Genomic DNA, 56,478 nt, shown 5'->3' with positions numbered 1-56,478 from the left:
ACCCCGGATTCGCCGAAATCGCCGAGCACCATGCCGACGGCCAGCTTCCGCTTGAACTCAGCGAACTGGTGCCGCTGCTGCAGGCCGGCGGTGATCGCCCCCTGCAGCGCCTGCGCGTGGACGCCACCGGGCAGCGGCCCTCGGTGGCACGCTTCGCTGGTGGCAAGGAACACTGGGTCTACTTCGACCCGTACAGCGGCGAGCGCTTCAGTGCCTTGCGTGGGCAGGCGTTCTTCGATTTCGTCGAGGACCTGCATCGCCACCTCGCCGCCGGCGAGCGCGGCAAATGGATCACCGGCAGCTGCGCCATCGCCCTGCTGTTCTTCACCCTGTCCGGTCTTTACCTGCGCTGGCCTCGACGCTGGTGGCACTGGCGCAGCTGGCTGGCGGTGGAATGGAAACGCAGCGGCCGTGGCTTCCTGTGGAGCCTGCACTCGGTGGTCGGCACCTGGGTGCTGCTGATCTACCTGATGAGTGCGCTGACCGGCCTGTGGTGGTCCTTCGACTGGTATCGCAGTACCGCCAATACGCTGCTGGGCGTCGCACCGGCCGCCAAGCACAAGGTCGCCACCGGCGCCACCCTGAACCTGGAGCGCATCGAAGCCACGCTGTATGCCCTGCCCGGCGTGCACACCGGCTACATCGACCTGCGCCTGCCGGAAAAGCCTGGCCAGGCGCTCAACGTGCGGGTGATGGCTGGCGATCCGTCACAGCGCGGTGGCCACCATGACCGTGCACATGATCTGCTGCAGCTGGATCCGGCCAGCGGGGCAATCCTCGATTCGCGCCCCTACGCGCGCCAGGGCGCCGGCGCGCAGCTGGCCACCAGCGTGTTCGCATTGCACTCGGGCAGCTACTTCGGCATGCCCGGGCGTGTCGCGGTGATGCTCAGCAGTCTGGCCATGAGCCTGTTCTTCATCACCGGCTGGATGCTGTACCTGGACCGCCGCCGCAGCCAGCGTGCCGCGCGCGGGCTGCGCCGGTCGCTGCCGGTTGCCACCGATGATGGCTACGCACCTTGGCTGGTCGTGCATGCCAGCCAGAGCGGGCTGGGCGAGCAGCTGGCCTGGCGTGCCGCCGCGCAGCTGCAGGCCGCTGGCCATGGCGTGCAGGTACTGCCATTGGCCCGGGTCGATGCCACGCAGCTCGCGCGCACTGCGCAGGCATTGTTCGTGCTGAGCACCTTCGGCGATGGCGAGCCGCCGGATGCGGCACGGGGCGCTGCGCGGCGGCTGCTGGCACAAGCGCCCGATCTGTCGGGCCTGCAGTTCGGCCTGCTCGCCCTGGGTGACCGCCAGTACCCGCATTACTGCGGCTTTGGCCGCCAATTCGATGGCTGGCTGCTGGGCAACGGCGCACGTGCGCTGTTCGAGCGCATCGATGTCGATGCCGCCGCGATACCGGCGCTGCGCCAGTGGCAGCAACATCTCGGCGCGCTGACCGGCATCGCCACCGATGACAGCGTGTTGCCGGCCGCGACGCAGATGCACGAGTGGCGCCTGCTCGGCCGTGACCGCCTCAATCCAGGCAGCATGGGCGGCGCCATCTGGCGCATCCGTCTTGCGCCACCGGCCGATGTGCAGTGGCAGGCGGGCGACATCCTGCACATCGCGCCCCGCCACAACGCGCGGCACGCCGCTGCAGTGCTGAAGGCACATGGGCTGGATCCCCAGCAGCCGTTGCTGACTGACGGCCAGCCACGCACGCTGTTGGCGCTGGCCAGCGAGCGCGAGCTGCCCGATGCCGATGCTGCGCTGGCGGTGCAGGATGCCTGCCTGTGGCTGGCAGGGCTGCCACTGCTGCCGGGGCGCGAGTATTCCATCGCATCCTGTACGGATGAAGGTGCGGTCGAGCTGGTGGTGCGGCTGGTCCATGACGAAACCGGACGCACCGGCCTGGGTTCGGGCTGGCTGTCGCTGCATGCGCCGGTCGGTGCCAGCATCGTGGCCCGCGTGCACCGCAACCCCGGTTTCCATCGCGTTGGCGGTGCGCCGATGGTGCTGATCGGCAATGGCACCGGCATCGCGGGCCTGCGCAGCCTGCTGCGCGAAGCCGCGCATGCAGGTGAGCACGGGCACTGGCTGCTGTTCGGCGAACGCCAGCGCGCGCACGACTTCCTGTTCGCCGCTGAGATCGAAGCGTGGCAGGCCGATGGCCATCTCGCGCGGGTGGACCTGGCGTTCTCGCGCGATGGTGAGGGCGGCTATGTGCAGGATCGCCTGCGTGCAGCAGCCGATGCCCTGCGCGACTGGATGCAGCGTGGTGCGGTCATCCACGTCTGCGGTTCGCTGCTGGGCATGGCCGAAGGCGTGGACCAGGTGCTGCGCGAAGCACTGGGTGATGAAGAAGTGGAAACGCTGCTGGAGACCGGGCGCTACCGTCGCGACGTATATTGAGCCACAAGGGCAGTACCGGCCGCCGGCCGGCATGATCAGGGGCGTGCCGGCCAGCGGCCGGCACTACCGGAGCACGATCAGGCCGCAGCGCGCGCCTGTGGCATCGACTGCAACTGGAACGCGCCCACCGCTTCGGTCAGCGCGTGTACCTGCGCCTGCATCTGCTCGGTGGAGGCACCAGCCTCTTCCACCAGGCTGGCGTTGCGCTGGGTGCTGGCTTCCATCTGCACGATGGTCTGCTTCACCTGCGCGATGCCGGCATGCTGGTCCTGCGATGCACTGCGGATACCGGCCAGCAGCTCGGCCAGCTGCTGCACGCTGCCAACGATCTCGCCCATCGTGATGCCCGCCTGCTCGGCCTGCTGGTTGCCCTGGCCAACACGCGCCACCGAATCCTCGATCAGTCCTTTGATCTGCTTGGCCGCTTCGGCACTGCGCTGGGCCAGCAGGCGCACTTCCGCAGCCACCACGGCGAAGCTGCGGCCCTGCTCACCTGCACGCGCAGCTTCCACCGCGGCATTCAGCGCGAGGATGTTGGTCTGGAAAGCGATGCCATCGATCAGCTGGGTGATGTCGCCGATCCGCCGCGAGGCCTCGCTGATGCCATGCATGGTCGCGACCACCTGGCCGACGGCCTCGCCACCGCGCTGGGCCACCGCGGCCGCCCCCTGCACCAGGGCATCTGCGCGGCCCGCGGCATCGGCATTGCGGCCAACGGTGTCGGTCAACTCGTGCATCGACGCTGCCGTCTCTTCCAGGTTGGCCGCCTGCTGTTCGGTACGCTGCGACAGATCATGGTGCCCGGCAACGATCTCACCAACGCCGGTGTCGAGGCTGGACGTCGCCTGCTGGATGCGGGTGACGATGCGGCCCAGTTGCGCGACCGTGGCGTTGGCATCGTCGCGCATGCGTGCGAACACGCCCTGCAGCTCACCTTCCATGCGCACGCTGAGGTCACCACGGGCCAGCGCCGCCAGAAGCGCCTGCAGATCGCCGAGGTTGGTCTCGAAGGTCGCCAGCAGGCGGTTGATGCTGGTCGACAACGTGCGCACGAAGCCCTGTTTTCCCTCCAGCGCGATGCGGCCGTGCAGGTCGCCATGTGCGGCGGCGTCGACCAGTGCTGCCACTTCGGTTTCCAGCAGCGTTTCCAGCGCGCGGCTGCGCCACTCCACTGCCACGCCGAGGAAATGCCCTTCGTCGGTGATGGCATTGGCGATCAACTGGTAGCGGACGCCGGCATGACCGATCTCGCGCTCCTCGCGCTGGCGCACGCCAGCCAGGCTGGCCAGTGCCGGATGCAGGCGTACCGCATCGCTCCCCACCAGATCTTCAAGCCGGAGTGCAAGCTGCTGCAGCAGCGCCGGATTGGCGTACGCCACCAGGCCTTCGGCATCAATCACCATCAAGCCGGCCTGTGCGCTGTCCAATGCCTGGCGCACGCGGGTGTTGCCGCGGGCCACCGCACGCTCGGTCTCGATGCGCGCGCGCAGGCGCTGCTGCATGTCGACCAGGCGCTGGGCCAGCTGGCCGATTTCATCGTTGGCGTTGTAGACGCGCAGGGTGGTGTCGAGGCGGTCGTCGGCGATGTCGCTGGCGAAACGCAGGGTGTCCTGGATCGGCTGGCGCACCGCACGCAGCACCAGCACCAGGCTGGTGATCAGCACGCCGGCCACCAGCAGCAGGGTCAGTGCGAACACCACGCTCATGGTGCGCGCGCCAGCCTGCTGGCGTGCCTGCGCCCTGGCCAGCGCCGCCACCTGTGCCTGCTGGAATGCGGCCAGCGCCGGCGCTACGCCCGTGGCGGTATCCAGCAGCGACTGCGCTTCCACATCCAGGCCGACGCGGGCAGCGGTATACCCCAGCAGTGCGGCCTGATACGCCTCCATCCCGGTGCGCAGGGTGTCCTGCACATCCGCAGGCAGGCCCGCCAGCGCGAGGTCGAACGGCAGCTTCTCCTCGCTGGCGCGGTCGGCGTGGGTGGAATCACCGTCGAGCAGCAGCAGTGCCTCCTGCCTTCGCATCTTCTGCAGGGACAGCGCCAGCGCGGGCCGCTGCTGCACATCCACCTGCGCCTGCAGGGTGTCGGCGGCCTGCTGCAGCTGCGCAGCGAGGCCGGCATCACCACGGCCCATCTCGTCGACCCGTTCGAACAGGGCGGCCACACCCTGCGAGAACGCGTCGGCGGCTTCGGTCAGCGCCTGCAGGGCCTTGCGCCGGCCCGCATCCATCGGCATCGCGCGCAGCGCCTGCAGATCGGTCTGCAACGCCTTCTGCGTGGCCAACAGCCGCGCGCGGTCGGCATCATCGAAACTGCGTGCATACTGGGTCTGCAGGCGACGCGCTTCGGCCACCCGCGTGGACAGGCTGGCAGCCAGATCGCTGCCGCGCTGGTAGCTGGCCTGGCTGCGCGCAGCCAGTGCGTTGGCATGGCCAGTCCAGGCGTAGACAGCAGCGATCGCCACCAGGCCCAGGCCGCAGATCCACAGTGTGGCCTTGAGCTTGTTGGCCACGCTGAGCCGATGTGGCTGCAGCCAGCGCAGCAGCCCGGGGGACGCCGAGTGCAACGCAGCAAGGCGCGTGCGCAGGGACCGGAGGTGGGGGACAACGGCCGACATGACAGACTCCAGGCGGAAAGACGCACCTGTATCGGCCTGACTCAGGACAACTTTAGCGCTTTCTTCGTCTGCGCCCCCCATCGCTGGTGGACGCGGCCTTTGTACCGGGTGCAGGCGACGGAGGCATGACACGGCCACCGCGCTTGACCTCAACCCCGGTTGGGGGAGCACAGTGGACATCCCTCCCCCGCCCGGTGTGTCCATGACGACGCTCGATGTCCCCCGCTACCTGCAGCGCCTGCAGCTGGATGCACCGCCACCGCGGACCCTGGCCGGCCTGACCCTGCTGCAGCAGCGCCACAACGCACTGCTGCCCTTCGAGACCCTCAGCTGCCTGCTGCGCGATGCGGTGCCGATCGACCTGGACAGCGTGCAGCGCAAGCTGCTCGACGAGCGCCGCGGTGGTTACTGCTTCGAACTCAATGGCGGGTTGCTGGCGCTGCTGCAGGCATTGGGCTTCGATGCGCAGCCATTGAGCGCGCGGGTACTGCTGGCCGCCCAGGACGGCGAACTGACCGCGCGTACCCACCTGCTGCTGCGCGTGAACGTAGACAGCGACGATTGGCTGGTGGATGCCGGTTTCGGCAGCCTGACCCCGACCGTGCCGCTGCGCCTGCATGATCCGCAGCCGCAGGCCACGCCGCACGAACGCTATCTGCTGCAGCGCCTGCACGACGAGGGTGATTTCGTGCTGTCGGCCGAGTCCAACGATGGTTGGCGGGCGATGTATCGGTTCGACCTGCAGGCGCCGGCGCCGATCGACAACGTGGTTGGCAACTGGTACGTGTGCACCCATCCCGATTCCAGTTTCCCCGGTCAGCTGCGCGCGTCGCTGACCGGGCCGGACTGGCGCCGCACCATCGGCAGCGGCAACTACACCGAGTATCGCCCCGGGCAGGCACCGGACAAGCGCCCGCTGCATGATGTGGGTGATGTGCGTGCCGTGCTGCAACAGCGCTTCGGCATGCAGCTACCGGACGACCCGCGACTGGACCCGGCCATCAATGACTGGCTGCAGCGCTCGCGCGCCGCGACCTTGTAGGGCCGAGCCCATGCTCGGCTGAGCTGGAGCGGCTGGGCCAACAGCAGCCGAGCGTGGTCTCGGCTCTACAGAGCTGCGCGCGCCTGCAGCGCAATGCGGTTGCCTTCGCTGTCGCGGATCTCGGCCACGCGCCAGTCGCCCGCGTCGGCGGGTCCGAAGCACAGCTCGGCGCCCGCTTGCAGTGCTCGCTCCAGGCTCGCATCCAGGTCATCGACGCCGATGTAGACGCGCGCCCCCTGTTCGGAAGGCCGGTAGTCCGCGCCGAGCACCAGCGCAATGCTGGCACCGGCGGCCTCATCGGAGAACGGCAGGTAGGCCATCCGGCAGTCGTGCAGCACGACAGGTTCGTCCACCGCGACCTGCAGCCACCGCTGGTAGAACGTGATGGCACGGTCCAGGTCACTGGCCGGGATTTCCACATGCAGGATCGGGTTCACTGGCACTCCTTGCTCGGTCCACTCAGATGATGCGCAGGGTAATCGCCTTCAGCACCGCACGGGTGCGATCGCGGGTGCCCAGCTTGTCGAGTATGGCGGACACGTAGTTCTTCACCGTGCCCTCGGCCAGGAACAGGCTGCGCGCGATCTCCTTGTTGCTGTAGCCACCGGCCAGCAAGCGCAGGATCGCCACCTCGCGTTCCCCGAAGGTATCGGTGGGCGGTGCTTCATCGTGGAAGCGGTAGCGGGCGCGTACCGGCTCGGTGCTGACCGGCAGCAGCAGGGTTTCGCCAACGGCGACGCGCTCGATCGCCTCGCGCAGGTCTGCGGGTGCGGCGTCCTTGAGCAGGAAGCCCTGTGCGCCGGCCTCGCTGGCGCGCAGCAGCAGGTCACTTTCATCAAAGGTCGTCAGCAGCAGCCACGGCGTGGCATCGCCGCGCGCGCGCAGCTGGCGCACTGCCTCGATGCCGTCCATCCCGGGCATGCGGATGTCACTGAGCACAACATCCACGCGCTGGGTGGACAGCGCGTCCAGCAACGCCTGGCCCTCCTCGGCCTCCAGCGCCACGTCCACGCCCAACCCCTGCAACAACGCACGCAGCCCGGCGCGGACCAGCGCCTGGTCGTCGGCCAGGGCAACACGGATCGCGCTGCCGTTCATGCCGGCACCCAGGCGGTCAGGTGCATGCCGCCCTGTGCGGTGCGGGCCAGTTCCAACTGGCCACGCACTGCGGCCAGGCGCTCACGCATGCCGGCGATGCCGTTGCCCTCGCGGATACGTTCGGCGCGCTGGCCGTCGTCACGGATGTCGATACGCAACCGGGAATCCTCCTCGTTGATCGTCAGCCATACGGTGTCTGCGTTGCCATGCCGGGCGGCATTGGTCAGCGCTTCCTGTACCAGGCGCAGCACGGTCTCGGCCATCAGCGGGTCAACTATGCGCACGCACTCGCCGATCTGCAGCTGCAGCTTCGGGCGCGGGAACGGCGCGGCCAGCGCGTGCAATGCGGTGGCCAGATCGAGGCCGCGATCATCGCGCATCGATTGCACCACCTGGCGGATGTCGGTCAGCAACTCGCCGGACAGCTGCTCGGCCAGCACCAGTCCTTCGCGCCTGGCCAACACAGGGTCGGCCGCAAGGGCACGCAGGTTCAAGCGCATCGCGGTGAGCTTGTGCCCGGCCACATCGTGCAGTTCGCGCGCCAGGCGCAGGCGCTCGGCATCGCGTGCGCTGTCGGCCAGCAGCGCGCGGGTGGCCAGCAGGTCGGCATTGACGCGGGCCAGGTCATCGCGGGCCAGCGCCGTGCTGCGGGCATAGTGTGCGGTCAGTGCAGCAAAGGCCTGGAAGCCGCCATAGAGCAGCACCACCAGCAGCGGCTGGCTGAAGCCGCTGTAGCGCAGCACGAGATACATGGCGAGGTTGGCCAGCAGTGCAACAGCCAGCACGAAGCGCGGTGGCCAATGCTCGGCCAGCTGCGCCACCAGCACCACCAGCAGTACCGGTGCGGTGCCGGTACGCGGCTGCAGCGCAACCAGCACGACCGCCAGCAACGCCTGCAACACCGCCGCGACAGCGCGCACGCGGGATGGCACCGACGCCCAGCCGTGCACCACGAACAGCAGCAGGAACACGGCAAGCAGCAGCAGGCTCAGCCCGGCACCGTTGCGCTGCACCGCGAATGACAGGCCCACCACCAGCACGGTGGCCAGGCCGGCGAGGCTGAGGGGACGCAACAGATGGCGGAACAGGCTGGGCATGGCCAGATGCTGACCGCCGCGCACGCCGGCGGCAATGGGTCCGGCGCAGAAAGTGACTTCTGGCACGTCGAATCGATGACCACTGGCCCTGAACCCGGTGCAGCGCCGCACGCAGACTGGCGCCACACCGCCACACACACTTCCGGAGCCACTGCCATGATCCGCACCGCCCTGCTCAGCATCGCCCTGACTGCCCTGGCCCTGGCCGGCAGTGCCCACGCCGCCGACCTGGCCGTGACCGTGCACGACGTCCGTGTGCAGACCGGCACCCTGCGCGTTGCGCTGGTCGACAGCGCCGCCGCCTGGGACGGCAAGGCCAGGCCCGTGCAGGCCCAGCAGGCGGCGCCCAGCGGCGACAGCGCCCACTTCACGTTCAAGGGCGTTCCGGCCGGCAGCTATGCCGTGCTGCTCACCCACGACGAGAACGACAACGGCAAGCTCGACACCAACCTGGTAGGCATGCCGGTGGAGGGCTACGGCTTCAGCAACAATCCGCAGGTGATGCGCAAGCCGACCTTCGACGAGGCGCGCGTCGACGTACCGGCCGCCGGCACCGCCATCGACATCACCCTGCGCTGATTCCTGCATCCAGACCCGAGGCCACCATGGACCGTCGCCGCTTCCTTCGTACCCTGCTCAGCAGCAGTGCCTGTCTGGCCCTGGGCACCACCGCGCTGCGCAGCGCTCCCGCCTTCGCCGGCGACCCGGCGCGGTTCGCGCAGGGCATGCAGGAACACCCTTGGCTGCTCGGCTGGCGTAGCGTCGGCAGCGAAAGCCTCGGTCCGGCCACCGTGCAGTTGCAGGGAAAGCTGCCGTCAGGCCTGGCTGGCACGCTGTACCGCAACGGTCCGGCGTGGACCGAGCGCGATGGCTTCCGCTACGACCACTGGTTCGACGGCGACGGCATGGTGCATGGCTGGCGCTTCAATGGTGATGGCAGCCTGACCCATCACGGGCGCATGGTCGCCACGCCGAAATTCACCCGTGAACAGAAGGCCGGCCGCTTCCAGTATCCGGCCGCCGGCACCAGCGTTCCCGGTGCGCTGGCGGTACGCAACAACGATGATGCCAACGTGGCCAACACCTCGGTGACGATGATCAATGGCCGCCTGTTCGCCCTGTGCGAATCCGGTTCGGCGTTCGAAGTGGACCCGGATTCGCTGCAGACGCTTGGCCCTGTCACCTGGCGTCCGGACCTGGCGGCGCTGCCGTTCTCGGCGCACCCACTGACCGACCACGACGGCAGCCTCTGGAACTTCGGCTCGATCAGCCTGATGGGGGGCCATGGCCTGCTGGTCTGGCACATCGGTGCGGACGGCCAGCTGCGCAGCGCCAATGTGATCGAAACACCCGAGCATGGCTACCTGCATGCCTTCGCGATGACCGACCAGCACCTGGTGTTCGTGATGATGCCGTTCGATTTCACCGGCGCAGGTGGCAGCTTCTTCGAGCGCATGCAGTTCGCACCGCAGCGTCCGGTGCGCATCGCGGTGGTCGCCAAGGATGCGCCGGGCAAGGCGCAATGGTTCGAGGCCCCGTTCGCGGCGATCTACCACTTCGGCGACGCGTTCACCCGCGATGGCGGCATCGTGCTGCGCGCAGTGCGCCACGACGACATCAACGAGGCGCGCTCGCCGATGAAGGAAGCGATGGCCGGTGATGGCGCACACGCGGCCAACAGTGGCGCCAGCCTGGTCGAGCTGCATCTGGACCTGCGTCGTGGACAGGCCCGCTGGCAGACGTTGGGCATCAGCGCGGTGGAGTTCCCGTTGTTCGACCCGCGCTCGGCGAACACACGTGGCGCACGGCTGTATGCGCCGACCATCGACGGCACGGCCACTGCGCCGTACTTCAACGCGGTGGCCGCGTTCGAGATCGAGCACGGGCGCCGCCAGCTCTGGAACTACGGGGCGGACATCATGGCCGAAGAGCATGTGTTTGTACCGCGCCCGGGCAGCCGCAACGCCGATGACGGCTGGCTGATCGGCACCCTGCTCGATCCGGTGAACCAGCGCAGCGGTCTGGCCGTGCTGGATGCGCGCCATGTGGATGACGGTCCGCTGGCCCAGGCGTGGCTACCGTATGCGGTGCCACTGGGCTTCCACGGCACCTTCGCCGCGCGCGGCTGAGTCCACGCCACGCGGACACCGTTGTTGGCATGCTGGGTCTCTCCTGCCCCGTGGAGTCCTGCATGTCCCTGGCCGACCACCGACGTACGCTGGCACCGCACGGTTTCCTGCGCGTGGCGATCAACCTGGGCAACCCGGTGCTGGCACAGGGCGATGCGCGCTCACCGCGCGGCCCCTCGCTGGAACTGGCTACCGCGTTGGCGCAACGGATGGGGGTGCAGGCACGCTTCACCTGCCACGATGCCGCAGCCTCGGTGGTCGCCGCAGCGGGCGAAGACGGCTGGGATCTGGCCTTCCTGGCGATCGATCCGGCGCGTGCCGACCGCATCGCCTTCAGCGCTCCGTATGTGGAGATCGAAGGCACTTACCTGGTGCGCGAAGACAGCCCGGCGCAGCAAGTGGCCGACCTCGACCGCGACGGACTGCGCATCGCGGTGGGGCGTGGCGCGGCCTATGACCTGTTCCTGAGCCGGGAACTGCGCCATGCCACGATCGAGCGGGCGGCACCTCGGCAGCGGCCATCGCCCTGTTCGACCAGCACCGCCTGGATGCCGCCGCCGGTGTACGCCAGCCGCTGGCGGCCTGGGCGAAGGCACATCCCGGCCATCGGGTGCTGGCCGATCGCTTCACCGCGATCCAGCAGGCAGTGGCGGCACCGGCCTCACGCCCGGCCAATGCGCTGCGGGCGCTGTTTGAGGAAGTGGAAGCGATCAAGGCGGGCTCGTTGCTGGAGGAAGCGTGCGCGCGTGCCGGGCAGGCGGTCACCCTGGTGCAGTGACTGTAGAGTCGGGATCGAGCACCGCGCGGCGTTACAGATACGCGTCCGCCATGTGCTGCACATGCTCGGCGGCCTGCGCATGCAGCCAGTCGCGGAACGCGAGGAAGCCGCGATGGCTGGCCGAGCGCTGCGGGTACACCAGCCAATGCGGCCACGCCGTCTTCAGGCGCTGGCTGGACAGCGCGACCAGCTGGCCGGATTCCAGCAGCAGACGTGCCCGGGTCACCCGGCCAAGGGCCACGCCTACGCCATCCAGTGCGGCGCGATGGTGCGCCTCCGAATCATCCAGCACCGCCACGAAGCGCGATGGCGGGCTCTGCCCACTCAACGCGAACCAGGCGCCCCACGCGCCGTCGGGATCACCGAGCAGCGGCCACTGGGTCAGCGGTACACGGTCGATGCCCCCCATGCGCTCGATCAGCGCGGGGCTCGCCATCGGCACCAGCCACTCGTCGAACAGCGGTTCCACCACCAGGCCCGGCCATTGCCCGCTGCCCAGCCGCAGCGCGGCGTCGAACTGGCGCTGCCGCTCGAAATCAATCAGGCGCTCACTCGACTGCAGGTTGATCTCGATCTGCGGGTGCTCAGCCACGAAGTGACCCAGGCGCGGCACCAGCCAGGCCGATGCCATCGATGGCACCGCACTGATCGTCAGCACGTGCTCGGCACGCGCGGCATAGGGCTGGAAGGCTTCGTTTATCGCATCCAGATGCGGCCCCACCTGCTCGAGCAGGCGCTGCCCCTCAAGTGTAAGGGTGATACCACGCGGCTGGCGGATCAGCAGCGGCTGCCCGAGCCGTTCTTCCAGCTGCCGCATCTGGTGGCTGAGCGCGCTGACGGTCAGGTTCATCGACGCCGCCGCGCGCGACAGGTTGCCAAGCCGGGCGGCAGCCACGAAGCCCTGGAGGGCATGGAGCGGAGGGCGGGACATAAGGCTTGAAATTCTCTCAAGTCATGCTTGCGGAAATGTCGCTTTTTGCCCGTCCATGCTGCCCGTATCGTGCAATCCACTCAAGTGGAGGCACGCTCATGAACATCTTCGGCGGCTTGTTGTTCCTGCAGGGCCACGTGGCCAGCGCCGAGCTGGCACGCCAGCTGGCCAGCCCGTCCACACCTGCCCCGCAGTGCGCGCGGCAACCGGCCGCGCCGGTTCAGCCGCCGCGAACCCGTTGAAGGCTCCTCAACCTGCATACCAGCGTTGGACGTGTTCAGGCAGCCACGGGATCGGATCGATGTCCAATGCCCGACAACCGTCGAGGGTGTCACGCAGCGCGCCCTCGCCGGGGCCACCGGGGATCCGCAGGCCTTCCTCTTCGGGAAGCTGCACCGCCGCCCAGTCGTGCAACCGGTCCATGCGCAGGCGAAGCGCGGCTCGCAGCCACCCCTTCAGTGGATAGCAGCGATAGCCCTGTTCGCCCAGGCCGGCAACCGCAAGCGACAAAGCGTGGTTGGCACCACGTACCCATTCGGTGCGGCCTCCAGCCTTGTCCTGGACCGTCATCGGCGCCGGCGCGCGGTGCGCCTTGAACGGCGAACGCAGCTGCAGCTCCAGATCCCGCGCATCGCGCTCGCTTTCCGCTTCCACCAGCGCACCGGCGTCGAGATCGAAGAACTCGAACCAACGCCGGTGCAATGCGCTGATGCGCCCAAGCGGATCACGTGAGAAACCAATCTTCGCGTAGTCTTCCCACGCACAGGGGAAGACGTAGGCGAAGACACGACCGTCGATGCGGATATCCGACTGCATGTACGCAGGCTGCCTCGACAACAGCCCGCGTGCAACCGGGCGTTACCGTGGACGCTGCAGCACTTCCTGCACTGCGGCAGCCACGTCGGTATTGTCGATGTAGCTGCCGTCGTTCCAGCGCACGTGCTGACGGTAGCCGGCATCGACGCCCCGCACGCGTTTGCCCAGCAGCGCCGCGCCGGCGCCCCTGGCCCAAAGCGGCACCAGCGCGTTGGAGTGGCTGCCGGTGGGGCGGAAGCTGATTCCGGGCATGCGGCCGCGACCGTTGTTGCGTACCGGCGCGAAAGCCACGTTGTGTGCATCCGGGCCCATCGGCATGCTGTTGTCGTGGTCGGTGGTGACGATCAACAGGTTGCGCTCCCAGCCACCGTTGCGCTCGATCCAGTCGACCACCGCCGCCACCGCGTCATTGAACTCCACGGTCTCTTCGATCAGCCGGCCATGCTGCGGCTGATCGCTGCACTGGCCGTAATGCCATTCGGTGCCGCACGCACTGGTATGTGCGGCCCAGTCGGTGGCGCCGCCTTCCACCATCAGGTACAGCCCCTTGGACGAGCGCTGCTGCAGGAACTGCAGTGCGCCACGCGTCATGGTCGCCAGATCGGGCACGCTGTCGATCTTCCTCACTCCCGAAGGCGTGGCTGCATCCTTGCCCAGCACCTGCAGCTGGCGCGCCTGCTGCAGTGTGTTGGCCACGCGCGGCACACCGATCAGCGGCCGGTCGGCCGGCAACCGTCCCTGCGCCAGTGCGGCGAACGCTTCCTTGCTGCGGATCAGGCGCCACGGTCCCGCCGGATTGCCGCCGATGGTGCTGCCCGCTTCCAGCAGCTGCCAATCCTGCTGCGACACCCACTCCCATGGATTCGCACAGCCCTCCGCCTTCGCCGCGTCCGTACCTTCATGGCAGGCGCGGCCGTCGACGCTGTAGCCCGGGCCACCCGTGCCCATCACCAGGTCCATGTGGCCCTGCGCCAGCATCTGGTGTGCGATGGCGTGATAGTTGCTGCGCGATTCGTTCTGCGCCGCGAACGCGGCCGGCGTGGCATGCGCGAACGGCACCGAGGTGACCACGCCGGTGGCCATTCCCAGGCGCTTGGCGCGCAGCGTATTGAACTCGACCGGCTGGCCATCGTTGTTGAAGTTGATGGCGTTGTTGTAGGTCTTGATCCCCGAGGACAGCGCAGTGCCCGCCGCCGCACTGTCGGTAGCCACCGCGGCCAGGTACTGGTAGCCCGCAAAAGGCAGGTCCTGCGCAGGAACCGGCGCGTCATCCCAGGCCTTGCCCGGGTCGTAGCCAAGCGTCTGCGCGTTGTCACCGGTCGGCTGGCTGCTCGCGTTCAACGGAAAGGTGGTCACCGCCAGGCGCAGTGGGAAATCCGCATAGGGTGCGCCTTCACGGCTGCCGTACTGCCAGTAGGCGGCGGCGTCCCAAGTACCCCAGCCGGCACCGTCGTTGATCATCACGATCACATTGAGCGGACCGGCTTCGGCGGTGGAAACAGCCTCGGCGCGCAGGTTGGGCTGGCAGCCGCCAAGTGCGGCCAGCGCGAGCAGCAACGAAGAATGAAGCCAGCGGCGTGGAATGCGTGCAGTCATCGGATGTCCCGTCGGGCCATCGGCGGCCCATAATGGCGATACGTTATATCGTTTCAATATTTCAGCTTCGTGCAGCCGCCGCACACTATCCTCCAGGGTCCCCGCTACCATCGTCGCTTCCATGCCGTCTCCTGCTCCTGCGCGTGCACCGCTGTCGTCCATCACCCTCGATGCGGCAACTTTCGCGGTGATTCACCAGCACAACGCGGATATCGCCAGGCAGCCGGCCTCGCTGACCAAGCTGATGACCGCCTACGCGGCTTACGAATGTGTCGAGGAGCGCGGGCGCTCGTGGGGCGACGAAGTCACCATCGCCGCCGGCGACGTGCATGCGGTCGCCGACGATGAAACGCGCATGGGCCTGGTGCCCGGCGAAACGGTCACGCTCGCGGGCCTGCTGGAAGGGTTGATGATCGTCTCCGGCAATGACGCGGCGCTGGCCATCGCGCGCCACCTGGACGGATCGCAGCCTGCGTTCCTGGAGCGCATGAACCGGCACGCACGCCAGCTCGGCCTGCGCAGCAGCTGGTTCGCCAGCGTCTCCGGCATCACCACGCCGCACCATGCATCCAGCGCGCGCGACATGGCAGTGCTGGTCGCCTGCCTGCTGAATGACCATCCGCAGATACTGGCAATCACCGCGCAGCGCGCGTTCGTGCATGGCAGCTTCAGCCGCAACAACCAGAATGCGCTGCTTGGCGATTACGGCGTGGATGGCTTGAAGACCGGCTACACCCAGGCAGCAGGCTTCTGCCTGGCCGCCACCGCATGCCGGGCAGTGCCCGGGCGGGATCAGCCGGTACGCCTGATCACCGTGGTATTGGGTTCTGAAAGCCGCGACGCGCGCGATGCCCTAGTGCGCGATCAGCTGGCGGCAGGATTCGCCACGCTGGCCAGCACCACCGCCGGGGCCTGACGCCCGAAGCCGCTCAGCGCCGCTTGACCGTCGCCACGATCAGCCGCTGCAGCTCGGCCTCGGCGTTGGTCTTGTCCAGCGCGCCTGCCGCCACGGCTTCGGACAGGGCTTCAGCCGCACCGAGAATCGCCCAGCGCCCAGCAAGTGGCACCGTGCCATCGGCGGCAAACGGACCCAGCCATACGTCGCAGTTGTCGACGAAGTCCTGCTGGTAACGCCGCCGCACCTCGTGCAGTTCCGGCGCGCCCACCAGCGCGGCGAGGATGCCCTGCACTTCACTGCCCTGGCTGAGGATGCAGTCGATGTAGCCGGAGGCGATGGCCGCCGCACGGTCGGCCAGCTGCGCGCGGGCGCGACCGATACGCTCGTGGAAGACCACCGTCTGGCGCCCGTCATAGTCATCGTAGAGCGCGGCCAGCAGGCCGTTGCGGGTCACGAAGTGATCGTAGGCCACCGGCTTGGTCACGCCCGCCGCCTCGGCCAGCCGTCCCAGCGTCAACGCGTCGGTGCCTTCTTCACCGACCAGCGCCCAGGCCACGTCCAGCAACTGGCGGGCGCGTTGCTCGCGGGTCAATCGGCGGCGCGTGGGAGCGGCGTTGGCGGGCATCGGCGGAACACGGCGATCAGCGCATCGGAGTGCCTATTTTACGGCCGATCGCCAGCGCGGTCTGCAGATGCGCTCCGGCCGCACCGGTATCGGCATCCAGCAGCAGGTCGGACGTCAGCACGCGTGCGCCACAGTAGTCGAAGATGCCCATGTCGATCTGCGTCTTCATCGCCGCATCGTAGCCGCGTCGTTCGACCATCGCTGCATCGGCACCGCCCAGCCCCACCAGATGCACGTTCAGGCGCTGCAGCTTCTTCACCAGCTTGCCCTGCGCGTCCTGTGCGTAGGCCCATTCGTTGGTGAAGACACGGTCGATCCAGCCCTTCAGCAGTGCCGGGAACGACCACCAGTACAACGGGAACACCAGCACCAGTGTATCGGTGGCCTCCAGCCGTGCGTGCTCGGCGGCGATGTCGGCCGGTACCGCGCCAGTGCTGCGGAACAAGGCCTGGTCCTGGGCGTTGAAGCGCGGATCGAAGCCTTCGGCCATCAGATCGGCGTAGGCCACGGTGTTGCGGGCGTCGGCAGCAGTGATGGCATCGCCGATGCGATGCGCCATCGCATGGGTCAGCGAACCGGGTTCAGGGTGGGCGATGACAATGAGGCTGTGCATGGGAGTCTCCAGGAATCAATACCTACCAATAGTAAGTAGTGATTTTCGGGATACCAGCGCCATCGATGGGACGCTGTTTTCGCATCCACCGTATAGTGCGGCGGTGCCCTGTGAGACACCCGAACATGGATCGACGCCTGCCCCTGACGATACTGATGCTGCTGTCGCTGTTGCTGCCATCCGCCTTCGCAGGTGAACTCAGTCCCAGTGATGCGAAGGCACTGCGCGAAGATGTGCGCGCCATGATGACTGCATACGCCCGCGGCGATGCGGACTTCCTCATCGAACGCACCCATCCCAGCCTCAAGCGACTGGCCGGCGGCGATGACGCCTTCCAGGCGATCACCCGTGATGCGTTGAAGAAGCAGCACAACGCCGGTGTAGTGATCATCAGCGAAGATGTAGGTGTGCCGACCCGGACCTATGCTGCCGGAGAGGAAGAAGTCTGCTTCGTGCCACGCCAATCCCTGATACGGGTGCGTGAAACCCCAATGCGCAGCACCACGTTCATGGTGGCCGTGCGCCGCGTTGGTGGTTCCGGCTGGACGTATCTGGATGGCACCGGGCTGCAGGGCAATCCAAACCTGCTTCGCCAACTGCTGCCAGCGCTGGAACCCGACGTGACCTTACCCAAGCGGGAGATCGAGGCGCTGTAGTCGCCGGCCCCTCCCGCCTTGCACGGCGTGGATCTAGCGGAACAGCGCGTTCAAGGCAGCCCCGGAGGCCGCCTGCTGCAGCCCATCGAAGCGTCCGTCCTGCACGATCGGCTGGGTCGCCTGCATCAGCCCGCCCCACGCGGCACGGGCGAGTGCGCCGCCCAGACTCACCCGGCGAATGCCGAGCGCGGCAATGTCCTGCAGGCGCAGCGGTGTCGGTCCACCGACCAGCAGGTTCACCGGCTTCGACCCGGCAGCGGCGACCACCGCGCTGATCTGCTCGCGCGTGCTGATGCCAGGTGCATACAGCACGTCGGCACCGGCCTCTGCGTAGGCACGCAGGCGCTGCAGGGTGTCCTGCAGATCCGGCACGCCAACGAAGAAGTTCTCGGCGCGGCCGACCAGCAGCACGTCGCCACCCGCGCGGTCGATGGCTGCACGGGCAGCGCGCAGGCGCTCGACCGCCTGGTCGATCGGACGCAGCGGTGCATCGGCCACGCCGCTGGCATCCTCGATCGACAATGCCGCAATGCCGGTGGCGATCGCCGCGGCCACCGCCTCCTGCACCATCACCGAAGTCGGCATTCAACGGCAATGGGGTCGCTGCCACCATCACGCGCAGATGCGCCAGCGTGGCCTGCAGCGAAACCGCTCCGTCCGGCCGTCCTTCGCTCCAGGCGCAGCCGGCACTGGTGGTGGCCAGTGCCTGGAAGCCCTGCCGCTGCAGGTAGCGGGCACTGCCCACATCCCACGGGTTGGGCAGCACGAAGCAACCCTGCGCGTGCAGCTGGCGGAAAAACGCGCGCTTTTGCTGTGTGTCGGCATCGGGCGAGATCATGGAAGGGCTCCGGGCGGCAGACCTGCACCCTAGCCCGCCCAGCGGCCACGCTCAACGACAACGGGGCGCACCTGCATGAGGTGATGCCCCCTGCTTATTGGACGCTGTGGATGCGGGTGCCCGAGCGTGCTTGCCTGCCCACACGATGCCGCCACGGAGCCCTTCATGCACCCGGACCCGCAGACCCTCACCGACGCCGGCGATGATGACGCCCACTGGGCCGACCTGCTGTCGCCGGCACGGCGCCGCCTGATCGCTTCGGCGGGTCTGGCCGCTGGCGGCCTGGCCAGTGCCTCGACCGCCGCCGCAGCACCGCGCGGCAACGACGCGGTGAATACCACCGAGCCTGGCCGCCCCGGCTTCCGTGCCATCGTGCCGCCAGCACCGGAAGGGCGCAGCCCCTGGGGCCAGGCCACGGCCAGCGAACCGACCCCGCGCCCGGCCAGCGTGCGTCCCGGCGAGGCCACCCTGCCCGTGACCCCACGCGCCTACACCGACATCAAGAGCTATCACGCGCACATCTACTTCGACGAGGACAGCTTCGAGAAGGCTGCGCTGCTGCGGCGCTGGGCGGCCGAGCGCTTCCCGGTGGAGCTGGGCAACTGGAACCTGGAACCGCGCGGGCCGCACGTCACCCCGTCGTTCTACTTCGGCTTCACCAACGACCTGCTGCCGGTGCTGGTGCCCTGGCTGCAGCTCAACAGCCTGGGCCTGACCATCCTGATCCACCCCAATACCGGTGATGGCCGCGCCGACCACCTGTATTACGCGTTGTGGGTAAACCGCGCGCAGCCGGTGAATGCCTACAACTGGCCGGCACCGAAGCCTGGAGAACGGGAACCGCTGGAAGAGGTGTTCCCGAACGTGGTGCCGACGGTGCCGCTGGAGACGTGAGCGGGGGCGTGGCGGGGGGCAGTGGGTGGCGTGCGGCGCACCTTGGGCTGCCCCTCGGTGGGTGCGTAGCGTGCTACGTACCGAACGTCCTCCATCCACGCATCGCGTGGATCTATTGAATGGTGGCCTCATCCGCGCGTGGCGTGGATCTACTGCAGCACCACCCATGACAGCATCAGCCCTGCCCATGCCTGCCGCCATCGTCGGCCTACGTGCATGCATCCCCGGCCTGCGAGCCATTCAGCGCGCCTTGATCCAGCGCCCCCCATACGGCCACAAGCGCTCCGGCAGATTTCAAACGTTCGATTGAAACGCTGCAAACTTCGCCGAACTGGACAGCATCCGCCGGTTCCGCCAGACTGCCGCCCTTTCCCGTCTTCCGGATCCCATGGCGAAGCTGCTGGTCCTGCACGGCCCCAACCTCAACCTGCTCGGCACACGCGAGCCGGAGGTCTACGGCCACACCACGCTGGCCGACATCGACCAGGCCCTGGCCAGCCAGGCATCGGCCGCCGGACACGCGGTGGAGAGCCTGCAGTCCAATGCCGAGCACGTGCTGGTGGACCGCGTGCAGGCCGCACGCGACGACGGAACCGCTTTCATCCTGATCAACCCCGCCGCCTTCACCCACACCTCGGTTGCCCTGCGCGATGCGCTGGCCGCGGTGGCGGTGCCGTTCATCGAGATCCACCTGTCCAACCCGCATACCCGCGAACCGTTCCGCCAGCACAGCTACTTCAGTGACAAGGCGGTGGGCGTGGTGTGCGGCTTCGGTGCCGACAGCTACCGCTACGCGATGGACGCGGCGCTGCTGCGGGTATCCGCCACCTGATTGTCGACCCGGGCGCCCACGGCGCTCTCCTCACCTAGATAGAAACCAAAGAGGCCCTCATGGATCTGCGCAAAATCAAGAAGCTGATCGACCTGCTGGAAGAGTCGAACCTGGCTGAAATCGAAATCAAGGAAGGCGAAGAGTCGGTGCGCCTGTCGCGTGCCCCGGTGGCCGGCTATGCCGCCCCGGTCGCCGCCCCGGTGTACGCCGCTCCGGCCGCCCCGGCACCGCAGGCAATGCCGATGCAGTCGCCGACCGAAGCCTCCACCGGCGGTACCGCCAAGCCGGGCCCGGCACTGCCGGAAGGCCACGTGCTGCGCTCGCCGATGGTCGGCACCTTCTACGCGTCGTCCGCCCCGGACAAGCCGGCCTTCGTCACCGTTGGGCAGCAGGTCAAGGAAGGCGAGACCCTGGCCATCATCGAAGCAATGAAGATGTTCAACCCGATCGAAGCCGACAAGTCTGGCACCATCGTCGCCATCCTTGGCGAGAACGGCCAGCCGGTGGAATTCGACCAGCCGCTGTTCGTGATCGGCTGAGGGGCACGCCATGCTCGACAAAGTCGTCATCGCCAACCGAGGGGAGATCGCGCTGCGCATCCTGCGCGCGTGCCACACCCTCGGCATCCGCACGGTGGCCGTGCATTCCACGGTCGACCGCAACCTCAAGCATGTGGCCATGGCCGACGAGTCGGTCTGCATCGGCCCGGCGCCGTCGCCGCAGAGCTACCTCAACATTCCGGCGCTGATCGCCGCCGCTGAAGTCACCGACGCGCAGGCGATCCATCCCGGTTACGGCTTCCTGTCGGAGAACGCCGACTTCGCCGAGCGCGTGGAAGAATCCGGCTTCATCTTCATCGGCCCCAAGGCTGACACCATCCGCATGATGGGCGACAAGGTCGAAGCCATCCGCGCGATGAAGTCGGCCGGCGTGCCGTGCGTGCCCGGTTCGGGCGGCCCGCTGGGCGATGACATCGTCGCCAACACCAAGATCGCCCGTGAGATCGGCTACCCGGTCATCATCAAGGCGGCCGGTGGCGGTGGCGGTCGCGGCATGCGCGTGGTGCATGCCGAGGCCTCGTTGAAGACCTCGATCGAAACCACCAAGAGCGAGGCCAAGGCCGCGTTCGGCAATGGCGAGGTCTACATGGAGAAGTTCCTGGAGAACCCGCGCCACGTGGAAATCCAGGTGCTGGCCGACGGCCAGGGCAACGCCATCCACCTGGGTGAGCGCGACTGCTCGATGCAGCGCCGCCACCAGAAGGTGGTGGAAGAAGCGCCGGCACCGGGCATCACCGCCGAACAGCGCGAGCAGATCGGCAAGGTCTGCACCGAAGCCTGCGTGCGCATCGGCTACCGCGGCGCCGGCACCTTCGAGTTCCTGTACGAAGACGGCCGCTTCTACTTCATCGAGATGAACACCCGCATCCAGGTGGAACATCCGGTCACCGAAATGGTCACCGGCATCGACCTGGTGGCCGAGCAGCTGAAGATCGCCGCCGGACAGAAGCTGTCGATCAAGCAGAGCGACGTGGTGCTGACCGGCCACGCGATCGAGTGCCGCATCAACGCCGAAGACGCCGAGACCTTCGTGCCGAGCCCGGGCACCATCACCGGCTTCCATCCGCCGGGCGGCCCCGGCGTGCGCGTGGATACCCACATCTACAGTGGCTACCGCGTGCCGTCGAACTACGACTCGATGATCGGCAAGCTGATCGTGCACGGCCCGGACCGCGAAACCGCCATCGCCCGCATGCGGGTGGCGCTGAGCGAGATGGTGGTCGACGGCATCAAGACCAACATCGCCCTGCAGCAGCGGATCATGCGCGACAAGGGCTTCCAGGCCGGTGGCCAGAACATCCACTACCTGGAAAAGCGTCTTGCCGAGCGCAAGAACAAGCCGATCGCACTGACCTGATCGGCAGCAGGTACTGGACATGAAAAGGGCGGGGATATCCCCGCCCTTTTTCCATTGCCGTAGAGCCGAGCGTGGGCTCGGCTCTACGGCAGGTGCATCAGCGCTTGTCGGCAGCTTCGGCCGGGATCTGCGAATTCGCCAGCGGGCGTACACCATTGGGCGAGCTCGGGTCGACGATCACCATCGTCTCGGTGGACCCATCGGGCCACACCACCTGGAAGGTACTGCCTGCCGGCAACGATGCGAACGGCATGCCGCTCTGCGCGCGATAGACCGCAGCGACCTGGCTGGCACCCACGCGGCGCACATCTTCCTGCGCCTTCACCGTGGTCAGTTCCACTTTCGACAGATGCCGGTAACGATCTTCATAGGTGTCGATCATCAACAGCCCGACCGCGCCGGCCGAATAGGCCACGAACAGCGCCACCCAGAACCAGAACTTGGCCCCATGCAGGAATCGACGGTAGTTCATTGCCCGCCCCTCTTGCCAACCAATCGCTTGATCCACTGCTTCATTTTCCCCGCACCTTGCCGCGAAACCGCAGCGTCATACACGAAATCACGGAAATCCTGCGTCCCATCCTGCGAACAGATCCCTCCATTCGCGCAAAAACTGTTGACCAGCACGCTGTCGGCACCACACGGTAGACCGAGCTCGCAGGCCGCAACCCGCCACGCCAGTTCACTGAGCTGTTCACCCGCGACCAGGCCAGTGAGCGCCTGGTCGCCCGCCGCGCGCACGCCCATGCCCGGTGCAATGGCCATGAAGGCCTCCGGATCGCGCGATGTGCGCACCCGCTCGACCAGGTCACGGCGGTACTCGGGGCTGTCATTCAGCGGCTCGCCTTCGGCAAACAGCGATGCTTCCGCTGCGAGGTTGCCCTGCGTGGCCGCCTTGCGGCGCTCGGCCAGCACCAGCGCGGACCCCAGCTTGTCGCCCGGCACGAAGCCGCCACAACGCTGCGCCACGCGCTCGCGCGCCTGCACCATCGCCGGTGCAGCGGTCAGGCCCAGCCCGGCCAGCACATTGTTGTCCAACCGATAACCGCCCGGATCGATGGCGTACTGCGCGCAGTAGTCGTAGACCCGGCTGAGCATCCAGCGCGCCTCGTGATTGCCGTCGTCGGCCTGCACGCGCAGGCGCTGCGCGTAGGCGTACAGATCGGTCGCATCCTCGATGTCCGCGCGCAGGTCCAGCGGCAGGCCCGAAGGCAGCGCGTTGCCGCGCTCGAACGCCGCCAGGCGACGCGCCAACGCTTCCGGCACGACCGGCAGGGGCGCCGCAACCTGCGCCGTCGGCAGTTCGCCTGCGGTCACCGGTACCGACCCGGCATGGCCGCTGGCCCGATACCCGGCCACGCCCAGCACGGCCACCGCCGGCAGCACGAGCAACCAGGTTTTCAGGGTCGGAGCAAAGGCCATTGGCGGCAGTGAGCGTTCATGGCGCACAGGAAAGCAGCAAGTTTAGCAAGGCCCGCCAGGCCTGTCTGAATCGGTTCCGTTCATCTCCAAGCGGCATCTCAGGCAATACGGAGACGCTCCGATGGTCTAGCATGGCCCCCTTTCCCGCGATTGCCCCCACCGCCATGCCGTTCCTGGAACTGACCCTGCGTTGCACCGAAGCTACCCAGCCCCGCTATGAGAATGCGCTGGAGGATGTCGGCGCACTGGCCGTCACGCTGCTTGATGCCGAGGCCGATACCAGCAACGAACAGGCCATTCTCGAGCCGGGCGTGGGCGAGACCCCGCTATGGGACACCCTGGTGCTGAGCGCGCTGTTTCCCGCCGACAGCAACGCGTTGCTGCTGCTGGCCGCGCTGGAAGCATTCGACCCGGAACTTGACTGGAGCAGCGGCAGTTTCCGCGCGGTTGAGGACGAGGACTGGGAACGCGCCTGGCTGGACCAGTTCCAGCCGATGGCTTTCGGCAGCCGCACCTGGATCGTGCCGTGGAACCATGAACTGCCGGAGGCCGCACAGGCTGCAGACGCCGCCGTGGTGCGGCTGGACCCGGGCCTGGCGTTCGGCTCGGGCACCCACCCGACCACCGCGCTCTGCCTGCGCTGGCTGGACCAGCTGGCCGTGGATGGCCTGCTGCAGGGCCAGCGCGTGCTCGACTTCGGCTGCGGCTCCGGCATCCTTGCGCTTGCCGCGCTGAAGCTGGGCGCCGCTGAGGCCATCGGCGTGGACAACGATCCGCAGGCCCTGGTCGCCACCGCCGACAATGCCGAGCGCAACGGCGAACAGGCGCGCATGCACGTGTACCTGCCGCCGGACGAACCGGTCGCCACCTACCCGATCGTGGTCGCCAACATCCTCGCCTCGGCACTGGACGCGTTGGCCGAGCTGCTGGCCGCGCGCGTGGCTGCCGGCGGCCGTATTGCCCTGTCCGGCATCCTGCACGGCCAGGAAGGTGAACTGCTGCAGCGCTATGCCGAATGGTTCGACGACCTGCAGGCGACCCAGGATGGCGACTGGATGCGCATCACCGGCGTGCGCCGCGCCTGATCGTGGTTGAATGACTGCTGGATCCGAGCCCGCACCCTGAGCATGTCCGAGCCGAACCCACCGCGACGCCCTCTGGCAACCTTCCTGCGCACCGCCCCGGAAGGTTCGCCCGTGCCTGCGACCGATGCGCGCACGCAGGAACCAGAAGAACACGCGTCGCCTGCCATGCAGGTGCCAGCCGGGCCCGCCGAAGCGGCGCATGTGGCGGCAGAGATGCAGCACGACGATGCGCCTGTCATCGTTGATGACATTGCGGCCATCGCGTCGGCACCGGTTGCAGTGCCGGCGACGACGGCCGCCGTTGACGCGCCGAGTTTCCTTGGCAGTGCGCGCCCCCGCGGCCTGCCGGCACCGCGCTGGCACTGGCTGCTGGTTGCAGGGCTGGCGCTGCTGCTGGTGCTGCAGAGCCTGCTGGCCGACCGTGCGCGGCTGGCCGCCGACGCTGGCAACCGTGCTTGGCTGGGCACGCTCTGCGGCCTCCTGCGCTGCAGCCTGCCGGCCTGGCATGAACCCACTGCCTTTACCATGACCAGCCGCGAGATCCGGCCGCTGCCCGGCCAGGCCGGCGTGCTGCAGGTGCAGGCCAGCATCCGCAACGACGCACGCTGGGCACAGGCCTGGCCGGACCTGCGCCTGTCACTGTCCGATGCTGATGGCCGGGTGATCGGCAGCGGTGTGTTCACGCCTGCGCAGTACCTTGGCGAGAACCCCGGCGCCGCGCTGCTGGAACCGGGCCAGAGCGCGCGCGTCGCCTTCCGTGTGCAGGAGCCCGCCGCATCCACCGTCGCATTCACCTTCGACTTCCTCTGAACGTGAAAAGGCGACCGGCCGTGGCAGGCCGGGCACGCTCGCGCTAGACTGGCCGCCACCACCTCGTCCGGCCGCGCGCACCGCGCGCACGGGCCCACCGAATCGGGAACCCCCTTGAACGCTGTCCTCTCTCGTCCTGACAACAGTCGTGGCGCTCCCCGGCCACCGCTGCGTGAACATGTCGCCCAATCCGTGCGCCGTTACCTGCGTGACCTCGATGGCTGCGACGCGGACGATGTCTACGAGATCGTGCTGCGCGAGATGGAGATCCCGCTGTTCGTGGAAGTGCTCAACCACTGCGAAGGCAACCAGAGCCGCGCCGCCGCGATGCTGGGCATCCACCGTGCCACCCTGCGCAAGAAGCTGAAGGAATACGGCATCAGCGCGTAAGCGCGCACGGGTAGTGCCGGCCGCTGGCCGGCAACCCCACGAACGATGGCAGGATGTTGCAGTTGCCGGCCAGCGGCCGGCACTACCGGTAGATCCACGCCATGCGTGGATGGAAGCCCGGCAGAATCAACCGCCGCCGCCCGCCTTCCAGTAATACCGCACCACGTGGAAGAACACCGGCGCGGCGAAGCACACCGAATCCAGCCGGTCGAGCATGCCGCCATGGCCCTCGATCATGTGGCCCCAGTCCTTGATGCCCCGGTCACGCTTGATCGCCGACATCACCAGGCCGCCCCAGAACCCCATCAGGTTGATCAGCAGCGACAGGCCGAACGCCTGCAGCGGCGTGAACGGGGTGATCCACCACAGCGCCGCGCCCAGTGCGCTGGCACTCAGCACGCCGCCGACGAAGCCCTCCACCGTCTTTGACGGCGACAGCTTCGGCGCGATCAGGTGCTTGCCCAACAACTTGCCCCAGATGTACTGCAGCACGTCCGAGGACTGCACCACGATCACCAGGAAAGCAAACAGCAGCACGTTGCGCGAGGGGTCATGGCCCGGCACGTGCAGGTTCAGCAGCAGCGGCACGTGCGAGATGCAGAACACGCAGATCATCAGCCCCCACTGCACCTTCGCCGTGCGCTCCAGGTAGTGCGTGGTATCGCCGCCGATGGTCGACAGGATCGGCAGGAACAGGAACGCATAGACCGGAATCAGCAGCGTGTACATGCCGTACCAGTCGATCCACACCAGGTAGTACTGCCACGGCAGCACGATGTAGAACGCGGCCAGCAGCGCGTAGTAATCGCCTGAGCGGGTCGGCGCCAGGGTGATGAACTCGCGCAGTGCGAACAGCGAGATGATCGCGAACAGCACGATCACCCCGGCGCGGCCGAAGAACAGCGCCAGCCCGACCACGATCGCCATTACCCACCACGCGCGGATGCGCGACACCAGGTTGGCGATGACCGCGCTGGGCCGGCCGCGCTGGCGCCATCGCAGCGTTTCGGCCACCAGCGTGGCCAGTACCAGCACCGCACCGACGCCAGCGAACAGCAGGCCGGTCTGCTGGCCCACGCTCTGCGCTGCCAGGTCGCCGGACACATCGATCAGGAAACTCATGCGCGCCCCCCGTTCGGCGCCAGGTCCAGCAGCGCCTGCCGGCTGCGGGCCAGGAAGGCCGCCTTGTCCTCGTCGGCCTGCAGCCGCAGCGGCGTACCGAAGGTGGCCGTGCACAGCAGCGGCAGCGGCAGGAACCGGCCCTTGGGCATCACCCGCTTCAGGTTGTCGATCCACACCGGCACGAATTCCAGCTCCGGCCGTTGCCGTGCCAGGTGATAGATGCCGCTCTTGAACGGCAGCAGCGGCTCATCGCCCACGTTGCGGGTACCTTCCGGAAACAGGATCAGCGAGCAGTCTTCGTCCACCGCGTCACGCAGGGCCTGCAGCGGATCCTGCTGGCGATGGCCGGCCTCGCGCTCGACCAGCACGCCGTTGAACACCGCATCGATCAGGTAGCGACGCAAGCCGTCGCGCTGCCAGTATTCGGCCGCGGCAACTGGCCGCACCTGGCGCCGCAACGCAGGCGGCATCGACGACCAGATCAGCACGAAGTCGCCATGGCTGGCGTGGTTGCCGTAGTACACACGGCGCTCGCTGGACGGCGCGCAACCGATCCACAACGCGCGGGCACCGGTCACTACATGGATCGCACCACTGCAGGCGCGGGCAATCAGTTCGGCGAACATTGGTCCCTCCCGTTCACGTCTGCGGCCACAACACGGCCAGCACCAGCAGTGCGAACTGCACCGCTGTCAGCAGGTACTGGCGCAGCAGCAGGCGACGCATGCCGGCCCAGCGCGCGTCCCAGCCCCGCAGGGGCGCATCGGGCGACGCGCGGCGCAGGCCGCTGTCCTGCAGCAGCTGATCAGTGCGGCGCGCGGCGGCATCGCCGTCCAGGCGCTCATCGCGCAGCAGCTGCAGCAGGCTGGCGTCCAGCGCAACCCGCCACGCGTGGTACGCCTGGGCCACCCCTGCAGACATGCTGGCCAGCAGCAACCCTGCAGCGATCATCGCCAGGCCCGGCTCGGTGCCGAGCAGCAGCAATGCCACCAGCAGCAGCCCCAGCGACAGGCATGCCGGCCAACGCCCCTGCCGCAGCAGCAGCTGCATGGTCGCCAGATCGGGAACCGTGCTCATGCGCGCACTCCTGCCGCGTCGGTGATGGCACGCAGATGGGCCGTACCCAGCACGATGCCAGGGCGCGCAGCACGCACGATCGCCACCGCCGCGTCCGCATCGGCCGCACGACCGCTGCGCAGCAGCCAGGTGGCCACGCTGGCGGCGCTGCGCGAATAGCCCAGCGCACAGCACACCAGCAACGGTCCGTGCGCATGCAGGCGCTCGATGGCCTCGGCCGCTTCGCGCAGCTGTTCCGGTGCAGGGACCACCAGGTCCAGCATCGGCACGCTGGCATACGCGGCGCCCTGCGCGCGACAGGACAGCTCGGCACAGGCATCGACCACGCCCACCAGGGGGGCCGGCAATGCCTCAGAGGGAATGCGCCCCAGCCACACACCGTCCATCACCGGCACCGGCTGCGGCGCACGCCGCGTCCACAGCCGCGAGTTGATCCAGGCAGCGCCCAGGTACGGTGCCAGCAGCCATCGCGCGGCCATCGTCAGGCGGCCATCGGCGCGCTTCTGGAACACCGCTGTACCCAGCCCGGCATAGGCCAGCGCCACCAGCAGCAACGACGTCACCGGCCACAGCAGCCACAACGCGGCGCCACGCAGAAGCACCACCGGCACCAGCAATACGGCGGCCCCCAACAGGTACAACGCTGCCAATCGCCAACGCCTCGCATCACGCGCGGTGTGCCAGGCCCGCAATGGTGGCGTGCCCTGCTCCGGCCACAGCCAGACGCACAGCCAACCGGCCAGCAGGCCGGTCGGGATATCGATGAAATGGTGCTGGAACGTGGTCAGCACCGAGACGCCGATCAGCAGTGCCCACACATGCAGTAGCCCGCGCCACACGCCATGCAGGTACTGCGCGAACTTCACCCACAGCACGATCAACAACACGATGTGCAGCGACGGCGCCTGGTTGAACGGCCTGTCGAAGCCCAGCAGCACATCGAACAGCCAGCCGAACACACCCCCGATCTCCGGACGCTCGAAGCTGAAGCGCAGCGGCCACAGCAGAAAACAGGTGACCGCGATGACCTGCGCACTGAACAGTCGCAGCGCATGCCGGTCCAGTTCCAGCCGACGCCGGCACAGGAAGAACGAGATCGCGTAGAACAGATCGATCGACCAGTACGGCACGATCGTCCACGGCACGAACGGGATGCGTGTCTCCCACGCGAACGCCATCACCGGCAGGGTGGCGTGGCGGCCGGCCATCCAGTTGGCGAAGCCATAGCTTGCGAAGAAGAACGGACCCAGCAGGGCCAGCCACAGCAGGGCGCGCCGCCAGGGGCGCCCTTCCGCGGCCAGCGGGGTTGCGGCGAGCGTCGCCATCACGCGGTCCGGCGCGCCAGCGACACGGTGAAGATGCCGAAGTCGTCGATGCGCTGCGCCACCTTCTCGAAACCGGCCAGGCGCACCAGCTCATCCATCTCCTGCTGGGTACGGCGACGCATCACCCACGCCGCGCCACCGCGATGGCTGGTCAAGGCGCGGGCGATGAATTCCAGCTGCGGGTGCCAGGGTTGGCCGGTGTAGGCCAGGTAGCCGCCCACCGGCACCGTTGCGGCGATACCCTGCAGCGAGCGCAGCACGGCGTCGTTGTCGGGGAACAGTTCGTACAGGCCCGAGACCACCGCCAGTGTCGGTACTGGATCGACCTTGGCCAGTTGCGCCGGATCGAACGCATCGCCCTGCTCGAAGCGGGCGATGTCGGCCGCACCGAGGCGCTCGATCAACGCTTGGCCCTGGGTCACGTTCAGATCGCTGAAATCACGCAGCACGATACGGTCGGCGCGCTGTTCGCCCTGGCCCAGCGCTTCCAGCACATACCGGCCATGGCCGGCGGCCACGTCCAGCACACGCACCGGCGTGCCCTGCCCGCGCAGGCGCTGGGCAGCGTCGCGCAGCAGTTCCTGCAGGTGCTGGCCGCGCACGCGGATGCCACGCCAGCCGATTGCATCCAGGTAGTTGCGGTCGACCATCCGCCCCAATGGGCCCTTGCCGCGCGCCTCATTCCGGTAGATGTAGTCCAGCGTGCTACCGGAATCGAAACCGGTCCGCAGGCCCAGCGCGATGCCTTCGGACAGCGTGCCGCCGAAGCGCAGGCCGCCACGCACCACGCGCCAGCGCAGGTCGGCCAGGCTGTTGCGCTCCGGTGGCCAGGCCAGGATCTCGGATTCTTCGAAGGTTGGCCCGTGACGGTGCGCGTCGCGGCGTGACAGCTCGCGCAGCGGCTCGGCAAAACGCGCCTGGATGAAGCTGCGGATGCGCGCCAGTGCTGGTGCACGATCGCGCTCGCCCAGCGTGTCGTGGAAGAAGCCCGGCAGATGCACACGCTCCTTGATCGGGCTGGACAGGCGCTCGTAGAAGCGGTCCTGCGGGCCACGGTGCACGACGAAATCCGAGCCGGACACCAGCAGCTGCACCGGTACGCTGATTGCCTGCGCATCGGCCACGATGCGGTCGGCCGCCTCGTACAGGCCCAGCAGCACGCGCACCGAAATCGGCCGGGTAATCAGCGGGTCGGTGCGGTAGCTTTCCGCCCGCGCCGGATCGTGGGTCAGCCACTGCGGCTTGACGTAGCTGTTGACGAAGAAGTTGCCACGCAGCTTCTGCATCAAGGCCAGGCCCGGCCGCGCGAACGGCACGTACAGCTTCACCTTGAACGCCGGCGAGGCCATGACCAGCGCGCGCAGGCGTGGCGCGTAGTCGTGCACCCAGGTCGCGGCGACCACCGCCCCTACGCTCTGCGCGATCACCACGATGTCTTCCACCGCAATGCCGTGCTCGGCGCCGATGTGGGCGATGAAACTGTCCAGATCACGCACCAGCGCCGGGAAGCCCGGTGCATCGCCCCGTGCGCCCGGCGAACGGCCATTGCCGCGCGCGTCCCAGGCGAAGAAGGCGGTGTCGGGCAGGTCCAGCTCATCGACCAGGTGGGTGACCCGGCCGGAGTGCTCATGGCCGCGGTGCAGCAGCACGATGGCCTTGGTGGCCGGCGTTGCGGTGGTGCCCGCCCAGTACCGGTAGAACAGCGGTACCTGGTCGAAGCTGTGGAATTCCCGTTCCTGCGCCTGACGCATGCAATCTCCTGATTGTCTTCTTGTATCTGCTTGATTAATTCGGCGAAACCGCTGCTTCCCGCAGTCCCCGACGGACGCGGTTGACCATCGTCAGCACGCACAGCACCGCCATGACCGCGGCCACGCCAGTGACCGTCATCGCGCCAACCCACTCGAACGCCAGCAGCAGGCCCAGCGCACCGATCACGAACGCGCGGTCGCTCTTGCCCATCGGGCCGTCGTAGCGGCGGCTGGCACCGACCATCAGCCCCAGCACCCCGGCGTACTCGCTCAGGGCCGCGGTCCAGGCCAGCAGCCACAGCATCTCGGGGCGCACGCCCGGCACGCTGAGCAGGCTCAGGTACAGCGCCGCGTCGGCGATTACATCGCACAGCTCATTCAGATAGGCGCCCAGCCGCGACTGCTGGCCGAACTCGCGGGCCAGCATGCCGTCCACGGCGTTGAGCGCCATGCGCAGCAGCATCCACAGTGGCAGCAGCAGGTACAGCAGGGGCTGGGCCGGCGCGCAGCACCAGACGGCGGCAGCCACCAGCAGCGAGACCACGGCAGCGGCCACGGTCACCGTATTGGCAGTGATCCCCATGCGGTACAGGCCGCGTACGGCTGGACGCAACAGGTCCTGGAAACGTCCTTTCAATGCATAGATCGACATGATCCGTACCCGCTGATCCTTGGCAGTGCGGGCACAGCCTACCCCATCGTTGGCAGATTCCGACAACCCTGCTCTGGTCCGCAGGCCAGCCCCCGGATCGGGCCGGATCGGTGTGCCCGACCCGGCCTTGCGTCGATCGCCACGGCAAATTACCCCTTCCAGCGCCCGCCACCGGCCCCCACCGCCTACAATATCGGCCCCGCTCCGCTGCCGATTCTGTCCCATGACTGCCGATCTGTTGCCCGTCCGCCGGGCCCTCCTCTCCGTTTCCGACAAGACCGGCCTGGTCGAGCTGGCCACTGCGCTGGCCGCACGCGGCGTGGAGCTGCTGTCCACCGGCGGCACCGCCAAGGCGATCCGCGATGCGGGCCTGGCCGTGAAGGACGTGGCCGACGTCACCGGTTTCCCGGAAATGATGGACGGCCGGGTCAAGACCCTGCACCCGATGGTGCACGGCGGCCTGCTGGGCCGTTCCGGCCTGGATGATGCGGTGATGGCTGAGCACGGCATCGGTGCCATCGACCTGCTGGTGCTGAACCTGTACCCGTTCGAATCGGTCACCGCCAAGGCCGACTGCACCCTGGCCGACGCGGTGGAGAACATCGACATCGGCGGCCCGGCCATGCTGCGTTCGGCGGCCAAGAACTTCGCCCGCGTGGCAGTGGCCACCGACCCCTCGCAGTACGCCGAGCTGCTGGCCTCGCTGGACGCCAACGACGGCCAGCTGTCGGCCAGCACCCGCTTCGCCTTCTCGGTGGCTGCGTTCAACCGCGTCGCCCAGTACGACGCGGCCATCAGCAACTACCTGTCGGCGGTCACCGCCACCGACGCCGCCGTGCCGGCGCGTGCCGAGTACCCGGCGCAGATGAATTCCACCTTCGTGAAGGTGATGGACCTGCGCTACGGCGAAAACCCGCACCAGAGCGGCGCGTTCTACCGCGACCTGTACCCGGTGCCGGGCACCCTGGCCACGTTCCAGCAGCTGCAGGGCAAGGAACTGAGCTACAACAACCTGGCCGACGCCGATGCGGCGTGGGAATGCGTGCGCCAGTTCGATGCGCCGGCCTGCGTCATCGTCAAGCACGCCAATCCGTGCGGCGTGGCGGTTGGCGCCGGCAACGGCGATGCCTACGAGCTGGCCTACGCCACCGACCCGACCAGCGCCTTCGGCGGCATCATTGCCTTCAACAAGCCGCTGGATGCGGCCACTGCAAAGGTCATCCTCGACCGCCAGTTCGTTGAGGTGCTGATTGCCCCGGATTACGAGCCGGCCGCGCTGGAATACGCACAGAAGAAGGCCAACGTGCGCGTGCTGCGCATCCCGCACGGTGATGGCCTGAACAACTTCGACAGCAAGCGCGTCGGCTCGGGCCTGCTGCTGCAGTCCTCGGACAACCGCGGCATGACCCGCGACGAACTGAAGGTGGTCAGCAAGCTGGCACCGACCGACAAGCAGTTCACCGACCTGCTGTTCGCCTGGAAGGTGGCCAAGTTCGTGAAGTCCAACGCGATTGTGTACGCCAAGGACAACCGCACGATTGGCGTGGGCGCCGGGCAGATGAGCCGCGTCTATTCCGCGCGCATCGCCGGCATCAAGGCGGCCGATGCAAACCTGGTGGTCGAGGGTTCGGTGATGGCTTCCGATGCGTTCTTCCCGTTCCGCGACGGCATCGACGCCGCTGCTGCCGCCGGCATCAAGGCGGTCATCCAGCCGGGCGGTTCGATGCGCGATGCCGAAGTGATCGCCGCCGCCGACGAACATGGCCTGGCGATGGTGTTCACCGGCGTGCGCCACTTCCGCCACTGATCCGCATCACGAAGCCGGGCTCTGCCCGGCTTATCTCTTCCGTACCCGAGAACCCTGTCCCATGAAGATCCTCGTCATCGGCTCTGGCGGCCGCGAACACGCCCTGGCATGGAAGCTGGCCCAGTCCTCCCGTGTCACCGAAGTGATCGTGGCACCCGGCAACGCCGGCACCGCCAGCGAAGACAAGTGCCGCAACGTGGCGGTGAAAGTCACCGATATCGACGGTCTGCTGGCGCTGGCCCAGGCTGAAGGCGTGGCACTGGCCGTGGTCGGCCCTGAAGTACCGCTGGTGGCTGGCGTGGTAGACCGCTTCCGCGCCGCCGGCCTGCGCATCTTCGGGCCGACCGCCGCCGCCGCGCAGCTGGAAGGCAGCAAGGCCTACGCCAAGGACTTCCTGGCCCGCCACAACATCCCCACCGCGTTCTACGCCGTGCACACCGACGTGGACGCCGCCCTGGCCTACATCCGCGAGAAGGGCGCGCCGATCGTGGTCAAGGCCGATGGCCTGGCCGCCGGCAAGGGCGTGATCGTGGCGATGACCCTGGCCGAAGCCGAGGACGCGGTACGTGACATGCTCTCGGGCAACGCGTTCGGCGATGCCGGTGCGCGCGTGGTCATCGAGGAGTTCCTCGACGGCGAGGAAGCCAGCTTCATTTCGATGGTGGACGGCGTGCATGCGCTGCCGATGGCCACCTCGCAGGACCACAAGCGCGTCGGCGACGGCGATACCGGCCCGAACACCGGCGGCATGGGCGCCTATTCGCCGGCCCCGGTGGTGACGCCGGAGGTGCATGCACGGGTGATGCGCGAGGTGGTGAACCCCACCGTGCAGGGCATGATCGCCGACGGCATCCCGTTCACCGGCTTCCTCTACGCCGGCCTGATGATCGATGCCAGTGGCGCGCCGAAGGTGATCGAATTCAACGTGCGCTTTGGCGACCCGGAAACGCAGCCAGTGATGCTGCGCCTGCAGTCGGACCTGGTCGAGCTGGTGGAAGCTGCCATCGATGGCCGCCTGGACCAGGTCGAAGCGCAGTGGGACGTGCGCCCGTCGCTGGGCGTGGTGCTGGCGGCCAGGCCGTACCCGGAAGCGCCGATCACCGGTGACGTGATTTCCGGCCTGGACGACGTGCCGGCCAGTGCCAAGGTGTTCCATGCGGGGACTGCATTGGACGCGCAGGGCCACGTGGTCAGTGCCGGCGGTCGCGTGCTGTGCGTGGCCGCACTGGGCGACAGCGTGCGCGACGCGCAGGCCACTGCCTATGCCGGGGTGGCCAAGGTGACCTGGGCCAACGAGTTCCACCGCAACGACATTGGTTGGCGCGCGATCGCACGCGAGGGGTGAGGCCTGGTAGATCCACCACGCAGCCTCCTGCATGGAACCAGATCACGGATTCTGGGAGTTTTCACCGTCCTCGGCATGGAAGCCGGGACGGTGCGCTTCGGGAAGAGGCGACGCACATCAAGCGAAGGAAATTACGCTGAGTGAATCCGCTATTTCGCCGAGTCAAGATAACGTTTCCAGTTCTCGAAGAGACGCGCAACATTCTGCTCATGTGAGTGCGCAGTCGGATCATACCCATCAGAAGCTGGCATGTACCTGACAAAGCTCTCCAGAGACTCCGGGTAATCAAAATCAGCGTAGATCCTCTCAACCTCTCCGAGCGGATCAGCAATCTCATCGCGCTTGGCGTAAGCGTCCGCGAGAAATGCAACAAGCCATCTTCTGAGAATCTCATCCTCGTTTGAGTTCTTATCGAATGCCGCCAACTGCGCAGCTACGCTATTACGCTCATCGGGAAAAGCCCCTTCAAGTCTTTCAATCAAGGCGTTCAGATTGAACTTCTCTTCCAGTTCCTTCTGCTCCGACGCGCAGTGCTTCACAACCTCAAAGTCAATCAGATGGCGCCCCAGTGCCCACGCCACCTCGGTCTGACTCCAGGGTCCATAGGGCTGAATACAGTCATACGTTCTCATGTAGACACTCACTTCTTGTTTGGTATTCCGTTCATGCTGCCACCTTCCACAAATCTTTGATGGGTCAAGTCGCCAGCCTTGTCGACTATGTATTCAAATCGACCGGCCTTTCCATTGAGTTCACCTGGCAGCTGAGTCAGAGTGCGGACCACGCCGTCACCCCCTGTCAATGGAGTATGAACACCCGCTTCTGCAGCGGTCTCTCGCATGAAGGTCGCCGAATTGTGCCCAGCGTCGGCTTTGAGTGCACTTCCCACAGGTCGGGAATTCAAAAGTGCCCGACCTTCAACACTCAGAACTTTGGATGCCGCCACACCTGCTCCACCGGCACCTGTAACTCCTGCGATATCAGCAGCGATACTGGTAGCTGCTGATACGACACTTGGATTGGCCATCGCAACCATGCCAGCTTCGATCAGCACTGGGGCAGCCATTGCCGCTGTAACAGCGATTGCGGCCGGTCTCATCGGCTCGTATACGGCGCCATTTCCGGCAGCAATATCCCTCCGATGCCGCTCAACGAATCGCTCTGCGGCCTGCCTTCCATCCGCATCGACGAACCTGTAGGGATTCCCGTTCGCGTACCGATACCTATTGAACTGCTCAACTGGCTTTTGGTGAGCGGTGACTGGGTCCACTGACAAAAACACACCCAGTTGTGGATCCATGTAGCGCTGTTGCATGTAGCTCAGCCCTGTGGCCGAGTCGCTCACATGTCCGGCGTACCCAGGTCCATCCGTGACCTGACCGCCTACCACGGCCCCGTAGGGCTCGTAGTCATATCGTTTGATGACGTTGCCGTTGGCATCGCTTTCGGCCACAACCGAGCCGAGGGCATCAGTGTGAATGTATGTGATCGTTGTCTGGGCGATTGCGGATGGTGACAGGCCAAGGCCCATCAGCAGCAAGCAGCACAGCCAGGCGCCTATAACACCAAGCTTGCGAGTTCGATCTTCAAATGCCCCGAAGCGGGTCGACACACCGCCTGCAGTTCCCCCGAACCTGCGCATCATTCCAATCCATGAAAGAGCCTTGAAGCAAGGCTTGGCATTCATAGCACAGGAAGGCAGTCATCGGAGTCCAACTCCAGGACTGAGGCCAAAATGACCATTCTGAATTGGACCAGGCCCTGGGCTATAAACCTCGCGAGGGATTGAACGGCCACCGGAAGCGCATGACTGCCAGCCATGGGCTGGTACTACTGAATCCGCCGATCAGCGGCCGGCATTACCAACTGCCATGCTGGCCAAACGAAAAGCCCCGACCAACGCCGGGGCTTTTCATCAGAACGCGTTCCGGAAATAGGAACCGAACCTAAGATCTATGCCTTACGCGGTGAACAGCGCCTTCATCTTCTTCAGCGCGTTCGCCTCAACCTGGCGGATGCGCTCGGCGGACACGCCGTACTCGTCGGCCAGCTCCTGCAGCGTCACCTTGCTGTCGGCGTCCAGCCAGCGACGGCGGATGATGTCGCGCGAGCGGGCATCCAGTTCGGCCAGGCCTTCGCGCAGCAGCTGCATCTGGTTGTCTTCGCTGTCCTCGCGCTCGTAGGCCATCGACGGGTCTTCGTCATCGGCAACCAGGAACGCAGCCGGCGACGGCGGTGCGTGTTCGTTGTCCTCGTCGGTCGGCGCGTCGAAACCGATATCGCGGCCGGACAGGCGCGACTCCATTTCCATGACCTCGCGCTCGGACACGTTCAGGTCCTTGGCCACCGCGCTCACTTCCGCCGCGTTCATCCAGCCCAGGCGCGTCTTCGACTTGCGCAGGTTGAAGAACAGCTTGCGCTGCGCCTTGGTGGTGGCGACCTTCACGATGCGCCAGTTCTTCAGGATGAACTCGTGCATCTCTGCACGGATCCAGTGCACGGCGAAGGAGACCAGGCGCACGCCCATGTCCGGGTCGAAGCGCTTGACCGCCTTCATCAGGCCGATGTTGCCTTCCTGGATCAGATCGCCCAGGGCAAGGCCGTAGCCGTTGTAACCGCGGGCCACGTGCACCACGAAGCGCAGGTGCGAGTGCACCAGCTCGCGGGCGGCGTCCAGATCGTTGCCGTCGCGGAAGCGACGGGCCAGGTCCTGTTCGTCATCGACCGACAGCACCGGGATCTGGTGCACGGCACCGATGTAGGCGTCCAGCGAACCGAGCGCACTGGGAATCGGGAGATTGTTTGCCACAAGGGCAGTAGAGGTGTTCTGGCTCATAGGCACCCATCTTAGCAGTCCGGGATTTGGACTGCTAAAGGAGGAAAAAGTTCCAGCATCCTATTGATGCAACACTGGTCCCAAACAGAGCCCTACCGTAGCGCGATTTGATGACAGTGGCGAGCGCGCTTTTCGGGATTCACAATCCCTTGGAATTCAAGCGATTACCTGCCGGAAACCGGCCGATTCCGGTCAAGCGGAGCTGAACGGGCCGTTCTGGAGGCCCATTCAGGCCAGGGAACGTTGTCCGGCGTTCAGGCCCGGCCGCCAGCCGGCGCTCAGAGCACCGAGCGCGGCGGCAGCGACCAGTCGATCGGGGCTTGGCCGCGACGCTGCAGGTACTCGTTGGCCATCGAGAAATGGCGGCAGCCGAGGAAGCCACGATGGGCCGACAGCGGCGACGGATGCGGGGCCTTCAGAACGCGATGGCGACGGGTATCAATGACCTTGCCCTTCTGCTGCGCGTAGGCACCCCAGAGCATGAACACCAAGCCTTCGCGTTCGCGGTTGAGCACGTCCACCACGTGATCGGTGAAGCCTTCCCAGCCACGGCCCTGGTGTGCGCCGGCCTTGCCCTCCTCCACCGTCAACACGGCATTGAGCAGCAGCACGCCGCGCTGCGCCCACGGGATCAGGCAGCCGTGGTCCGGGCGCGGGATACCGAGATCGCTCTCGATTTCCTTGTAGATGTTCAGCAGCGACGGCGGCACCGGCACGCCCGGCGGCACCGAGAAACTCAGGCCATGCGCCTGGCCACGGCCGTGGTACGGGTCCTGGCCGAGGATCACCACCTTCACCTGCTCGAATGGCGTGGCGTCGAACGCGGCGAAGATCTGCGGGCCGGGCGGGAATACCGCCGCGCCACTGGCCTTGCGCTGGCGCAGGAAGCTGGACAGCTCGCGCATCTGCGGCTGCAGGAGGTAATCGCCGACATGCTGCTTCCAGCTCGGTTCCAGCTGGATCGTCGAGGTGTCCGCTACTTCATCAATCATTGCACCACTTCATCGAATCAGGGGTCCATCGTTCAACCGGGCCAGGCGCAACTGGAACAGCACCTTGGTGACCAGCAGCCGTTCTTCGATCGGCTTGAGTACCAGGTCGTTGGCGCCGGACTGCAGCAGCCCGGTCTGGTTGTGCGGGTTGCCGTCGCCGGTCATCACCAGCACCGGCAGGCGGCGCTTGCCGTAACCGAAGTCCACGCGCACGCGCTGCACCACGTCGCGGCCGCTCAGTTCGCCCTTCAGGGTGACGTCGGTCAGCACCAGGTCGATGCGATGGCGGCTGCGGCCCAGCGACTCGGCGGTGAGCAGGGTGAACGCCTCTTCGGCGCTGACCACGTGCAGCACGTTCAACTGCTGGCGTTCGAGCATGCGCTTGGTGGCCTCGGCCACCACGCGGCTGTCCTCGATGTAGAGGATGGTCGCGCCGGGAATGGTCTGCGGCTGCACATAGCCGCGGATGAAGGTCGCCAGCGCCTCGTGGCCCAGCGCCTTGTCGAAATAGTCGGTGACGTACTCGGTGAAACGACGCTGCTCCAGATGCTGCTGGGCATCGCCGGACACCACGATCACCGGCACGTAGGCCTGGCCGGCCGCTTCGCGGATCATCCGCGCCAGCGCCAGGCCGTCGCCATCACGCAGGGTCAGCGAGGTGGTCACCAGGTCCACCGGGCCCTGCGCCAGCGCCTGCTGCGCATCCTCGATGCTGTCGCAGCCAATCACCTCCACGCCCGGCAGGTCGCGCTGCAGGACGTCGGCGATCAGCTTGCGGACCAGCTTCGAGCCATCGACCACCATCACCCGCGTCGCGGGCCCTTCAAGGTGCTTCAGCGCTTGCGGTTGCATGCCGGTCTCAGGTGTCGGTCGGTCGGGTCTGGCGCAGGAAGTGGCCGGTGACCAGCCACGCACCCAGCCAGCCCAGCAGCAGCGTGCCGAGCAGGACCAGGCCACCGTGCAGCAGGTCCAGGCCGTGCAGCACGAACGGGCTGCCGTAGCTGCGCGAGAGTTCGGCCAGCGGCACGCGCAGCGCGGCACCGGCGGCGCCGATCAGGGCCAGCGCAACCGCGCCGGCGCCCAGGCCATACCACGCACCCAGGTACAGGAACGGGCGGCGGATGAAGCCATCACTGGCGCCGAGCAGCTGCAGCACGCCGATCTCTTCGCGGCGGGCCTGGATGTCCAGGCGCACGGTGTTGCCGACCACCAGCGCGGCACCGACGCCGAGCAGGACCGACAGCACCTGCACCAGCCGCGCGCCGAACGCCAGCCAGGCATCCAGGCGCTGGCGCCACAGTGCATCGTGCTGCACCAGGTCGGCCTCGGGCAGGCTCTCCAGCGCGCGTGCCAGGCGCGCGTCGTCCTTGCCCTGGCCGGGGGTGATCACCAGCAGCGAGGGCAGCGGGTTGTCATTGAGTGCGTCGATCGCCTCGCCGAGGCCGGCGTCGCGCAGTTCCTGCAGGCCCTGCTCGGGCGTGCGCACGTTCACTTCGGCCACGTCGTCGCGGTCGCGCAGCTGGCCGGCCAGGCGCAGCGCGCCGGGGCCATCGACGTTGCCCTTCAGGAACACATTGATGTCGCGCGACTGCTGTACGCTGCCGGCGAACTGCTTGAGGTTGTCCAGCGCGATCGACAGGCCCAGCGGCAGGGCCAGCGCCAGCGCCATGACCATCACCGTCAGCAGGGTCGCCCACGGTTTGCGGCAGGCACGGCCGAGGCTGAACACCACGCTGTGCGCGTGGTGCTGGAACCAGACGCCCACGCGCGAGGGGGCGGCGGCTTCGCTGTTTTCGTTCTTCGCCATGCGTTACTCCGCCAGATCCTGCGGCGAGATGTCATCCACCAGCCGGCCGTGGTCGAGGATCAGCACGCGCTTGCGCATGCGGCGCAGCAGCGGCAGGTCGTGGCTGACCACCAGCACGCTGGTGCCGCGCGCGGGCAGCTCGGCGAACAGGGCCATGATCTCGGCCGCCAGGGTCGGGTCGAGGTTGCCGGTCGGCTCATCGGCCACCAGCAGCTTGGGCTCACCGACGATGGCGCGGGCGATGCCGACGCGCTGCTGCTCACCGGCCGACAGCTGCGAGGGCAGCGCCTTCTCGCGGTGGCCCAGGCCCATCCGTTCCAGCACCGAGCGCACGCGCTTGCTGATGTCGCCACGGCGGGTGCCGCGCAGGATCAGCGGCAGCGCCACGTTCTCGGCGATCGAGCGGTCCATCAGCAGGCGGTGGTCCTGGTAGACCGCACCCACCGCGCGACGGTGGCGGGGCACATCGCCGCCACGCACCTTCAGCAGGTTGCGCTCGTCGAACACCACCGCGCCACGGCTGGGCCGCTCGTCCAGGTGGATCAACTTGAGCAGGGTGCTTTTGCCCGCACCGGAATGGCCGGTGACGAACAGCATCTCGCCCGGCGCGACCTCGAAGCTGACATCGGTCAGTGCCTCGTGGCCACCGGCGTACTGTTTGCTGACATTGTCGAAGCGCAGGACACTCATGCCCCGATTATGCAGGACCGGCGCGACGTCGTGGAGACGGTCACACGATCGGTAGTGCCGGCCGCTGGCCGGCAACCCACACAACTGCCGGCCAGGGTGGGTGCCGACCGTTGGTCGGCACGCCCTTGAAGCCACCCGACCAACGGTCGGGTGCTACCCGCTGATCGACAGCGCCGATCAGCTACCCGACAGCATCCGGCGGATCTTGCGGCCGATGCGGGTCAGGAACGAATCGCCGGTATCAGCAGCCGTGCGCACCGGCTTGGCCACCACCTGCACCGGCGTGACCGGGCTGGCGCCATTGCCGGCGGCGTTCTGCACGCCCTCGGCACCCTCGACCGGACGACCGTGGCGACGGCGGCGGCGCTTGCGCGGCTTGTGCTCGCCGTCCGCAGCACCTTCCGGTGCGCCTTCGGCGCGCGGCGGGCGCGGCGGACGCGGGGCCTGGGCAGCGGCGCCTTCGGCACCGGCGGCCGGCGCGGGAGCGCCCTGCTCGCCTTCCGCGCGTGGCTTGCGCGGGCCACGCGAACGGCGTTCGCCGCTGCGCTCACCGTCACGGCCACCACGGCCACCACCACCGCCGCCGGAACGGCCGCCACTGCGGCCACCGCCCCGACGCTCTTCCTCGGCGGCGCGGGCTTCGCGCGCTTCGCGGAAGATCTGGCCGACGCTTTCGTTGTCCTCGCCTTCCTCGCCTGCAGCCGGAGCCGGGCGTTCCGGGCGCGGCAGCGGGGTCAGCAGTTCCTTGGTGACCGGCTCGGACGGAATCTTCTGCTCGATATAGGCCTCGATGTCCGGCAGGCCCATGGCGTAGCGCTCGCAGGCGAAGCTGATCGCGTCGCCCTCTTCACCCAGGCGCGCGGTGCGGCCGATGCGATGCACGTAGTCTTCGGCGTCGAACGGCAGGTCGTAGTTGTAGACGTACTTGATGCCGTCGATGTGCAGGCCGCGCGCAGCCACGTCGGTGGCCACCAGGATTTCCAGCTGGCCCTTCTGGAAGCGGTTGAGCAGGCTCTCGCGCTTCTTCTGCGGCACGTCGCCGGACAGCACGCCGACGCGGTAGCCGGCCTTTTCCAGCGAACGCGCCACGCGCTCGACGAACACCTTGGTGTTGACGAAGACCATGGTGCGCGCGCCTTCGCTGCGCGACAGCAGGCCCAGCAGCAGCGGGATCTTCTCGTCGTCGGCCGGGAAGTAGATGCGCTGGCGCACGCGCGCGGCGGTGATGGTCTCGGCTTCGACCACCAGCTTCTGCGGCTCGTTCATGTGCTCGTAGGCCAGCTCCAGCACGCGGTGGCTGAGGGTGGCACTGAACAGCAGGGTCTGGCGGGTGGTGCGCTCCGGCATGCGGCGCAGCAGGAAGCGGATGTCCTTGATGAAGCCCAGGTCGAACATGCGGTCGGCTTCGTCCAGCACGCAGATCTCGCAGGCGTGCAGCGACACCACCTTGTGCTGCTTGACGTAGTCGATCAGGCGGCCCGGGGTGGCGATGATCACGTCCACGCCCTGCTGCAGCAGCTCGCGCTGCTTGTCGTAATCCACGCCGCCGTAGACCAGGGCGAAGCGCAGGCCCAGGTCGGAACCGAACTTCACCGCATCCTTGTGGATCTGGATGGCCAGCTCGCGGGTCGGGGCGAGGATCAGCGCACGCGGATCTTCCGGCTTGCGATCGGCCAGCGCCGGACGCGTCAGCAGGCGGTTCACGACAGCGACCAGGAAGGCCAGGGTCTTGCCGGTGCCGGTCTGGGCCTGGCCGGCAACATCACCGCCGGGCAGCGCGACCGGCAGGGTCAGCGCCTGGATCGGGGTGCAGCGGGTGAATCCGGCTCCTTCAAGGCCGGCCTGCAGGGCCGGGTGCAGCTCGAAGGAGGAAAAGGTCAAATCGGTCAGCGGTTTGTCGCTCATGAGTCCGTCTTGGTATGGCCGCCGGCCCGTGGGGCGGCTGGCACTTCATCGTCTAGGGGCACCGTCGCAAACTGCGGCCCCTGCGGCGGGTTGGCAGGCTGGGACCACCCGGTCCGCGCGCCGCACAATGGCCCAGTTTAACGCACTCGGGCCGGCAAACCGGAATGCCTTGTCTCACCGGATGGGGAGACGGCGCGCCTTCATCCAGCCACACGGGACTTGAACGACCCCGCCGGTCCCGCTGGTGTCGCCCGCTGCCACCCCCATCTTCGGGAAGACAGTGAAATCCGACACATACCGGGCTTCGAAGCGATCACGATACGCTGGGTTCCAGCCGGCGCCTGTCCCCGCCCTGCGATAGGGGTACACTGCCGGCCGTGAGCGTCCAGGCATCCCGCCGAACGCACCGCGGCAGTGCGCCGCGAGGCAACGACGAGGGTCGCGCCACCGGGCATGGCCCAGTTCACCCACCTCCGGCATGGCCGGGTGCAATCCAAGACGAGAAACCAAGATGAGCGACAAGGTTGTACATGTCGGCGACGCCGACTTTGATAGCGCAGTGCTGAATTCCAAGGAACCGGTGCTGGTCGATTTCTGGGCCGAATGGTGTGGCCCGTGCAAGATGATCGCCCCGGCGCTGGACGAACTGGCCGATGCCTACCAGGGCCGCGCCAAGATCGCCAAGGTCAACGTCGACCACAATCGTGCGCTGGCCGCCAAGTACCACGTGCGTTCGATCCCGTACCTGGTCGTGTTCAAGGACGGCGAGAAGGTCGGCGAGCAGATCGGTGCGGTGGGCAAGGCCCAGCTGGCCGGCCTGCTGGACAAGGCCCTGGCCTGATCCTGCTGTTTTCCGGCAGCCGCCACCCGCGGCTGCCGGCGGACGCCCTGCGTCCATGATGAATGCTGTTCCCGGCAGCCCTTGCACGGCGCCGCAGGCCGATGATAGTGTCGGCACATCCGGCCGCGTTCGCGTGCCGCACCCTCTGGACGCAGTTTCTTCCAGACCCATTCCCAACGTTCGCCGCCCCAGCCGGGCGCTCGCACCTTCAAGCGAGGAATAACGCTCTTGTCCGATAACACTTCCGAAACCGGCAGCGCCGATGCGCCCGCCGAAAAGCGCGTGCGCAAGCCCCGCGTGAGCAAGGCCGCCGCCCCGGCAGCCGCCGAAACCAGCGCCGCTCCGGCGCAGCCGACCCTGCCGCTGGCCGCCGCGCCCGAGGCACCGGCCCCCGCCCCCGCACCGAGCGCGCCCGCCGCCGAGGCCCCTGCCAGCAGTGGCGGTGGCGAAGGTGGTGAGGGTCGCGAATCCGGCCAGCCGCGGCAGCAGAACCACCAGGGCGGTGGCCAGAACCAGGGCCAGAACCCGTACAACCAGAACGGCCAGCAGGGCCAGGGGCAAGGCCAGGGCAACCGCCGTGACCGCTTCCGCAACCGCCGCGACCGTGACCGTGACCGCAACAACAACCGCTTCCGCGACGACGGCATGCCCAACGACGGCGGCGAGCAGCAGCCCTTCGTGCCGCGTCCGCACGCCAACGTGCCGGAAGGCTTCCCGGTCTATTCGCTGAGCGACCTCAAGCGCATGCCGGCACAGAAGCTGCTGGAAATCGCCGAGCAGCTGCAGATCTCCGAAGGCGTGGCACGCGCCCGCAAGCAGGATGTGATCTTCGCCCTGCTGAAGGTACTGACCCGCCACGGTGACGGCGTCGCCGCCGACGGCGTGCTGGAAATCCTGCCGGACGGCTTCGGCTTCCTGCGCGCGGCCGAAGCCAGCTACCTGGCCGGCCCGGACGACACCTATATCTCGCCCAGCCAGATCCGCCGCTTCAACCTGCGCACCGGCGACCATATCTCCGGCCGCATCCGCTTCCCGAAGGACGGCGAGCGCTACTTTGCGCTGAACATCGTCGACACCATCAACGGCGAGCCGATCGAAGCGTCGAAGAACAAGGTGCTGTTCGAGAACCTGACCGCCCTGTTCCCGCGCCGCCGCTTCACCCTGGAGCGCGGCAACGGTTCGTCGGAAGACATCACCGGCCGCATCCTCGACCTGATGGCGCCGCAGGGCAAGGGCCAGCGCTCGCTCATCGTGTCGCAGCCGAAGGCCGGCAAGACCATGATGATGCAGCAGGTCGCCACCGCCATCACCACCAACCACCCGGACGTGCACCTGATCGTGCTGCTGATCGACGAGCGCCCGGAAGAAGTGACCGAAATGCAGCGCACCGTGCGCGGCGAGGTCATCAGCTCGACCTTCGACGAACCGGCCGCGCGCCACGTGCAGGTGGCCGAAATGGTCATCGAGCGCGCCAAGCGCCTGGTCGAGCACAAGAAGGACGTGGTGATCCTGCTCGACTCGATCACCCGCCTGGCCCGCGCCTACAACAACGTGGTGCCGAGCTCGGGCAAGGTGCTGACCGGTGGTGTGGACGCCAACGCCCTGCACCGCCCGAAGCGCTTCTTCGGTGCCGCGCGCAACGTGGAAGAAGGCGGCAGCCTGACCATCATCGCCACTGCGCTGGTCGACACCGGCTCGAAGATGGACGAGGTGATCTACGAAGAGTTCAAGGGCACCGGCAACAGCGAAGTGCACCTGAGCCGTCGCATCGCTGAAAAGCGCGTGTTCCCGGCGATCGACATCAACCGTTCCGGCACCCGCCGCGAAGACCTGCTGATCGAGCCGGAACTGCTGCAGAAGATCTGGATCCTGCGCAAGCTGCTGCATCCGATGGATGAAATGGCCGCGATGGAGTTCCTGCTCGACAAGATGAAGAACACCAAGTCCAACGACGAGTTCTTCGGTTCGATGAAGCGCTGATCCACGGCATTGCATCGAAAAGAACCTGCCGCTCGCTGCGGCAGGTTTTTTTTTACCTGCAGGGCGACCCACTTCACTTCACCGCCGCCCGGTTTTGGCGATAATCCGCCCGATGCCCTGCCCGGCCCCGAGGGCCTGGCCACCGATTCCCGCTGTCGCCCCTTCCGGAGAACCGGTCGGGTCCAGCCTCCTGCCGGATCCGTCGAAGCATGCGAACGCTGTCTCCCCGCCTCAACCTGGGCAAGCTGATCCTCGCCCTGGCCCTGCTCAGCGCCATCATCGCGCTGGCCAACACCCTGCTGGCCAGCTACCGGGTGCAGCGCGACCAGCTGGTCGGCAACACCCTGGAGGCCAACCGCGTCTACGCCACCAAACTGGCCGAAACGACCCAGAACTTCCTGCTGGCTGCCCAGCAGGAACTGGCCTACGCCGCCACGCGGCTTGGCCAGGGCAACCTCGACCCGGCACAGGCCCAGGACGAAGCCAGCCGCCTGCAGCTGCAGACCAACAGCTTCAACTCTTCGCTGGTGGTGGATGCCGACGGCCTGGTGATCGCCACCTCGCCGCAGACCCTGCAGCTGCAGGGCGAAGTGCTGCACAGCGTCGGCAACAATGCCGCGCTGGCCGCGCGCCAGCCGATGATCAGCGACCCGTACCAGTCGGCCACCGGCAAGCTGCTGGTCTCGCTGTCGCACCCGATCTTCGATCGCCAGGGCCACTACCGTGGTTACGTCAGCGGCACCCTGTACCTGCGCCAGCGCAGCGCACTGCACACGCTGCTGGGCAAGCACTACTACCGTGATGGTTCCTACCTGTACGTGGTCGATCGCCATGGCCGCCTGCTGTACCACGCCGATGGCAAGCGGGTAGGCGACTACGTGGTCGGCAACCCCGCAGTAAAGGCCGTGGTGCGCGGCGAGCGTGGCGCGCAGCAGGTGCGCAACAACCTGGGCGTGTCGATGCTGGCCGGCTATGCGCCGGTGGCGGCCACCGGCTGGGGCATCATCGCCCAGCGCCCGACCGAGGCCACGCTGCAGCCGCTGTCGCGGTTGATGACTGCGGTAATCTGGAACGCAATCCCGCTGGGCCTGCTGTCGCTGCTGATCACCTGGTGGTTCGCCCGTCGCATTTCGATGCCGCTGTGGCAGCTCGCACGCAACGTGCAGGGCGGCGAAGACACCGGCAATGCGATCAACCACGTCAGCGGCATCCGAGCGTGGTACTTCGAGGTCGCCCAGCTCAAGCAGGCGGTACTGCACAGCTTCAATGCACTGCAGGACCGCATCGGCACGCTCAACCGCGCCAGCCGCACCGATCCGCTGACCAGTCTTCTCAACCGCCGCGGCCTGCAGCAGGCGCTGGATGCCCTGCAGGTACAGGGCATCCCGTTCGCGATCCTGGCGCTGGACATCGATCGCTTCAAATCGATCAATGACAACCACGGCCATGACGTCGGCGACGCTGCCATCGTCCACATCGCCAACCAGATGCGCCGCTACTCGCGCGACAGCGACATCCTCTGCCGCGCCGGCGGCGAGGAGTTCCTGCTGCTGTTGCCGGGCATCAGCGCCGAGTCAGCGCGACAGGCTGGCGAGCGTCTGCGCCAGCACATTGCCGACCATCCGTTTGAACCGGTCGGCACCATCACCGTCTCGCTGGGCGTGGCCCACTTCCCCAGCTTCCATGTCGATGCCGAGCAGGCGCTGCGGCTGGCCGACAAGGCGCTGTACCTGGCCAAGGAGCAGGGCCGCAACCGGGTGGTGGTCTACCCCTACGCCGATTGACGCGAAGCCGGGCTGGCCGGCTCCGCAGTGATCGTCAGCCCTGCTCCAGCGGCGTCAGCAGACGCAGGCCGCGCTTGGCGCCGTCGACCATGTAGATGCCGCCCTCGGGCAGCAGGTCGCTGCCGGCCTGCTCGATCGCATCTGCCTTCCGCCACGGCACGGCCTGCCGCGGGCCCGGGATGAAGGCACGCCAGCGGCCATAGCGCTCCGCTCCATTGGGATCATCGTTCAGGCCGAAATTGACCGGTATGCGTACCGTCCAGCTGTCGCGGGTGCTGGCTTCGCCGGTGGTCGGTGGGTTGAACGTCCACTTGCGGGCACTGCTGACGGCGGCCCTGGCCAGGGTTTCGCGCATCTTGGCAAGGGTGCGCTCGCGTCCGACCACGGTCATGTTCACCTGCTCGGCAATCACATCGGCCACCGTGCCGTCACGCGCGATCCTGACCACCAGCAGCACTTCGCCTTGGCCGCCGCTCCGATAGACCTCTTCCGGATAACGCGGGGGCGCCATGCGACCTTGGGTCACCGAATCTGTGGCTTTCTCATCGTACTCGCTGAAGTTGACGCTGGTCATGCTGACTTCGTAGCCACCATCGGCCATGGCTTTGCCCCGCAGGCGCACCCGCAATGGCGCACGTGCCGCCACCGCCGTGCCATCGCGCAGGGTGGGTTCGAAGCGCCAGCCACCGATGGTGCCCTCCACGAAGGACGCGATGCTCGGAGACAGCATCGACTTCTGGTCCAGTACCAACGAACTGACCGCGCCCTCGGGCGTGACCTCGATATGGCCAGAGAGCACCATGCTCATCTCCGCGGTGGCACGCACCGCGCGCGTGGTCTGCGCGCTGGCATCGCCGGCGAACAGCGGAGCGCCGGCACCGACGGCCAACGCGAGAGCGAGGAACAATGGGGAACGCATCATTGCCGGATCCTTGGTGATGAAGGGCGAGAGTACCTCAGTCCCAACACCCATGACAGCTGGCTCACGCCAACCGGTGCGCGCCAGCATAGGGCGGCGTGTCCGGATAGTCACCTCGGGCGAAGCGTTCCTGCAGGCCCTGCCACCAGCCCGGGTCGAACAGGTGCCGGTAGTGCTCGCGCACCGCTGCCAGCTCTGCAGCGGGCAGGCCCATGAACGGGCCGAAGCGCTCGGGAAACACGTCGCGCGGACCGACATGGAACCATGGCTCATCGGACATCGCTTCCTCCGGCGTACGCGGCTGCGGCCAGGCGCGGAACACGCAGTCGCTGACCAGGCACAGCTCGTCGTAGTCGTAGAATACGGCCCGGCCATGCCGTGATACGCCGAAATTCTTTGGCAGCATGTCACCGGGGAAGATGTTGTTGCGCGCCATGTCGGTGATGGCCTGAGCGTAGTCGAGCACCGCCGCCCGCACCGCCTCCGCACCCTGCTCGCGCAGGTACAGATTCAAGGGACGAAAACGACGCTGCACATAGCACAGTGCGACTTCGACCTCATCGCCATCGATGCGTACGCTCTGCGCGCACTGCTGCAGCAGTTCATCCAGCAAGGCGGGCGCGAAGCGCTCGCGCGGGAAGCGCAGATGACGATAGGGCTGCGCATCGAGCAGGCGGCCGACACGATCGAGGTTGAACACCAGCGCGTACTTCTCTTCCACCTGCTGTCGCGACATCGCCTTGGGCCACGCGAAACGGTCGCGGATCAGCTTGAACACCAGCGGGTAACTGGGCAGGGTGAACACCGCCATGACCATGCCCGGCGTGCCCTCTGCATGCACCAGCCGCTCCTGCGGGTGCTCGTTGAAATGACGGAAGAAGGTGCGGTAGCGCTCGGTCTTGCCCTGCTTGGCGCGGCCCAGCACGGTGTATATCTCATCGATGGGCTTGCCCGGCAGCAGACTGCGCAGGAACACCACCGCATCACCGACCGTGGCCAGGTTGGCCTGGAAATAGCTGCGTGACACGCCGAACAGGTGGGCCACGTCCCGGCGCCGGGTCAGCACTGCATCGGCGCGCAGGCCACGCTCGTCGTTCACCAGGGCAATCACGCACGGCGAGAACCGGTGCTCGCCGAACACGCGGCCAACCAGGTAAGCGCGGCGCTCGCGGTAGAACACCGTGTCGAGCAGCTCGATGCTGCGTACCGGCGTATCGCCCCAGTGGGCCAGGTCATCCTGCAGGCGCACCGCGATGGCCGCGGCGCAGCGCAGTTGGTGCGCATAGGGGATATCGAAGCGATAGTCGGCCAGCACCCGCTGCAGCGCCTCCACCGGCCGCGTCGGCGAAACCGCGTAGGTATGCCGCGCCACCGGGTGGGTGATGGCATCGGAGGGTTCGACATCGAAGGCGATGAACTCCAGCGCCGGGTCCACGCCCCGGGTGGCAAACAGGCGCCGCGACAACGTGTTGTAGAAGGTCTTGTACAGCTCGGCGTCGATCAGGCCCTGCAGCAGCGCGCTGTAGCGGGCGTGCACCCGCAACCACAGCGCGCGCTCGCCGATCGCGTCACCGGCGAGGCGGCGCAGCGCATCCATCTGCTCGGCGATGCACAGGTCGTACAGGGCGATGCGCTCGACCGCATCCTGTCGCGCACCGGCCCAGTCACGCTGCTCGAAGCGCTGCCGCGCCCGCGCGGTGATCGCCGCAAAGCGGGCGTGGTACTGCTCGAAACCGTCGCGGATGGCTACCGCGATGCGCGGTGCCAGCTCGGCAGCGATGTCAGGCCTGGACATGCATGGCTCACCCGGGAGGACCGGCTTCACCATACGCTGGCGTGTGCGATGCCGTCGAGCGCGAAGGTAGTGCCGGCCGCTGGCCGGCAGCACCTGGACCGCCGATGGATCGATGCAGATGCCGGCCAGCAGCCGGCACTACTGGCTCAGATCGCCAGTTCGGCTTCCACGTCCTGCACCTTGCGCCGTGCCAATGCCAGGTTGGACCTGGTACGGTCCAGTACGATGTAGAAGAACAGGCCCTTCTTCTTCGCCACCGGGCGCATGATGTGGTACGCCTTGCCCAGCGAGATCAGGATGTCCTCGATGCTGTCGTTGAGGTTCAGCGATGCGGCGGTCTTCATCTTGGCACGGATCACTTCGGTGTTGCCGGCGGCGGCCACTTCCATGTCCATGCCGGCACCGGCTTCGCCCAGCAGCATGCCGCTTTCATAGTCGACCAGCGCCACTGCCTGCGCGCCGTCGATGCCCATCAGTGCGTTCAACGATTCATTCAGTCCAGCCACGTCGCACCCCTTGTCGATGTTGGTTCGAGCCCCTCGTTCCCCTGCGGCCGGGCTCACGATCCGCCGAGTTCGGCCAGGATCGCCTGGCCACATTCCCTGCTCTGCCACAGCACCTGGCCGATCACGCTTCGCTGGTCGCAGGCCGCCATCAGCAGCAACGGCACGCGCCCCTCGGCCTGGATCGCCAGCATCAGCACCTTGCCGCCCGCGGCTTCCAGCATCAGCGTCTGCAGATCCCCAAGCACCAGTTCGCGCCCCACTGCTGCAGCCAGCGCCAGCATCGCGCTGGTCATCGCTGCCAGGCGTTCACCGCGCCCTTCGGCACCGGCACTGACCAGGGCGAAGCCATCCACACTGGCCAGCACCACCGTACGTATGCCTTCCACCCGCTGCTGCAGGTCTCGCAGCAAGGGCTGCAGGCGCTCACGCTGGCCGGCGTCGGGCAGTAGCGCCACCTGTCCGTCAGCCATGCGCGGCCACCAGTGCGTGCGCTTCCATCTCGCCCATCAATACATCCATCAGCAGCAATCCCTGTTCGCGGTCGCGGGTATCCACGGCCAGTAGCGGCAGCGGCTGGTCATCAAGGCAGGCAAGGGCGGCCCAGTCATCCAGCGCGGCGTGCGGTGCCTGGTCAAGATGGGTGACGGCCACCACCAGCGCCAATGACGATGCGAACGGCCGCAACACCTGCAGATAATCCTCCAGTTCGGCAACCACGCCCGCGCGCCGCGCATCCAGCAGCAGCACGGCGCCGCGGGCGCCCTGCAGCAGGATCGGCCAGAGGAAATCGAAACGCTGCTGTCCCGGCGTGCCATACAGGCGCAGCCGCTCGCCATTGGGCAGGCCGATATCTGCATAGTCCAGGGCGACGGTGGTGGAGGCCTTGTCGGCACCGAGGCGGTCGCTGTTGGCCACGTCGGTGTCGACCACCGCGCCGGCCGCGATGCTGCGCACCAGGGTCGACTTGCCACTGCCCATGCCACCCAGCACCACCACCTTGTGCTCACGCATTGCGTTCGCTCCCACGCAGGTGACGCCACAGACGGGCGAGCAGGCCGTTGTCAGCGCCGGCAGCGCGTTCCGCCAGCGGTACCGCCGGCGCTGCCTGCAGCTGCGCGTAACCGCACAGGTAAGCGGCATGGATGAAATCACGCACGGCCGCAGGCGGCAGATCAAGCAACATCGCGCACTCGTCCACCGTGCACGCGCGCTTGAGCAGCAGCGAGCACAGGCGGAAGCCATCATGGTCATGGCCCAGCACACGGAAATCGGGCCAGCGCAGCAGCTTTACCGAAGCACCGCGCAGGCGTTCGTCCAGTGCCTGCCAATGGCGGCTGCGTTGCGCCCATTGCCACAGCAGCGGCCGCAGTGGCTGGCGTGGCCGCTCGCCGGCCAGGCCATGCAGGCGTGCGGGTGTCAGCGCATCCAGCTGCAGGCGTTCGAAGGCATCGGCCAAACGCTCCACCAGGGCCGTAGCCGGTTCCTGCAGCAGCACGGCCTGGTCATGCTCCAGGTCCATCAGCAGCAGAGGCTCGCCCGCATCACTCAACAGGGCCTGGCCCTGTCGCAGCGGCAGCCGCTCGCGCAGCAGACGGGTGATGGCATGCGCACCATCAGCCAGGCGGATCGGTGCGGGTGCGTGCATGGCCAAGGGCTCCACTGCCAACTGCATGCGACGCAGCGCGCGACCGATGGCACTGTCATCAAGCACGTCCTGGTGCCCGTCGCCATCACGCAGCTGGCCGCCGATGTCTTCGATCCAGCACTGCAGTCGCGGACGCTGCTGGCGCATGCGCTGGGCCGCGTTGCGCAGCGCCGGCGTATCGCGGATGACCAGCAGGTCGCAATCGTCCAGGTCCTGGCTGCGGCGGATCTGGCCGTCCGGCAGGGCCGATGCCACGCGCAGCCGCTGCAGCAGGGCCTGCTCGCCCTGGATGTCGGTTCCCACTACCAGCACGCGTGCCATCCGTGTTCCCCGTGCGGCCACCTCCCCGGTGGCCTCGCGTCGCCAAGGCTAGGGCATCGCCAGCGGCAGCCGTCGTGATCGACTGCTCAGATCGAGGGCGGTTGCAGACGGTGCCCGATCAGTTCTGCGACGGCCATCGCGGGCAAGTTTCATGCCTCGTTGACGACATTCCGACAGCCGACGGGAATCACGGTTCTGGACGCGGGTCGAATGGGCTCAGATCCCTTTTGCATGGCAAAAGGGTTCTGACCCGGAGCCCAAAAGAAACCCGCGCCGAAGCGCGGGTTCCGGTGTCACGACCGAACGGCGATGGATCAGCCGCGCAGCTGCTCCAGCGCGGCATTGAAGGTCGCGCTCGGGCGCATCGCCTCGCTCGCCTTGGCGACGTCCGGGCGGTAGTAGCCGCCGATGTCCACGGCCTTGCCCTGCACCGCGATCAGCTCTTCGACGATCTTCTGCTCGTTGTCGGTCAGTGCCTTGGCCAGCGGTGCGAAGCGTGCCTTCAGTGCCGCATCTTCGTCCTGTGCGGCCAGCGCCTGCGCCCAGTACAGCGCGATGTAGAAGTGGCTGCCACGGTTGTCGATGCCACCCAGCTTGCGCGACGGCGACTTGTCGTTGTCCAGGAACTGGCCGTTGGCTTCGTCCAGCGCCTTGGCCAGCACGCGGGCGGCGGCGTTGTCGTAGCGGTTGCCCAGGTGTTCCAGCGACGCGGCCAGGGCCAGGAACTCACCCAGCGAATCCCAGCGCAGGTAGTCCTCTTCGACGAACTGCTGCACGTGCTTCGGGGCCGAACCACCGGCGCCGGTCTCGAACAGGCCGCCACCGGCCATCAGCGGCACGATCGACAGCATCTTGGCGCTGGTGCCCAGCTCCATGATCGGGAACAGGTCGGTCAGGTAGTCGCGCAGCACGTTGCCGGTCACCGAGATGGTGTCCTCGCCCTTGCGGATGCGGTCCAGCGAGAACGCGGTGGCTTCCACCGGCGGCAGGATGCGGATGTCCAGGCCGGTGGTGTCGTGGTTCTTCAGGTACTGCTCGACCTTGGCGATGACCTGCGCGTCGTGGGCGCGGGCGGCATCCAGCCAGAACACGGCCGGGGTGCTGCTCAGGCGGGCGCGTTCGACGGCCAGCTTGACCCAGTCCTGGATCGGAGCGTCCTTGGTCTGGCACATGCGCCAGATGTCACCGGCTTCCACGGCGTGTTCGAACACCACGTTGCCGGCATCGTCGGTAACCTTGACCACGCCGTCGGCAGCAATCTGGAAGGTCTTGTCGTGCGAACCGTACTCTTCGGCCTTCTGCGCCATCAGGCCGACGTTCGGCACCGAGCCCATGGTGGCCGGGTCGAAGGCGCCGTGCGCCTTGCAGTCGTCGATGACGGCCTGGTACACGCCGGCGTAGCAGCGGTCCGGAATGACCGCCTTGGTGTCCTGCAGCTTGCCTTCGGCGTTCCACATCTTGCCCGAGTCGCGGATCATCGCCGGCATCGAGGCGTCGACGATCACGTCGCTCGGCACGTGCAGGTTGGTGATGCCCTTGTCCGAATTGACCATGGCCACGCCCGGACGCTGCGCGTACTCGGCGGCCAGGTCCGCTTCGATCGCGGCGCGGGTGGCTTCCGGCAGCGACGGCAGGCGCGCGGCCAGGTCACCGATGCCGTTGTTGGCATCGAAACCGGCCTGCTTGAGCACGTCGGCGTGCTTGGCCAGCACGTCCTTGTAGAACTCGTTGACCGCCACGCCGAACATGATCGGGTCGGAGACCTTCATCATGGTCGCCTTCAGGTGCAGCGAGAACAGCACGCCCTGGGCCTTGGCATCGGCGATCTGCTCACCGATGAACGCGGCCAGCGCCTTGCGGCTCATGACGGCGGCATCGACGATCTCGCCGGCCTTGACCGTGGTCTTTTCCTTCAGCACGACGGCGCTGCCGTCCTTGCCGTGGAAGGTGATCTTCAGCGCACCGGCGTTGGCCAGGGTGGCCGACTTCTCGCTGCCGTAGAAATCGCCGGCGGCCATGTGCGCGACGTGCGACTTCGAATCCGACGCCCAGGCGCCCATGCGGTGCGGGTGCTTGCGCGCGTAGTTCTTCACCGACAGCGGTGCACGACGGTCGGAGTTGCCTTCGCGCAGAACCGGGTTCACCGCACTGCCCTTGACCTTGTCGTAGCGCGCCTTGTAGTCGCGCTGCTGGTCGTCGGCCGGGGTTTCCGGGTAATCCGGCAGCGGATAGCCCTGGTCCTGCAGTTCCTTGATGGCCGCCTTCATCTGCGGCACCGAGGCGGAGATGTTCGGCAGCTTGATGATGTTGGCGTCCGGGGTGGTCGCCAGCTGGCCCAGCTCGGCCAGGTCGTCGCTGACCTTCTGCGCGTCGGACAGCAGTTCCGGGAACTGCGACAGGATGCGGCCGGACAGCGAGATGTCACGGGTTTCCACCACGATGCCGGCAGTGGCGGTATAGGCGTCGACGATCGGCAGCAGCGACTGGGTCGCCAGGAACGGTGCTTCGTCGGTCAGCGTGTAGAGGATCTTGGACATGGGGGACTTGGACTCTGTAGCAATGCTCAGGGGAAGGCCGGCGCGAGCGCCGGGCCACGTGCAACCGTGTCGCTTTCCCCCGTCGCCGTCAGGGTGGGCGCGCGGCGGGGAAACCCCTGCATTGTCGCGTTTTCAGCCGCGCGGGGCAAAGCCGCGCCATACGCGGCGGTACTGCACGGCGGCAACGCTGTGATCCATCCACGCGCGGCGTGGATCTGCGCGAACGCCGCCGTCAGTGGATCCACGCCATGCATGGATGAAGCCAGCCACCGGCCAATAAAAAAGGACGCAGCCTTGCGGCTGCGTCCATCGTGAGTCCTGCCGGGAGAGAGTCGGCAGGACTTACTTGACCTCGAACTCCTGCGGCGTTCCAGCCGCCTTGCCATCGACCGTGACCTCGGCGCGGTACTTGCCGGCCGGCCAGCCCTTTGCATTCTTGAACGTGACGTTGGTGGTCTCCGCGCCGCTGGCATTCAGGGTCGCGGTCTGTTCGCCGGCCACCTGGCCGTCCTGGAAGGTCAGCTTGGCACCGACATTGACGTTGTTGGCGGCGCCATCGGTCTTGACCGAGACGATGACATCATCCTTCGGCGAGAACAGTGCAGCCGGGGCGACCGATTTGTCGGCGGCAGCGGTCTTGCCCACGGTGACGGTGGAAACGCTGACCGCGGCAGCTTCCGCCATCGGCGGCGGTGCACCGGTCATCGGTGCCGGCGCTGCCGGCTCGGCCGGAGCCGTGGCGGCCGGAGCGGCGTTGGTGTCGGTCGACTCTTCCTTCTTCTTGCAACCGACCAAGGCAACGCTGCCCAGCAGGGCGGCGATCAGGGCGGTCTGGAGCGGGGTGGTCTTGATCATTCGGGGTTCCTCCCAGGGATTGTCGGACGGCGTTCGATCGCCGGCTTACTTCGGCGGCAGTTTCAGGGTCTGGCCCGGGAAGATCTTGTCCGGGTCGTCAAGCACATCGCGATTGGCTTCGAAGATCTTCTTCCAGGCGTTGGCGTCGCCCAGATGCTGCTTGGCGATCTTCGACAGCGAGTCACCCTTCTGCACGGTATAGGTGCCGCCGCTGACGATCTCGGCGGTGCTGTCCACCGAAGCGCTCACGCCGGAGAAGTCCGCCTTCGGCACCTGCTCGGCGGTACTGTCGACGCTGGCGCTGACGCCGGAGAAATCGGCTTTCTTCTCGGTACTCATCCACAACTCCCGTCTGCATGACTACGTGGCTCGCACGGTGCCATGGCGGTTGTTAAATGGGGATGGTGCAGATGTGAAGCCGCCCCGGGGGGCGGCTGAACAATCGGGAGAGACGGTGCCCGGTAGTGCCGGCCGCTGGCCGGCTGTGCCAGGGGGATCCGGCCTTGGC

Annotated in this window: 53 protein-coding genes and 2 pseudogenes (1 of these 55 only partly in view); 20 read left to right on the top strand and 35 right to left on the bottom strand. The window is 67.2% G+C overall.

What is annotated here, in order from left to right:
- Positions 1–2,396, top strand: partial view of a sulfite reductase flavoprotein subunit alpha gene (locus O0K41_RS01925; protein ID WP_308304422.1) — the 3' portion only. 124 nt of this gene lie to the left of the window's left edge; only the last 2,396 of its 2,520 coding nucleotides appear in the window; its start codon lies beyond the left edge, outside the window; it ends in the stop codon at positions 2,394–2,396.
- Positions 2,397–2,473: 77 nt separating this feature from the next.
- Here O0K41_RS01925 and O0K41_RS01920 read toward each other — a convergent pair whose 3' ends face one another.
- Complete coding sequence (locus O0K41_RS01920) at positions 2,474–5,011, bottom strand: methyl-accepting chemotaxis protein (protein WP_164222588.1); 2,538 nt, start codon at positions 5,009–5,011, stop codon at positions 2,474–2,476.
- Positions 5,012–5,213: 202 nt separating this feature from the next.
- On the opposite strand from O0K41_RS01920, the gene O0K41_RS01915 reads away from it, so the two are divergent.
- The gene (locus O0K41_RS01915; protein WP_076739652.1) at positions 5,214–6,053 is read left to right on the top strand and encodes an arylamine N-acetyltransferase; all 840 of its coding nucleotides are present in this window, start codon (positions 5,214–5,216) and stop codon (positions 6,051–6,053) included.
- Between the two features lie 65 nt (positions 6,054–6,118).
- Here O0K41_RS01915 and O0K41_RS01910 read toward each other — a convergent pair whose 3' ends face one another.
- From O0K41_RS01910 to O0K41_RS01900, 3 genes are read right to left on the bottom strand one after another with little or no spacing between them, the layout of a single operon-like run.
- The gene (locus tag O0K41_RS01910) at positions 6,119–6,490 is read right to left on the bottom strand and encodes a VOC family protein (protein ID WP_005411235.1); all 372 of its coding nucleotides are present in this window, start codon (positions 6,488–6,490) and stop codon (positions 6,119–6,121) included.
- A 22-nt stretch (positions 6,491–6,512) separates the two neighbouring features.
- Positions 6,513–7,151 (bottom strand): response regulator transcription factor, encoded by a 639-nt coding sequence (locus O0K41_RS01905; RefSeq protein WP_164222586.1) that lies wholly within the window; start codon positions 7,149–7,151, stop codon positions 6,513–6,515.
- The gene (locus tag O0K41_RS01900) at positions 7,148–8,248 is read right to left on the bottom strand and encodes a histidine kinase (protein WP_049448487.1); all 1,101 of its coding nucleotides are present in this window, start codon (positions 8,246–8,248) and stop codon (positions 7,148–7,150) included. Before O0K41_RS01900 ends, O0K41_RS01905 begins: the two co-directional genes overlap by 4 nt.
- 156 nt (positions 8,249–8,404) lie before the next feature.
- Here O0K41_RS01900 and O0K41_RS01895 point away from each other — a divergent pair, with 156 nt between their 5' ends.
- From O0K41_RS01895 to O0K41_RS01885, 3 genes and pseudogenes are all read left to right on the top strand, one after another.
- The gene (locus O0K41_RS01895; RefSeq protein ID WP_049448536.1) at positions 8,405–8,827 is read left to right on the top strand and encodes a DUF2141 domain-containing protein; all 423 of its coding nucleotides are present in this window, start codon (positions 8,405–8,407) and stop codon (positions 8,825–8,827) included.
- A 26-nt stretch (positions 8,828–8,853) separates the two neighbouring features.
- Positions 8,854–10,377, top strand: coding sequence for a carotenoid oxygenase family protein (locus O0K41_RS01890; protein WP_164222583.1), 1,524 nt, complete (start codon positions 8,854–8,856; stop codon positions 10,375–10,377).
- A 62-nt stretch (positions 10,378–10,439) separates the two neighbouring features.
- A pseudogene (locus O0K41_RS01885) lies at positions 10,440–11,155 on the top strand (ABC transporter substrate-binding protein).
- A 31-nt stretch (positions 11,156–11,186) separates the two neighbouring features.
- On the opposite strand, the gene O0K41_RS01880 reads toward O0K41_RS01885, so the two are convergent.
- Positions 11,187–12,086 carry a LysR substrate-binding domain-containing protein gene (locus O0K41_RS01880; protein ID WP_123959112.1) on the bottom strand — a complete coding sequence of 300 codons (900 nt, stop codon included), beginning with the start codon at positions 12,084–12,086 and terminating at the stop codon, positions 11,187–11,189.
- Positions 12,087–12,184: 98 nt separating this feature from the next.
- On the opposite strand from O0K41_RS01880, the gene O0K41_RS01875 reads away from it, so the two are divergent.
- Positions 12,185–12,328, top strand: coding sequence for a hypothetical protein (locus O0K41_RS01875; RefSeq protein ID WP_172958424.1), 144 nt, complete (start codon positions 12,185–12,187; stop codon positions 12,326–12,328).
- Positions 12,329–12,335: 7 nt separating this feature from the next.
- Here the strand turns inward: O0K41_RS01875 and O0K41_RS01870 are convergent, their stop codons facing one another.
- Positions 12,336–12,902 carry a GIY-YIG nuclease family protein gene (locus tag O0K41_RS01870; protein WP_033834050.1) on the bottom strand — a complete coding sequence of 189 codons (567 nt, stop codon included), beginning with the start codon at positions 12,900–12,902 and terminating at the stop codon, positions 12,336–12,338.
- Positions 12,903–12,944: 42 nt separating this feature from the next.
- Positions 12,945–14,498, bottom strand: a complete 1,554-nt coding sequence (locus O0K41_RS01865) for an alkaline phosphatase (RefSeq protein ID WP_197592317.1) — start codon at positions 14,496–14,498, stop codon at positions 12,945–12,947.
- A 121-nt stretch (positions 14,499–14,619) separates the two neighbouring features.
- Here O0K41_RS01865 and O0K41_RS01860 point away from each other — a divergent pair, with 121 nt between their 5' ends.
- On the top strand, positions 14,620–15,414 hold the full coding sequence (locus O0K41_RS01860) for a D-alanyl-D-alanine carboxypeptidase family protein (RefSeq protein ID WP_164222578.1): 795 nt from the start codon (positions 14,620–14,622) through the stop codon (positions 15,412–15,414).
- A gap of 13 nt (positions 15,415–15,427) precedes the next feature.
- Here the strand turns inward: O0K41_RS01860 and O0K41_RS01855 are convergent, their stop codons facing one another.
- Positions 15,428–16,021, bottom strand: a complete 594-nt coding sequence (locus O0K41_RS01855; RefSeq protein WP_164222576.1) for a TetR/AcrR family transcriptional regulator — start codon at positions 16,019–16,021, stop codon at positions 15,428–15,430.
- Positions 16,022–16,037: 16 nt separating this feature from the next.
- Positions 16,038–16,634: an NAD(P)H-dependent oxidoreductase gene (locus tag O0K41_RS01850; protein ID WP_005411247.1), complete on the bottom strand. Its 597-nt coding sequence runs from the start codon at positions 16,632–16,634 to the stop codon at positions 16,038–16,040.
- 125 nt (positions 16,635–16,759) lie between these two features.
- Here O0K41_RS01850 and O0K41_RS01845 point away from each other — a divergent pair, with 125 nt between their 5' ends.
- A complete protein-coding gene (locus tag O0K41_RS01845; protein WP_049448500.1) occupies positions 16,760–17,290 on the top strand; it encodes a hypothetical protein in 531 nt (176 codons plus the stop codon).
- A 33-nt stretch (positions 17,291–17,323) separates the two neighbouring features.
- Here the strand turns inward: O0K41_RS01845 and O0K41_RS01840 are convergent.
- A pseudogene (locus O0K41_RS01840) lies at positions 17,324–18,128 on the bottom strand (isocitrate lyase/phosphoenolpyruvate mutase family protein).
- A 165-nt stretch (positions 18,129–18,293) separates the two neighbouring features.
- Here O0K41_RS01840 and O0K41_RS01835 point away from each other — a divergent pair.
- From O0K41_RS01835 to accC, 4 genes are all read left to right on the top strand, one after another.
- A complete protein-coding gene (locus tag O0K41_RS01835) occupies positions 18,294–19,022 on the top strand; it encodes a DOPA 4,5-dioxygenase family protein (RefSeq protein ID WP_033834056.1) in 729 nt (242 codons plus the stop codon).
- 388 nt (positions 19,023–19,410) lie between these two features.
- Positions 19,411–19,854, top strand: a complete 444-nt coding sequence (aroQ, locus tag O0K41_RS01830) for a type II 3-dehydroquinate dehydratase (protein ID WP_005411251.1) — start codon at positions 19,411–19,413, stop codon at positions 19,852–19,854.
- Between the two features lie 59 nt (positions 19,855–19,913).
- A complete protein-coding gene (gene accB / locus O0K41_RS01825; protein ID WP_010481080.1) occupies positions 19,914–20,393 on the top strand; it encodes an acetyl-CoA carboxylase biotin carboxyl carrier protein in 480 nt (159 codons plus the stop codon).
- A 10-nt stretch (positions 20,394–20,403) separates the two neighbouring features.
- Positions 20,404–21,771: an acetyl-CoA carboxylase biotin carboxylase subunit gene (gene accC, locus O0K41_RS01820; RefSeq protein WP_005411253.1), complete on the top strand. Its 1,368-nt coding sequence runs from the start codon at positions 20,404–20,406 to the stop codon at positions 21,769–21,771.
- A gap of 97 nt (positions 21,772–21,868) precedes the next feature.
- On the opposite strand, the gene O0K41_RS01815 is transcribed toward accC, so the two are convergent.
- A complete protein-coding gene (locus O0K41_RS01815) occupies positions 21,869–22,243 on the bottom strand; it encodes a hypothetical protein (RefSeq protein WP_005411254.1) in 375 nt (124 codons plus the stop codon).
- On the bottom strand, positions 22,240–23,193 hold the full coding sequence (locus O0K41_RS01810) for a hypothetical protein (protein ID WP_049448507.1): 954 nt from the start codon (positions 23,191–23,193) through the stop codon (positions 22,240–22,242). Before O0K41_RS01810 ends, O0K41_RS01815 begins: the two co-directional genes overlap by 4 nt.
- Positions 23,194–23,357: 164 nt before the next feature.
- Here O0K41_RS01810 and prmA point away from each other — a divergent pair, with 164 nt between their 5' ends.
- The 3 genes from prmA to fis all read left to right on the top strand — a co-directional run bounded on the left by prmA (position 23,358) and on the right by fis (position 25,478).
- A complete protein-coding gene (gene prmA / locus O0K41_RS01805; protein ID WP_012481409.1) occupies positions 23,358–24,278 on the top strand; it encodes a 50S ribosomal protein L11 methyltransferase in 921 nt (306 codons plus the stop codon).
- A 42-nt stretch (positions 24,279–24,320) separates the two neighbouring features.
- A complete protein-coding gene (locus tag O0K41_RS01800; protein WP_164222570.1) occupies positions 24,321–25,088 on the top strand; it encodes a DUF3426 domain-containing protein in 768 nt (255 codons plus the stop codon).
- 114 nt (positions 25,089–25,202) lie between these two features.
- Entirely contained in the window at positions 25,203–25,478 is a 276-nt protein-coding gene (fis, locus tag O0K41_RS01795; RefSeq protein ID WP_005419706.1) for a DNA-binding transcriptional regulator Fis, read from the top strand.
- Between the two features lie 126 nt (positions 25,479–25,604).
- On the opposite strand, the gene O0K41_RS01790 is transcribed toward fis, so the two are convergent.
- From O0K41_RS01790 to O0K41_RS01765, 6 genes are read right to left on the bottom strand one after another with little or no spacing between them, the layout of a single operon-like run.
- On the bottom strand, positions 25,605–26,600 hold the full coding sequence (locus tag O0K41_RS01790; protein ID WP_005414654.1) for a phosphatidate cytidylyltransferase: 996 nt from the start codon (positions 26,598–26,600) through the stop codon (positions 25,605–25,607).
- Positions 26,597–27,226 (bottom strand): lysophospholipid acyltransferase family protein, encoded by a 630-nt coding sequence (locus O0K41_RS01785; RefSeq protein ID WP_005411260.1) that lies wholly within the window; start codon positions 27,224–27,226, stop codon positions 26,597–26,599. The genes O0K41_RS01790 and O0K41_RS01785 overlap by 4 nt, the downstream gene beginning before the upstream one ends.
- A gap of 13 nt (positions 27,227–27,239) precedes the next feature.
- A complete protein-coding gene (locus tag O0K41_RS01780; RefSeq protein ID WP_164222567.1) occupies positions 27,240–27,677 on the bottom strand; it encodes a hypothetical protein in 438 nt (145 codons plus the stop codon).
- On the bottom strand, positions 27,674–28,978 hold the full coding sequence (locus tag O0K41_RS01775; RefSeq protein ID WP_197567796.1) for a phosphatase PAP2/dual specificity phosphatase family protein: 1,305 nt from the start codon (positions 28,976–28,978) through the stop codon (positions 27,674–27,676). The genes O0K41_RS01780 and O0K41_RS01775 overlap by 4 nt, the downstream gene beginning before the upstream one ends.
- A gap of 23 nt (positions 28,979–29,001) precedes the next feature.
- Positions 29,002–30,753 carry a bifunctional alpha/beta hydrolase/class I SAM-dependent methyltransferase gene (locus tag O0K41_RS01770; protein ID WP_164222564.1) on the bottom strand — a complete coding sequence of 584 codons (1,752 nt, stop codon included), beginning with the start codon at positions 30,751–30,753 and terminating at the stop codon, positions 29,002–29,004.
- Positions 30,754–30,787: 34 nt separating this feature from the next.
- Positions 30,788–31,405 carry a CDP-alcohol phosphatidyltransferase family protein gene (locus tag O0K41_RS01765; RefSeq protein WP_005411264.1) on the bottom strand — a complete coding sequence of 206 codons (618 nt, stop codon included), beginning with the start codon at positions 31,403–31,405 and terminating at the stop codon, positions 30,788–30,790.
- Between the two features lie 223 nt (positions 31,406–31,628).
- Here O0K41_RS01765 and purH point away from each other — a divergent pair, with 223 nt between their 5' ends.
- Positions 31,629–33,212, top strand: coding sequence for a bifunctional phosphoribosylaminoimidazolecarboxamide formyltransferase/IMP cyclohydrolase (gene purH / locus O0K41_RS01760; RefSeq protein WP_012481416.1), 1,584 nt, complete (start codon positions 31,629–31,631; stop codon positions 33,210–33,212).
- Positions 33,213–33,273: 61 nt separating this feature from the next.
- Positions 33,274–34,557 (top strand): phosphoribosylamine--glycine ligase, encoded by a 1,284-nt coding sequence (gene purD, locus O0K41_RS01755; RefSeq protein WP_308304421.1) that lies wholly within the window; start codon positions 33,274–33,276, stop codon positions 34,555–34,557.
- Positions 34,558–34,706: 149 nt separating this feature from the next.
- Here purD and O0K41_RS01750 read toward each other — a convergent pair whose 3' ends face one another.
- The 8 genes from O0K41_RS01750 to rhlB all read right to left on the bottom strand — a co-directional run bounded on the left by O0K41_RS01750 (position 34,707) and on the right by rhlB (position 42,787).
- Complete coding sequence (locus tag O0K41_RS01750; RefSeq protein WP_164222562.1) at positions 34,707–35,138, bottom strand: DUF2247 family protein; 432 nt, start codon at positions 35,136–35,138, stop codon at positions 34,707–34,709.
- 59 nt (positions 35,139–35,197) lie between these two features.
- The gene (locus O0K41_RS01745) at positions 35,198–36,244 is read right to left on the bottom strand and encodes an RHS repeat-associated core domain-containing protein (protein ID WP_239503584.1); all 1,047 of its coding nucleotides are present in this window, start codon (positions 36,242–36,244) and stop codon (positions 35,198–35,200) included.
- Between the two features lie 273 nt (positions 36,245–36,517).
- Positions 36,518–37,393, bottom strand: coding sequence for an RNA polymerase sigma factor RpoH (rpoH, locus tag O0K41_RS01740; RefSeq protein ID WP_005411269.1), 876 nt, complete (start codon positions 37,391–37,393; stop codon positions 36,518–36,520).
- 278 nt (positions 37,394–37,671) lie between these two features.
- A complete protein-coding gene (gene ung, locus O0K41_RS01735) occupies positions 37,672–38,385 on the bottom strand; it encodes a uracil-DNA glycosylase (RefSeq protein WP_049448519.1) in 714 nt (237 codons plus the stop codon).
- A 9-nt stretch (positions 38,386–38,394) separates the two neighbouring features.
- Entirely contained in the window at positions 38,395–39,237 is an 843-nt protein-coding gene (locus tag O0K41_RS01730; protein WP_043034539.1) for a response regulator, read from the bottom strand.
- A gap of 7 nt (positions 39,238–39,244) precedes the next feature.
- Positions 39,245–40,192: a permease-like cell division protein FtsX gene (gene ftsX, locus O0K41_RS01725; protein WP_005414664.1), complete on the bottom strand. Its 948-nt coding sequence runs from the start codon at positions 40,190–40,192 to the stop codon at positions 39,245–39,247.
- 3 nt (positions 40,193–40,195) lie between these two features.
- Positions 40,196–40,882, bottom strand: coding sequence for a cell division ATP-binding protein FtsE (ftsE, locus tag O0K41_RS01720; protein ID WP_005411273.1), 687 nt, complete (start codon positions 40,880–40,882; stop codon positions 40,196–40,198).
- 177 nt (positions 40,883–41,059) lie between these two features.
- A complete protein-coding gene (rhlB, locus tag O0K41_RS01715) occupies positions 41,060–42,787 on the bottom strand; it encodes an ATP-dependent RNA helicase RhlB (protein ID WP_088436950.1) in 1,728 nt (575 codons plus the stop codon).
- Between the two features lie 511 nt (positions 42,788–43,298).
- Between rhlB and trxA the strand changes: the two genes are divergently transcribed.
- From trxA to O0K41_RS01700, 3 genes are all read left to right on the top strand, one after another.
- The gene (gene trxA, locus O0K41_RS01710) at positions 43,299–43,628 is read left to right on the top strand and encodes a thioredoxin (protein WP_005411275.1); all 330 of its coding nucleotides are present in this window, start codon (positions 43,299–43,301) and stop codon (positions 43,626–43,628) included.
- Positions 43,629–43,856: 228 nt separating this feature from the next.
- Positions 43,857–45,608 (top strand): transcription termination factor Rho, encoded by a 1,752-nt coding sequence (gene rho / locus O0K41_RS01705; RefSeq protein WP_088436951.1) that lies wholly within the window; start codon positions 43,857–43,859, stop codon positions 45,606–45,608.
- A gap of 209 nt (positions 45,609–45,817) precedes the next feature.
- On the top strand, positions 45,818–47,392 hold the full coding sequence (locus O0K41_RS01700) for a sensor domain-containing diguanylate cyclase (RefSeq protein ID WP_088431065.1): 1,575 nt from the start codon (positions 45,818–45,820) through the stop codon (positions 47,390–47,392).
- A gap of 34 nt (positions 47,393–47,426) precedes the next feature.
- On the opposite strand, the gene O0K41_RS01695 is transcribed toward O0K41_RS01700, so the two are convergent.
- The 9 genes from O0K41_RS01695 to O0K41_RS01655 all read right to left on the bottom strand — a co-directional run bounded on the left by O0K41_RS01695 (position 47,427) and on the right by O0K41_RS01655 (position 56,309).
- A complete protein-coding gene (locus O0K41_RS01695; protein WP_108270005.1) occupies positions 47,427–48,314 on the bottom strand; it encodes an energy transducer TonB in 888 nt (295 codons plus the stop codon).
- 61 nt (positions 48,315–48,375) lie between these two features.
- Positions 48,376–50,106 (bottom strand): bifunctional isocitrate dehydrogenase kinase/phosphatase, encoded by a 1,731-nt coding sequence (gene aceK, locus O0K41_RS01690; RefSeq protein WP_049448530.1) that lies wholly within the window; start codon positions 50,104–50,106, stop codon positions 48,376–48,378.
- 146 nt (positions 50,107–50,252) lie between these two features.
- The gene (locus O0K41_RS01685) at positions 50,253–50,612 is read right to left on the bottom strand and encodes a hypothetical protein (protein ID WP_005411280.1); all 360 of its coding nucleotides are present in this window, start codon (positions 50,610–50,612) and stop codon (positions 50,253–50,255) included.
- A gap of 53 nt (positions 50,613–50,665) precedes the next feature.
- The gene (locus O0K41_RS01680; protein ID WP_005411281.1) at positions 50,666–51,082 is read right to left on the bottom strand and encodes a roadblock/LC7 domain-containing protein; all 417 of its coding nucleotides are present in this window, start codon (positions 51,080–51,082) and stop codon (positions 50,666–50,668) included.
- The gene (locus O0K41_RS01675) at positions 51,075–51,623 is read right to left on the bottom strand and encodes an ATP/GTP-binding protein (RefSeq protein WP_164222560.1); all 549 of its coding nucleotides are present in this window, start codon (positions 51,621–51,623) and stop codon (positions 51,075–51,077) included. Before O0K41_RS01675 ends, O0K41_RS01680 begins: the two co-directional genes overlap by 8 nt.
- Positions 51,616–52,578, bottom strand: coding sequence for a hypothetical protein (locus O0K41_RS01670; RefSeq protein ID WP_024957688.1), 963 nt, complete (start codon positions 52,576–52,578; stop codon positions 51,616–51,618). Before O0K41_RS01670 ends, O0K41_RS01675 begins: the two co-directional genes overlap by 8 nt.
- A gap of 314 nt (positions 52,579–52,892) precedes the next feature.
- Entirely contained in the window at positions 52,893–55,115 is a 2,223-nt protein-coding gene (locus O0K41_RS01665) for an NADP-dependent isocitrate dehydrogenase (RefSeq protein WP_164222558.1), read from the bottom strand.
- Positions 55,116–55,457: 342 nt separating this feature from the next.
- Positions 55,458–55,970 (bottom strand): hypothetical protein, encoded by a 513-nt coding sequence (locus tag O0K41_RS01660; RefSeq protein ID WP_005411286.1) that lies wholly within the window; start codon positions 55,968–55,970, stop codon positions 55,458–55,460.
- Positions 55,971–56,015: 45 nt separating this feature from the next.
- Entirely contained in the window at positions 56,016–56,309 is a 294-nt protein-coding gene (locus O0K41_RS01655; protein WP_005411287.1) for a LysM peptidoglycan-binding domain-containing protein, read from the bottom strand.
- Between the last annotated feature and the right edge of the window lie 169 nt (positions 56,310–56,478).

The sequence above is a fragment of the Stenotrophomonas sp. Sm2128 genome (genome assembly GCF_030985535.1).
GTDB lineage: Bacteria > Pseudomonadota > Gammaproteobacteria > Xanthomonadales > Xanthomonadaceae > Stenotrophomonas > Stenotrophomonas maltophilia.
Note: the sequence above shows the minus strand (reverse complement) of the source record. Positions and strands in the feature narration are given on the sequence as shown.

Coding starts and splice junctions, on each gene's coding strand:
- rhlB (WP_088436950.1), bottom strand. CDS start 42,787: ATGAGCGACAAACCGCTGACCGATTTGACCTTTTCCTCCTTCGAGCTG.
- O0K41_RS01800 (WP_164222570.1), top strand. CDS start 24,321: ATGTCCGAGCCGAACCCACCGCGACGCCCTCTGGCAACCTTCCTGCGC.
- O0K41_RS01850 (WP_005411247.1), bottom strand. CDS start 16,634: ATGCACAGCCTCATTGTCATCGCCCACCCTGAACCCGGTTCGCTGACC.
- rpoH (WP_005411269.1), bottom strand. CDS start 37,393: ATGAGCCAGAACACCTCTACTGCCCTTGTGGCAAACAATCTCCCGATT.
- O0K41_RS01770 (WP_164222564.1), bottom strand. CDS start 30,753: ATGCGTCAGGCGCAGGAACGGGAATTCCACAGCTTCGACCAGGTACCG.
- O0K41_RS01675 (WP_164222560.1), bottom strand. CDS start 51,623: ATGCGTGAGCACAAGGTGGTGGTGCTGGGTGGCATGGGCAGTGGCAAG.
- O0K41_RS01670 (WP_024957688.1), bottom strand. CDS start 52,578: ATGGCACGCGTGCTGGTAGTGGGAACCGACATCCAGGGCGAGCAGGCC.
- aroQ (WP_005411251.1), top strand. CDS start 19,411: ATGGCGAAGCTGCTGGTCCTGCACGGCCCCAACCTCAACCTGCTCGGC.
- O0K41_RS01900 (WP_049448487.1), bottom strand. CDS start 8,248: ATGCCCAGCCTGTTCCGCCATCTGTTGCGTCCCCTCAGCCTCGCCGGC.
- O0K41_RS01870 (WP_033834050.1), bottom strand. CDS start 12,902: ATGCAGTCGGATATCCGCATCGACGGTCGTGTCTTCGCCTACGTCTTC.
- prmA (WP_012481409.1), top strand. CDS start 23,358: ATGCCGTTCCTGGAACTGACCCTGCGTTGCACCGAAGCTACCCAGCCC.
- O0K41_RS01865 (WP_197592317.1), bottom strand. CDS start 14,498: ATGACTGCACGCATTCCACGCCGCTGGCTTCATTCTTCGTTGCTGCTC.
- O0K41_RS01915 (WP_076739652.1), top strand. CDS start 5,214: ATGACGACGCTCGATGTCCCCCGCTACCTGCAGCGCCTGCAGCTGGAT.
- O0K41_RS01680 (WP_005411281.1), bottom strand. CDS start 51,082: ATGGCTGACGGACAGGTGGCGCTACTGCCCGACGCCGGCCAGCGTGAG.
- accB (WP_010481080.1), top strand. CDS start 19,914: ATGGATCTGCGCAAAATCAAGAAGCTGATCGACCTGCTGGAAGAGTCG.
- O0K41_RS01695 (WP_108270005.1), bottom strand. CDS start 48,314: ATGATGCGTTCCCCATTGTTCCTCGCTCTCGCGTTGGCCGTCGGTGCC.
- O0K41_RS01700 (WP_088431065.1), top strand. CDS start 45,818: ATGCGAACGCTGTCTCCCCGCCTCAACCTGGGCAAGCTGATCCTCGCC.
- O0K41_RS01815 (WP_005411254.1), bottom strand. CDS start 22,243: ATGAACTACCGTCGATTCCTGCATGGGGCCAAGTTCTGGTTCTGGGTG.
- O0K41_RS01665 (WP_164222558.1), bottom strand. CDS start 55,115: ATGTCCAAGATCCTCTACACGCTGACCGACGAAGCACCGTTCCTGGCG.
- O0K41_RS01890 (WP_164222583.1), top strand. CDS start 8,854: ATGGACCGTCGCCGCTTCCTTCGTACCCTGCTCAGCAGCAGTGCCTGT.
- O0K41_RS01845 (WP_049448500.1), top strand. CDS start 16,760: ATGGATCGACGCCTGCCCCTGACGATACTGATGCTGCTGTCGCTGTTG.
- O0K41_RS01765 (WP_005411264.1), bottom strand. CDS start 31,405: ATGTCGATCTATGCATTGAAAGGACGTTTCCAGGACCTGTTGCGTCCA.
- purH (WP_012481416.1), top strand. CDS start 31,629: ATGACTGCCGATCTGTTGCCCGTCCGCCGGGCCCTCCTCTCCGTTTCC.
- O0K41_RS01880 (WP_123959112.1), bottom strand. CDS start 12,086: ATGTCCCGCCCTCCGCTCCATGCCCTCCAGGGCTTCGTGGCTGCCGCC.
- O0K41_RS01730 (WP_043034539.1), bottom strand. CDS start 39,237: ATGCAACCGCAAGCGCTGAAGCACCTTGAAGGGCCCGCGACGCGGGTG.
- O0K41_RS01855 (WP_164222576.1), bottom strand. CDS start 16,021: ATGCCCGCCAACGCCGCTCCCACGCGCCGCCGATTGACCCGCGAGCAA.
- O0K41_RS01835 (WP_033834056.1), top strand. CDS start 18,294: ATGCACCCGGACCCGCAGACCCTCACCGACGCCGGCGATGATGACGCC.
- O0K41_RS01780 (WP_164222567.1), bottom strand. CDS start 27,677: ATGAGCACGGTTCCCGATCTGGCGACCATGCAGCTGCTGCTGCGGCAG.
- ung (WP_049448519.1), bottom strand. CDS start 38,385: ATGATTGATGAAGTAGCGGACACCTCGACGATCCAGCTGGAACCGAGC.
- trxA (WP_005411275.1), top strand. CDS start 43,299: ATGAGCGACAAGGTTGTACATGTCGGCGACGCCGACTTTGATAGCGCA.
- ftsX (WP_005414664.1), bottom strand. CDS start 40,192: ATGGCGAAGAACGAAAACAGCGAAGCCGCCGCCCCCTCGCGCGTGGGC.
- O0K41_RS01895 (WP_049448536.1), top strand. CDS start 8,405: ATGATCCGCACCGCCCTGCTCAGCATCGCCCTGACTGCCCTGGCCCTG.
- O0K41_RS01660 (WP_005411286.1), bottom strand. CDS start 55,970: ATGATCAAGACCACCCCGCTCCAGACCGCCCTGATCGCCGCCCTGCTG.
- O0K41_RS01875 (WP_172958424.1), top strand. CDS start 12,185: ATGAACATCTTCGGCGGCTTGTTGTTCCTGCAGGGCCACGTGGCCAGC.
- O0K41_RS01745 (WP_239503584.1), bottom strand. CDS start 36,244: ATGAATGCCAAGCCTTGCTTCAAGGCTCTTTCATGGATTGGAATGATG.
- ftsE (WP_005411273.1), bottom strand. CDS start 40,882: ATGAGTGTCCTGCGCTTCGACAATGTCAGCAAACAGTACGCCGGTGGC.
- purD (WP_308304421.1), top strand. CDS start 33,274: ATGAAGATCCTCGTCATCGGCTCTGGCGGCCGCGAACACGCCCTGGCA.
- O0K41_RS01905 (WP_164222586.1), bottom strand. CDS start 7,151: ATGAACGGCAGCGCGATCCGTGTTGCCCTGGCCGACGACCAGGCGCTG.
- O0K41_RS01810 (WP_049448507.1), bottom strand. CDS start 23,193: ATGGCCTTTGCTCCGACCCTGAAAACCTGGTTGCTCGTGCTGCCGGCG.
- accC (WP_005411253.1), top strand. CDS start 20,404: ATGCTCGACAAAGTCGTCATCGCCAACCGAGGGGAGATCGCGCTGCGC.
- O0K41_RS01860 (WP_164222578.1), top strand. CDS start 14,620: ATGCCGTCTCCTGCTCCTGCGCGTGCACCGCTGTCGTCCATCACCCTC.
- O0K41_RS01920 (WP_164222588.1), bottom strand. CDS start 5,011: ATGTCGGCCGTTGTCCCCCACCTCCGGTCCCTGCGCACGCGCCTTGCT.
- aceK (WP_049448530.1), bottom strand. CDS start 50,106: ATGTCCAGGCCTGACATCGCTGCCGAGCTGGCACCGCGCATCGCGGTA.
- O0K41_RS01790 (WP_005414654.1), bottom strand. CDS start 26,600: ATGAGTTTCCTGATCGATGTGTCCGGCGACCTGGCAGCGCAGAGCGTG.
- O0K41_RS01655 (WP_005411287.1), bottom strand. CDS start 56,309: ATGAGTACCGAGAAGAAAGCCGATTTCTCCGGCGTCAGCGCCAGCGTC.
- O0K41_RS01785 (WP_005411260.1), bottom strand. CDS start 27,226: ATGTTCGCCGAACTGATTGCCCGCGCCTGCAGTGGTGCGATCCATGTA.